51 protein-coding genes (1 of these 51 cut by a window edge) are annotated in these 56,902 nt (G+C 60.7%); 18 read left to right on the top strand and 33 right to left on the bottom strand.

Going from position 1 to position 56,902, the window contains the following annotated elements:
* The 5 genes from VGH41_RS07850 to VGH41_RS07830 form a co-directional block, all read left to right on the top strand.
* Positions 1-1,078: the 3' portion of an FAD-dependent oxidoreductase gene (locus VGH41_RS07850; RefSeq protein WP_331596802.1), read on the top strand. The gene continues 323 nt to the left of window position 1, outside the view; only the last 1,078 of its 1,401 coding nucleotides appear in the window; its start codon lies beyond the left edge, outside the window; its stop codon occupies positions 1,076-1,078.
* A gap of 851 nt (positions 1,079-1,929) precedes the next feature.
* Positions 1,930-2,838, top strand: coding sequence for a LysR family transcriptional regulator (locus VGH41_RS07845; RefSeq protein WP_331596801.1), 909 nt, complete (start codon positions 1,930-1,932; stop codon positions 2,836-2,838).
* A 292-nt stretch (positions 2,839-3,130) separates the two neighbouring features.
* Positions 3,131-3,901, top strand: a complete 771-nt coding sequence (locus tag VGH41_RS07840) for an SDR family oxidoreductase (protein WP_331596800.1) — start codon at positions 3,131-3,133, stop codon at positions 3,899-3,901.
* 243 nt (positions 3,902-4,144) lie between these two features.
* A complete protein-coding gene (locus VGH41_RS07835) occupies positions 4,145-4,846 on the top strand; it encodes an alpha/beta hydrolase (RefSeq protein ID WP_331596799.1) in 702 nt (233 codons plus the stop codon).
* Between the two features lie 126 nt (positions 4,847-4,972).
* A complete protein-coding gene (locus tag VGH41_RS07830; protein ID WP_331596798.1) occupies positions 4,973-5,731 on the top strand; it encodes an aldolase in 759 nt (252 codons plus the stop codon).
* A 169-nt stretch (positions 5,732-5,900) separates the two neighbouring features.
* Here the strand turns inward: VGH41_RS07830 and VGH41_RS07825 are convergent, their stop codons facing one another.
* The 4 genes from VGH41_RS07825 to VGH41_RS07810 all read right to left on the bottom strand — a co-directional run bounded on the left by VGH41_RS07825 (position 5,901) and on the right by VGH41_RS07810 (position 7,937).
* Positions 5,901-6,482, bottom strand: coding sequence for a CGNR zinc finger domain-containing protein (locus tag VGH41_RS07825; protein WP_331596797.1), 582 nt, complete (start codon positions 6,480-6,482; stop codon positions 5,901-5,903).
* Positions 6,483-6,691: 209 nt separating this feature from the next.
* A complete protein-coding gene (locus VGH41_RS07820; RefSeq protein ID WP_331596796.1) occupies positions 6,692-7,024 on the bottom strand; it encodes an alpha/beta hydrolase in 333 nt (110 codons plus the stop codon).
* Positions 7,025-7,084: 60 nt separating this feature from the next.
* The gene (locus VGH41_RS07815; protein WP_331596795.1) at positions 7,085-7,522 is read right to left on the bottom strand and encodes an alpha/beta fold hydrolase; all 438 of its coding nucleotides are present in this window, start codon (positions 7,520-7,522) and stop codon (positions 7,085-7,087) included.
* A 181-nt stretch (positions 7,523-7,703) separates the two neighbouring features.
* On the bottom strand, positions 7,704-7,937 hold the full coding sequence (locus VGH41_RS07810; protein ID WP_331596794.1) for a hypothetical protein: 234 nt from the start codon (positions 7,935-7,937) through the stop codon (positions 7,704-7,706).
* Between the two features lie 331 nt (positions 7,938-8,268).
* Between VGH41_RS07810 and hmpA the strand changes: the two genes are divergently transcribed.
* The 3 genes from hmpA (at position 8,269) to VGH41_RS07795 (ending at position 11,179) form a co-directional block, all read left to right on the top strand.
* Positions 8,269-9,480: an NO-inducible flavohemoprotein gene (gene hmpA / locus VGH41_RS07805; RefSeq protein WP_331596793.1), complete on the top strand. Its 1,212-nt coding sequence runs from the start codon at positions 8,269-8,271 to the stop codon at positions 9,478-9,480.
* A 272-nt stretch (positions 9,481-9,752) separates the two neighbouring features.
* On the top strand, positions 9,753-9,890 hold the full coding sequence (locus tag VGH41_RS07800; protein WP_331596792.1) for a hypothetical protein: 138 nt from the start codon (positions 9,753-9,755) through the stop codon (positions 9,888-9,890).
* A 452-nt stretch (positions 9,891-10,342) separates the two neighbouring features.
* A complete protein-coding gene (locus tag VGH41_RS07795; protein ID WP_331596791.1) occupies positions 10,343-11,179 on the top strand; it encodes a 3-keto-5-aminohexanoate cleavage protein in 837 nt (278 codons plus the stop codon).
* Between the two features lie 51 nt (positions 11,180-11,230).
* On the opposite strand, the gene VGH41_RS07790 is transcribed toward VGH41_RS07795, so the two are convergent.
* Together VGH41_RS07790 and VGH41_RS07785 are read right to left on the bottom strand one after the other, a co-directional pair.
* Positions 11,231-13,318, bottom strand: a complete 2,088-nt coding sequence (locus tag VGH41_RS07790; protein ID WP_331596790.1) for a pyridoxamine 5'-phosphate oxidase family protein — start codon at positions 13,316-13,318, stop codon at positions 11,231-11,233.
* 49 nt (positions 13,319-13,367) lie between these two features.
* The gene (locus tag VGH41_RS07785; protein ID WP_331596789.1) at positions 13,368-14,009 is read right to left on the bottom strand and encodes a glutathione S-transferase; all 642 of its coding nucleotides are present in this window, start codon (positions 14,007-14,009) and stop codon (positions 13,368-13,370) included.
* Positions 14,010-14,125: 116 nt separating this feature from the next.
* Here VGH41_RS07785 and VGH41_RS07780 point away from each other — a divergent pair, with 116 nt between their 5' ends.
* A complete protein-coding gene (locus tag VGH41_RS07780; protein ID WP_331596788.1) occupies positions 14,126-15,034 on the top strand; it encodes a LysR family transcriptional regulator in 909 nt (302 codons plus the stop codon).
* Positions 15,035-15,100: 66 nt separating this feature from the next.
* Here the strand turns inward: VGH41_RS07780 and VGH41_RS07775 are convergent, their stop codons facing one another.
* A complete protein-coding gene (locus VGH41_RS07775) occupies positions 15,101-16,117 on the bottom strand; it encodes a 1-aminocyclopropane-1-carboxylate deaminase (RefSeq protein WP_331596787.1) in 1,017 nt (338 codons plus the stop codon).
* A gap of 199 nt (positions 16,118-16,316) precedes the next feature.
* Between VGH41_RS07775 and VGH41_RS07770 the strand changes: the two genes are divergently transcribed.
* A complete protein-coding gene (locus tag VGH41_RS07770; RefSeq protein ID WP_331596786.1) occupies positions 16,317-16,826 on the top strand; it encodes an Lrp/AsnC family transcriptional regulator in 510 nt (169 codons plus the stop codon).
* 2 nt (positions 16,827-16,828) lie between these two features.
* Here the strand turns inward: VGH41_RS07770 and VGH41_RS07765 are convergent, their stop codons facing one another.
* Entirely contained in the window at positions 16,829-17,356 is a 528-nt protein-coding gene (locus VGH41_RS07765) for an Lrp/AsnC family transcriptional regulator (protein WP_331596785.1), read from the bottom strand.
* A 152-nt stretch (positions 17,357-17,508) separates the two neighbouring features.
* Between VGH41_RS07765 and mdeB the strand changes: the two genes are divergently transcribed.
* Positions 17,509-20,232 (top strand): alpha-ketoglutarate dehydrogenase, encoded by a 2,724-nt coding sequence (gene mdeB, locus VGH41_RS07760; RefSeq protein WP_331596784.1) that lies wholly within the window; start codon positions 17,509-17,511, stop codon positions 20,230-20,232.
* A 103-nt stretch (positions 20,233-20,335) separates the two neighbouring features.
* Here the strand turns inward: mdeB and VGH41_RS07755 are convergent, their stop codons facing one another.
* Positions 20,336-22,027 (bottom strand): glycoside hydrolase family 13 protein, encoded by a 1,692-nt coding sequence (locus VGH41_RS07755; protein WP_331596783.1) that lies wholly within the window; start codon positions 22,025-22,027, stop codon positions 20,336-20,338.
* A 459-nt stretch (positions 22,028-22,486) separates the two neighbouring features.
* Between VGH41_RS07755 and VGH41_RS07750 the strand changes: the two genes are divergently transcribed.
* Both VGH41_RS07750 and VGH41_RS07745 read left to right on the top strand, forming a co-directional pair.
* Entirely contained in the window at positions 22,487-23,965 is a 1,479-nt protein-coding gene (locus VGH41_RS07750; protein ID WP_331596782.1) for an MFS transporter, read from the top strand.
* 164 nt (positions 23,966-24,129) lie between these two features.
* Positions 24,130-25,101, top strand: coding sequence for a LysR substrate-binding domain-containing protein (locus tag VGH41_RS07745; RefSeq protein WP_331596781.1), 972 nt, complete (start codon positions 24,130-24,132; stop codon positions 25,099-25,101).
* Between the two features lie 136 nt (positions 25,102-25,237).
* On the opposite strand, the gene VGH41_RS07740 is transcribed toward VGH41_RS07745, so the two are convergent.
* Together VGH41_RS07740 and VGH41_RS07735 are read right to left on the bottom strand one after the other, a co-directional pair.
* Positions 25,238-25,795 carry a DUF4863 family protein gene (locus VGH41_RS07740; protein ID WP_331596780.1) on the bottom strand — a complete coding sequence of 186 codons (558 nt, stop codon included), beginning with the start codon at positions 25,793-25,795 and terminating at the stop codon, positions 25,238-25,240.
* A gap of 260 nt (positions 25,796-26,055) precedes the next feature.
* A complete protein-coding gene (locus tag VGH41_RS07735) occupies positions 26,056-26,373 on the bottom strand; it encodes a DUF6566 family protein (RefSeq protein WP_331596779.1) in 318 nt (105 codons plus the stop codon).
* 288 nt (positions 26,374-26,661) lie between these two features.
* Here VGH41_RS07735 and VGH41_RS07730 point away from each other — a divergent pair, with 288 nt between their 5' ends.
* Positions 26,662-27,048, top strand: coding sequence for a TraR/DksA family transcriptional regulator (locus VGH41_RS07730; RefSeq protein ID WP_331596778.1), 387 nt, complete (start codon positions 26,662-26,664; stop codon positions 27,046-27,048).
* 224 nt (positions 27,049-27,272) lie between these two features.
* Here VGH41_RS07730 and VGH41_RS07725 read toward each other — a convergent pair whose 3' ends face one another.
* Together VGH41_RS07725 and VGH41_RS07720 are read right to left on the bottom strand one after the other, a co-directional pair.
* Positions 27,273-27,812 carry a DUF1003 domain-containing protein gene (locus tag VGH41_RS07725; protein WP_331596777.1) on the bottom strand — a complete coding sequence of 180 codons (540 nt, stop codon included), beginning with the start codon at positions 27,810-27,812 and terminating at the stop codon, positions 27,273-27,275.
* A 92-nt stretch (positions 27,813-27,904) separates the two neighbouring features.
* Positions 27,905-29,395: an MFS transporter gene (locus VGH41_RS07720; protein ID WP_331596776.1), complete on the bottom strand. Its 1,491-nt coding sequence runs from the start codon at positions 29,393-29,395 to the stop codon at positions 27,905-27,907.
* A 419-nt stretch (positions 29,396-29,814) separates the two neighbouring features.
* Here VGH41_RS07720 and VGH41_RS07715 point away from each other — a divergent pair, with 419 nt between their 5' ends.
* A complete protein-coding gene (locus tag VGH41_RS07715) occupies positions 29,815-31,113 on the top strand; it encodes a HAMP domain-containing sensor histidine kinase (protein ID WP_331596775.1) in 1,299 nt (432 codons plus the stop codon).
* A gap of 1 nt (position 31,114) precedes the next feature.
* On the opposite strand, the gene surE is transcribed toward VGH41_RS07715, so the two are convergent.
* Complete coding sequence (gene surE, locus VGH41_RS07710) at positions 31,115-31,903, bottom strand: 5'/3'-nucleotidase SurE (RefSeq protein ID WP_331596774.1); 789 nt, start codon at positions 31,901-31,903, stop codon at positions 31,115-31,117.
* Between the two features lie 215 nt (positions 31,904-32,118).
* Between surE and VGH41_RS07705 the strand changes: the two genes are divergently transcribed.
* On the top strand, positions 32,119-32,778 hold the full coding sequence (locus tag VGH41_RS07705) for a glutathione S-transferase family protein (RefSeq protein WP_331596773.1): 660 nt from the start codon (positions 32,119-32,121) through the stop codon (positions 32,776-32,778).
* Positions 32,779-32,820: 42 nt separating this feature from the next.
* Here VGH41_RS07705 and VGH41_RS07700 read toward each other — a convergent pair whose 3' ends face one another.
* Positions 32,821-33,786 carry a TIGR03571 family LLM class oxidoreductase gene (locus VGH41_RS07700; RefSeq protein WP_331596772.1) on the bottom strand — a complete coding sequence of 322 codons (966 nt, stop codon included), beginning with the start codon at positions 33,784-33,786 and terminating at the stop codon, positions 32,821-32,823.
* Between the two features lie 269 nt (positions 33,787-34,055).
* On the opposite strand from VGH41_RS07700, the gene VGH41_RS07695 reads away from it, so the two are divergent.
* Positions 34,056-34,349, top strand: coding sequence for a hypothetical protein (locus VGH41_RS07695; protein WP_331596771.1), 294 nt, complete (start codon positions 34,056-34,058; stop codon positions 34,347-34,349).
* A 64-nt stretch (positions 34,350-34,413) separates the two neighbouring features.
* Positions 34,414-34,746 (top strand): superinfection immunity protein, encoded by a 333-nt coding sequence (locus tag VGH41_RS07690; RefSeq protein WP_331596770.1) that lies wholly within the window; start codon positions 34,414-34,416, stop codon positions 34,744-34,746.
* A 192-nt stretch (positions 34,747-34,938) separates the two neighbouring features.
* Here VGH41_RS07690 and VGH41_RS07685 read toward each other — a convergent pair whose 3' ends face one another.
* From VGH41_RS07685 to VGH41_RS07600, 18 genes are all read right to left on the bottom strand, one after another.
* Positions 34,939-35,223 (bottom strand): hypothetical protein, encoded by a 285-nt coding sequence (locus VGH41_RS07685; RefSeq protein ID WP_331596769.1) that lies wholly within the window; start codon positions 35,221-35,223, stop codon positions 34,939-34,941.
* Positions 35,224-35,639: 416 nt separating this feature from the next.
* Entirely contained in the window at positions 35,640-35,876 is a 237-nt protein-coding gene (locus VGH41_RS07680; RefSeq protein WP_331596768.1) for a hypothetical protein, read from the bottom strand.
* 436 nt (positions 35,877-36,312) lie between these two features.
* Positions 36,313-36,459 (bottom strand): hypothetical protein, encoded by a 147-nt coding sequence (locus VGH41_RS07675; protein ID WP_331596767.1) that lies wholly within the window; start codon positions 36,457-36,459, stop codon positions 36,313-36,315.
* A 161-nt stretch (positions 36,460-36,620) separates the two neighbouring features.
* The gene (locus VGH41_RS07670) at positions 36,621-36,983 is read right to left on the bottom strand and encodes a hypothetical protein (RefSeq protein ID WP_331596766.1); all 363 of its coding nucleotides are present in this window, start codon (positions 36,981-36,983) and stop codon (positions 36,621-36,623) included.
* A gap of 84 nt (positions 36,984-37,067) precedes the next feature.
* Positions 37,068-38,078, bottom strand: a complete 1,011-nt coding sequence (locus tag VGH41_RS07665) for a DUF2891 domain-containing protein (protein ID WP_331596765.1) — start codon at positions 38,076-38,078, stop codon at positions 37,068-37,070.
* A gap of 101 nt (positions 38,079-38,179) precedes the next feature.
* Complete coding sequence (locus VGH41_RS07660; protein ID WP_331596764.1) at positions 38,180-39,967, bottom strand: caspase family protein; 1,788 nt, start codon at positions 39,965-39,967, stop codon at positions 38,180-38,182.
* 263 nt (positions 39,968-40,230) lie between these two features.
* On the bottom strand, positions 40,231-43,140 hold the full coding sequence (locus VGH41_RS07655) for a CHAT domain-containing protein (RefSeq protein ID WP_331596904.1): 2,910 nt from the start codon (positions 43,138-43,140) through the stop codon (positions 40,231-40,233).
* Between the two features lie 226 nt (positions 43,141-43,366).
* Positions 43,367-43,774, bottom strand: a complete 408-nt coding sequence (locus VGH41_RS07650) for a hypothetical protein (protein ID WP_331596763.1) — start codon at positions 43,772-43,774, stop codon at positions 43,367-43,369.
* A 690-nt stretch (positions 43,775-44,464) separates the two neighbouring features.
* Positions 44,465-45,769 (bottom strand): FAD-binding oxidoreductase, encoded by a 1,305-nt coding sequence (locus tag VGH41_RS07645; protein ID WP_331596762.1) that lies wholly within the window; start codon positions 45,767-45,769, stop codon positions 44,465-44,467.
* Positions 45,769-47,061 carry an FAD-binding oxidoreductase gene (locus VGH41_RS07640; RefSeq protein ID WP_331596761.1) on the bottom strand — a complete coding sequence of 431 codons (1,293 nt, stop codon included), beginning with the start codon at positions 47,059-47,061 and terminating at the stop codon, positions 45,769-45,771. Before VGH41_RS07640 ends, VGH41_RS07645 begins: the two co-directional genes overlap by 1 nt.
* Positions 47,062-47,128: 67 nt before the next feature.
* The gene (locus VGH41_RS07635) at positions 47,129-48,706 is read right to left on the bottom strand and encodes a DUF3138 family protein (RefSeq protein WP_331596760.1); all 1,578 of its coding nucleotides are present in this window, start codon (positions 48,704-48,706) and stop codon (positions 47,129-47,131) included.
* Between the two features lie 40 nt (positions 48,707-48,746).
* Positions 48,747-49,658 carry an ABC transporter permease subunit gene (locus VGH41_RS07630; RefSeq protein ID WP_331596759.1) on the bottom strand — a complete coding sequence of 304 codons (912 nt, stop codon included), beginning with the start codon at positions 49,656-49,658 and terminating at the stop codon, positions 48,747-48,749.
* Positions 49,655-50,629, bottom strand: coding sequence for an ABC transporter permease subunit (locus tag VGH41_RS07625; RefSeq protein ID WP_331596758.1), 975 nt, complete (start codon positions 50,627-50,629; stop codon positions 49,655-49,657). Before VGH41_RS07625 ends, VGH41_RS07630 begins: the two co-directional genes overlap by 4 nt.
* Positions 50,626-51,780: an ABC transporter ATP-binding protein gene (locus VGH41_RS07620; protein ID WP_331596757.1), complete on the bottom strand. Its 1,155-nt coding sequence runs from the start codon at positions 51,778-51,780 to the stop codon at positions 50,626-50,628. The genes VGH41_RS07625 and VGH41_RS07620 overlap by 4 nt, the downstream gene beginning before the upstream one ends.
* Positions 51,781-51,993: 213 nt before the next feature.
* A complete protein-coding gene (locus tag VGH41_RS07615; protein ID WP_331596756.1) occupies positions 51,994-53,127 on the bottom strand; it encodes a polyamine ABC transporter substrate-binding protein in 1,134 nt (377 codons plus the stop codon).
* Between the two features lie 73 nt (positions 53,128-53,200).
* Positions 53,201-54,637, bottom strand: a complete 1,437-nt coding sequence (locus VGH41_RS07610) for an aspartate aminotransferase family protein (protein ID WP_331596755.1) — start codon at positions 54,635-54,637, stop codon at positions 53,201-53,203.
* Between the two features lie 34 nt (positions 54,638-54,671).
* Positions 54,672-56,006, bottom strand: coding sequence for a glutamine synthetase family protein (locus VGH41_RS07605; protein ID WP_331596754.1), 1,335 nt, complete (start codon positions 56,004-56,006; stop codon positions 54,672-54,674).
* Positions 56,007-56,037: 31 nt separating this feature from the next.
* On the bottom strand, positions 56,038-56,832 hold the full coding sequence (locus VGH41_RS07600) for a gamma-glutamyl-gamma-aminobutyrate hydrolase family protein (protein WP_331596753.1): 795 nt from the start codon (positions 56,830-56,832) through the stop codon (positions 56,038-56,040).
* Positions 56,833-56,902 lie beyond the last annotated feature (70 nt).

Here is a 56,902-nt window from a genome sequence, read left to right as displayed (position 1 = left end):
CGCTGAACTGATCATGGGCAGCGGCCGGTTCATCGGGCCGAAAACGATGGAAGTGCAACTCAATGATGGCGGCACGCGCACGCTGAGCGCAGACCAGGTAGTCGTGAACGTCGGAACGCACGCGGCGATACCTGATGTTCCCGGACTGCGCGACGCTCAACCGCTCACTCACATTGGCGCGCTGGAACTCGACTATGCGCCGGCACATCTCGTGGTGCTCGGCGGGGGTTATATCGGCATCGAGATGGCACAGGCGTACCGCCGCTTTGGCAGTCGAGTGACAGTCATCGAGCACAACGAACGGCTGATGAGTCGGGAAGACGCCGATGTGAGCGATGAGGTTCTTCGAATTCTGAACGCCGAAGGCATCGACGTCATTTTGAGCGCCGAAACGGTAAAGGTGGCGGGCCGCTCCGGAACGGGCGTCAGCATCGTCCTTCGTACCGCTTCGGGCGAGCAGGTGATTGAAGGCAGCGACATCCTTGTTTCGGCAGGGCGGGTTCCGAATACGGCCGGCATCGGGCTGGAGGCAGCGGGTATTGAACTGGACGAACGAGGGTACATTCGTGTGAACGAGCGGCTCCAGGCGGCGACGCCTGGCGTCTGGGCGATCGGCGAGGCGGCCGGTAGCCCGCACTTCACCCATGTATCGGTCGACGACTTCAGGATCGTGCGGGACAACATGGCCGGCGGAAATCGCACGACCAGCGACCGATTGATTCCATACACGATGTTCAGCGATCCGCCGCTGGCCCACGTAGGGCTCAGTGAAAGCGAGGCGCACCGAAAAAATATCGCCATCCGGGTGGCGAAGGTACCCATGACCAATGTGTTGCGAACTTTCGCCACCGACGAGACCCAAGGCTTCATGAAGGCAATCATCGGTGCAGACGACGACCGGATTCTGGGTTTCACAATGATCGGCGCCGAAGCGGGCGAGGTGATGACCACCGTGCAGACGGCGATGCTGGCGGGTATGCCGTATCAAACCCTGCGCGACGCGGTGATTTCGCACCTGACATACGCCGAAGGGCTTGGCGCGGTTTTGTCGAACGTGCCAGCTTTGCCGGCGAAGTAACGCCGCTAAAGCGTCTGACGTGCGCTTGATCTCCACCTTTAGCCGGTTGTCCGGGTTGGCAATCGAAGCAGGTGGGGGTCAGCACCGCGACGAGAATTCCCCAGAGTCGTACCCAACCGAATCGACCTCACGGTTTTCTGGCTGAATCGCGGCCGGCAAACGCACAAGCCGATGTGACGCGCGTTTTTCTTCGCGCCGAACACGCGAGTAGTGAGTTCCGCAGCCGGCCAACCTGGATATCCTTCCAAGCTTCTTGCGCTTACGCTAAGGGAGGCATACGGCGGAGTACTGCAGGCTGCGGGCTGAAAATTAGCAAGATCATTCATTCATGGCACTTTCAAACTCTGAACGGCAGAGGCGCTATCGCAAGCGGCGTCTTGGACTGGGAGGTAAGCACGAGCGCATCACCTGCCTGGTAACCATCTCGACGAAGCGAAGCGTCGAACGTCTCGCCTATCACTTCGGCTGCACGATCACTGACATGATCGAACGATTAATAAAAGAGAAAACCGCAAACGTACTTAGTGAGCTAGACGCGGAAGGGGAGTACAGATTCTTTGCACAGGGAGCGTCCACGGAAGACGCTTAGGCGCATCAGCAGGGGCATACAACATCCAGACGAGCCGTTTGCCCAGGATGTTTCGTCGGACAATACCGACACGGTTAGAGTACCGGCGGACTACGTGAGCGGCTCCGGGAAGTCGGAGGCAACAGGAATCAACCTGTCATTGAAGGCGCAACTGCAGGAGGCATATCATGGCTCGATTGGAGCCGTGTGCACGCCAGCACATGAACACCATAGCCGTGGACCGAACTTGTTCAACCAACGATGTCGTTACCCGGACCTGCCTATGAAAAATAACCTCGACCATCAGCTTCGATTGTTTCTGGAAATCGCCAACAGCAAGTCACTGTCGGCCGCAGCAGAGACGCTGTCCCTGACGCAATCGGGGTTGAGCAGGCAACTGGCAAGCCTGGAGGAATATATCGGTCAACCGGTGTTCTTGAGACACGGCAGAGGAGTGCACCTCACAGAAGCGGGCCAGAAGCTGCTGGAGGCGGCGAGTTCCGCGTACCAGCTGGTCGACAACACGATTATCCAGTTGCGTAACCAGCATGGAGTCACGGACGGCAGCGTTCACGTGGCGACCATCCATACTTTGAGCTATTACTTCATGGCCGAAGTCGTCGCCAAATTCATGGCGCAGAGACCCAATGCGAGCGTCGCCCTGCTTGGGCGTAGCTCCCCAGGGGTTGTTGAGCTTGTTGAGGCGGGAAGGGCGGAAATAGGCTTCGTATACGACGCAGCCGTTGCGTCTGATGACCTGAACATCACGCCCCTTTTTGAGGAGGACATGTGCCTCGTCGTACACGAGAATTCGAAATTCGCGTCCAGTGGTAGCGTCGACCTGCGGGTGGATATGCCACCCCTTATCGTGTTTCCGGCGGGCTATGCACTTCGGCGCATGCTGCACACCAGGGACTTTGACGCAAAGGTCGCGGCGGAAGTCGAGACGGTGGATGCAATGCTCAAGCTCGTCTCTTTGACCAATGGGCAGTGCATATTGCCGAACCTGATTCCGGCGAAGTTGCTTCAGGAATACCAGCTAATCCGGATAAAAATCGAGCAACCGATGATGCGTCGGCGCATCGTCGCGATTACGCGGCGCGGCCGACCGCTTTCGGCGATGACAGCGCTGATGCTCGACATCGCGCGTGAAAGCGCTTCGAAAGCTGATGGCCGGTCATACCTGCTATGAACGCTTGTTCATAGCTCTTGCGGTCAACTTCTTCGATACTAGATTCAACGCGACGGGGAAACCGGGTAACACGCGACGCAGGTAGCGTGAAAAGCGGGAGACCGTTGGAGCCGGCGGTGCGATACAAGCAATGGTAATTAGAAGTACAGACAAAACCTTACTGGCGAGTGTCAACAGATCAGATCGCTGCGCAAGCTGCAAGAAAGAGAGAGATTTGATTCTGTGAACACGAGCGGATCGAGGGGCGGCAGGTGCCGCGCGTCAATTGAAAACTCATCAGGAGGTATTCGAAATGGCTAACAAAGTCGCGATCGTTACCGGTGCAAGCCGCGGGATTGGCCGTGCGACTGCTATCAGGTTGGCGCGAGATTTCAAAGGGGTGGTGGTGCTGGCACGCAGCGCAGACCTTCTGAAGGAAACCGCGGCGGAGGTTCGATCGGCAGGGGCGGAGCCGTTGGAGTTGGGTTTGGACCTGCGTGAACCTGAGGCTGCGAAGACAGCGGTGTCACGAACACTCGAGAAGTTTGGACGGATCGACGCCGTGGTGAACATTGCAGGCGCGGTGCCACAAATTGACGTATTGGAGATGACGGACGAGCAGTGGGACGACGGATTCGCGCTGAAATTGCATGGTGCGAGGCGCCTGGCGATTCATGCATGGGACTCACTGAAGGCATCGAATGGATCGGTGCTATTCACATCCGGAAATTCGGCGCAAGCACCGAAATCGGCATTTGCAGCAGTGGCGACTGTGAACGCGGCAATCGTGGCAATGGCAAAGGCGTTTGCGGATCGGGGCATCACGGACCGCGTTCAGGTGAACAGTCTGCTACCTGGTCCGGTGATGACGGGGCGCCGCAGGTCATACATGGAGAAGTACGCTCCAGCGCACGGTATGACCGTGGAGGAAGCTCTGGAAAAATTTCCGGCCCAGGTCGGGATCACGCGATACGGCGAACCCGAAGACATCGCAGAGTTCATGGCCTTTGTATTGTCCCCGGCCGGCCGGTGGATCGTGGGCTCGACACTCCGGATGGATGGCGGCGAGATTAAGGGCGTTTAAATCTGCGGGCGGCCGCTTTGGCTCAAAGAGCTTATGCAACGTCTGTTGGCGGTCTCGAACCTGTGGCGTATCGGCCAGATAGACGCCCCGAGATTGCTGAAGCGAATATTGGAGAAACAGGAATGAAAGGGTCGGTCTTCGCAGAGCGGTTCGTATTGCCGGCAAGCTTAAACAACTGGGCGCACTAAAGCAGTGACAACGGCGGATTAGGCTTAACTTTCTCGGACTCGATGAGGATTGGACATGAACTTTTTTACTAACGGTGCAACGGTAGTGTTGGCGCATGGTGCGTGGGCGGACGGCTCGAGCTGGAGCAAGGTCATTTTGCCGTTGGTTCAGGCCGGTCTGAGGGTGGTGTGCGCCCCTTTGCCGTTGACATCGTGGCGCGACGACGTAGGGGTGGTGGAGGGGATCGTCGACGAGGCAAGGGGTCCCGTGATTCTGGTGGGACATGCATATGGCGGCGCGGTCATTAGCGGCGTGCTCTCGGACAAAGTGAAGTCGCTGGTGTTTGTTGCTGCGCTGGCGCCAGACGAGGGGGAAACCGTTGCCGATGTGTTCTATCGTGACGAAAAGCATCACGATTCACCAGCGCTTGCGCCGGACGCGAAAGGGTTCATCTGGATGCCGGACAAGGGATTCGCCATGGCGGTTTCTCATCTGGCGTCCGCGGAAGAGAATGTGGTCGGTGCGGCTGTGCAACGACCGATTTCGGTGCATTGCATTCAGGAAAAAGTCGGTCGTCCGGCGTGGAGGAACACCCCAAGCTGGTACCTGCTTGCAGAGGAAGACCGCATGATCAATCCAGTCACCCAGCGCTTCATGGCAGAACGCATGGGGGCGCAAGTGCGATCGCACGCAGTTGACCATAGTCCGGCTATTACATCCGCGAACACAGTTGTGGACGTCATTCTCGAGGCGGCCAACGCAACCGCGACGGTGTAGGCGGATGGACCAACGGCATTGAGTTGCCATCAGTCACGAGTCGGCTTGCTCGCGTCCGCAACGTGGGTGGCGCGGTCACTGGCTCAACAGGCGCGAATATTCGTGTTTAGGGAAATGGAGGCTTTGATGGAGTTGCGAGCCAGGCAATATTTCAATGACCGGGCAACCCGGGAGATGAAAGAAAACCTGAAACCGAAGGAGCGCACGCTTCAGGAGAAACTGGCCTACGCATGCCGTATCCTGGCAATGACAGGTCAGGAGGCAGGTCTCGCCGGGCAGATTACCGCGCGCTCGGACAAACCGAAATGCTATTGGACGCTGCGTTTTGGGTTGGGTTTTGACGAGGCGACGCCCGATGACTTCATTGAAGTCGATGCAGATCTGAACACGATCAGCGGGAAGGGCATGGCAAATCCGGCAACACGTTTTCACTTGTGGGTGTACGAAGCGCGTCCGAAACGACAGGCCATCATTCACACGCATTCGCCGTATGTTTCGGCACTGGTTGCCGCGCGGCAACCGTTGGTCATTGCGCAAATGGATATGACTCCGCTACATAACGACTGCGCATTTCTGGCTGATTGGCCGGGCGTGCCGATCGCTGACGAGGAGGGCGTGATTATTTCGGCAGCGTTGGGAGACAAGCGCTGCATTTTGCTGGCGCACCATGGTCAGTTGACGACGGGCGCCTATGTGGAGGAAGCCACCTATCTGGCCGTGTACCTGGAGCGGGCCGCGAAGATGCAGATTCGGGCGCGCGTATTTGGACCCGTTACGCCGGTCCCAGACGAATTGGCTGCTGAGGCGCACGACTATCTGCTCAAGCCGTCAATCGTAAAAGGTACGTTTGACTATTGGTGCAGACAGACGGACCGTTCGCTGTAAGATTGATTCGTGAAGGGCTGCTTTCCATGCACCGGCTGTTGGCCTGACTGGAGGCTCGGTTGCAATGATTGCAATTGCTCTGTCGCTTCAGCCACGTTCTGCATGGCTAGCGAACGAGGGGAGCATCGGCCGCCAGCGCTTTGGCCCTGCGGCTGTTGAAACCCCAGTGCTACTGATCCATGGCGTCTTTTTGGCGCTCGCGAAACTTCGCCACTTTGTGGCGATTTCCGCAAAGAGCCATGCTGCACCAGCGCCGACGATGTGCCTTTGTACGATCATAAAACCACAGCACGCAATCTTCCGCTTCGCACTTTCGGACCAGGTCAAAATCGCCCGTCGCCAGTAGCTCTGCCGCTGCCTCGGCGACCTGCATCAACAACTGTTCGGGCGTGTCCTTCTCGTGCTCGTGCCGCACTTCCAGCGTCCCATCCGGCCGGCGCACCAGCTCAACCCGGTACCGCCCGCGCATCAGGTAAGCGTTCAGCGCATTGATATCAACCTTCTTACCGGACTTGCGCTGCATGACAAGTCTGCGTATCACCTCACGCAAAGCTTGCGCTGTGTCTGCCAACACTTCACGCTTGCAGGATGGCTGATCGCCTGTTTCGAGATACCCCATCGCTTTCAGCCAGTCGACCACATCTTTATTCTTTTGCAGATATTCGTGCGGCCCGTCTGCGCCTTGCGCGACTGTGTTCATGAAATCAAGCGCGGGATCATCGGCAAGCATCAGAAACTCTGGGGCAGGCATCAGACGTTCTCCAGTAACCGGGAACGCAGTGTAACCTATAAGAATGTGCTTGACAAGTTACGCGTACGGTGAGCCTTCTCCCGGGTTTTGTAACCGGTATTCGCAATATACAACAGTCGGCACGAATTTTCTGTCGCGGTAAAAGTCATACGATTCGAGCGTGGTGCCGAGCTGGCAGTTGACCTTGTGGACTGGAGGGGAAAGCCAGACTACGTCGCAGCGAACTCCACAATCAATTTCCCAAGGGCTTGTGGCGCATCCTCCGGCAAGAAGTGCCCGGCATCTTCAATGACTTCGAGTCGCGCGTCCTGCATGGCGTCTGCCAGCTTCCTTCCATATGACAAAGGCTGAAACTCGTCCTGCGCTCCCCACGCGACAAGGGTGGGTATAGCCAGTTGCTCAATTTCTGCTGTCCGCTGAACCAGCTCTTCACTGCGGAGGGCGCGGGCAGCTCTAAGGTAGGCTTTCCGTCCTGCCGGACCCGCGAATGGACGCTCATACTCGGCAATCAATTCGGGTGTCACTTTCGATTTTTGAACCATGCCTCGCTGGAAGCCCTTCGCGAGGCCTTTCTTCAGGTCGAATTCTTCGGCGCCGAGTATCTAGTCCCAGACTGGCTCCTTGAGCCGGGCGATCCCGGGTTCGGGAAACGAGTCGTATGCGATCGTATCGACAAGGACCAGTTTTCGAACCATCCGGGGCCGATTTGCGGCGAGTAACTGTGCGACACCGCCGCCGATGTCGTGGCCGACGACTATGCCGGATTCCCAGTCAAGCTGTCCCAGCGCTTGCTCGATCAGTTGCGCCTGATTCGCGATTCCAAGGTCCACATCTGCGGGTTTTGATGATGCCCCGTACCCAAGCAGGTCAAACGCGACCCAGCCAAGCCTGGCGTCCGTAAGGCCGGTCGCCACGTTTCGCCATAAGTACTTGCTAGTCGGGATTCCATGAATGAAGACTATCGAAGCACGGTCCCCACTGCTGGCGTATGCGAGCCGTTGACCATCGACCTCAAGGAATCTCTCTGATCCGTGCGCCATAGTCGAGTGCCTCCCTCTTCACTGTCTGCATGCTCATCGCGAAGCTTCCTTGCACTACCGGAACAATCATAAGCGCGATTCGATTTGCCGGCATTTTCAGCGGCATTTTCAGCGGCATTTTGTCCACCAGGCGCGTTACGCATTATCCGGCCAGACCGGCGACTCAACCAGAAGTCTGAAGTCAGTCGCTCCGGGCGGAGGCGAGGTTGTCGTCCGGATCGATTCCGAGCATCAACAGGGTGTCACGTATCAGGTCATCCTCTGCAAGCGTTCTTTCAACGGACCCCGCCGGAAAATCGCCTGGGTTCTTCTTGCCTTTCGCCTTTCGGATAATGTCGACCGTCATGCAGAATGCCAAGGCTTCCAGGTGAGCAGGGTGCGCGTGAGATTTTGGGTTGGCGTCGTTGTGTTCCATGCTCGTATTACGGCGACGATTCGCTGAACTTTACCCCTGTCGCCGGTCCCTGCCAGCCTGGCCCGTCAGGTCAGCTGGTTTTTTCCCGCAAGAAAAGTGCGAACAAATTCGTGGTGCAGGAAGTGGACTGTGGCACAGCACGAACAACTCCTTATACGGGGCGGCTGTTTATGTAGCGCATGCCTGAAGCTAGAGTGAGGAGGTTCGCTGATAGGGCGGCAAGCCGGGGCAGCGACGCGATCTGTTGCCATGTAGTGGCGTTGCGCTCTACAACTGCGGACGTCACAAGGCAGTTGGCGCCGGATCCACTCTCTTGCAAAGGTGAAAACCTATGTTGACGCAGAAAACGAAAGACATCGTGAAGGCTACGGCTCCGGTGCTGGCAGAGCATGGATACCCGATCATCGCGCACTTTTATAAGCGGCTGTTCGAAGCGCATCCGGAACTGAAGAACGTGTTCAACATGGCGCATCAGGAGCAGGGCCAACAGCAGCAGGCACTCGCGCGCGCAGTGTACGCGTATGCAGAGAACATCGAGGACCCCGCAAGCCTGAGTGCGGTGCTGAAAAATATTGCCAACAAGCACGCGAGTCTGGGCGTGCGACCCGAGCAATATCCCGTTGTTGGCGAACACCTGCTGGGCGCAATCAAGGAAGTGCTGGGCGACGCCGCAACCGACGAGATCATCTCGGCGTGGGCGCAAGCTTACGGCAATCTCGCAGACATCCTGATGGGCATGGAATGCGAGTTGCGCGAGCATGCCGCGACGCAAACGGGAGGCTGGACCGGCTGGCGTACCTTTGTCGTGCGTGAGAAGTGCCCCGAAAGCAGCGTCATCACGTCCTTTGTTCTTGAGCCGGCCGACGGCGGGGCGGTAATGAACTTCGAGCCCGGGCAATACATCAGCATTGCGCTGAAGGTGCCGGCGTTGGATTTGCAGCAGATTCGCCAGTACAGCCTCTCAGATATGCCGAATGCGCGCAGCTATCGAATTTCGGTGAAGCGCGAGAGCGGTGGCACGCAACCACCAGGGTATGTCTCCAATCTTTTGCACGATCACGTGAAGGTTGGCGACGAGGTCAAACTGGCCGCGCCGTATGGCAATTTCCATATCGACGTGAACGCCGGGACGCCTATCGTACTGGTCAGCGGTGGGGTGGGGCTGACGCCGATGATCAGCATGCTTAAAGTGGCGATCAGGAACCCGGAACGGCGAGTGGTGTTCGTGCATGGCGCGCGCAATAGCGGGGTGCACGCAATGCGCGACCGGCTGCGCGAGACCGCAAAAACCTACGCGAATTTCGATCTGATCGTGTTCTACGATGCACCTCTGCCGCAGGATGTCGAGGGCACGGACTACGACTACGCCGGGTTCGTCGACGTCGCGTCGATCAAGGATTCAATTCTGTTGCCCAACGCCGATTACTACATCTGCGGTCCGGTGCCGTTCATGCGGATCCAGCATGATGCGTTGAAAGGTCTGGGCATCCATGAAGCACGCATTCACTATGAAGTGTTTGGACCGGACCTGTTCGCGGAGTAACACGCAACGGAAGCCGAGCATGCGTTGATAAGCTTGAGCGAATTTGTTTGCCGCTGCTCCGCGTGAGTTCTGACTGCAAGATGCCGAGGGCAGGGACATCATCAGGCCGCGTTGGCGTGCCCCATTTGGGGGCAGGCTTTCGGCGTTGAAAGCAGGGAGCATCGACTACGACATGAAAGAAAATTAATTTGACGTGTTGCGGTGCCGCAAGATTGGCCTATAATAGGGTTATTACCTAGGTAGTTCACCCTAGCTTCGAACAGGAGTTTGCCATGAGCGACATTACTACCACTTCAGCTTCCACCCTCAACAGCTTCTTTGCCCGCGTCGTAGCCGCGGCTCGCTATGCACTGCAACTGCATCTGCAAACGTGCGCAATCATTGCTGAATCGTATCGCCGCCCGAATTAAGCCACGGCGGCCGCAGGCCGCGAGAGGCGCGCTGCTCAGTGTCTGCACGATGCGTCCATGTCGTCTGCACCGGTCCATGCTGGCTGCGCCCGTCTGCAGCGGTGGCGCTTTCTTCTGTTGAATCGGCATCTGGCTGAGGGTATTGAAGCGCATCAGCGCGCACGGTTGGTCTCACCCCGCTTCATCTTTTCCTCTTCTCGCACACCGCGCCGCGTGTCCGGTGGAGCATGCCAGCATTCCTCTCCCGCATGCTGCCTCGTTGACTCTGCACGCGAGTACCGCGCCGCATCGCACCGCGCCGCTGCAATTGCACATCGGTCGTCAGCGCTTTCCTCCTCCCGATTGACCTACACTGAATGACTGGACAGTGCGTTGTCTGTTTGCCGGACGCGCGGTTCACGACGGATGCCATCCAGGCAACCCGGCTCTGACGACGAATGCGGAGTGTCACTATGGCCCAGCCCTGCATCATCTCGGTCGCGATCACAGGTTCGGTGCCGCGCAAGAAGGATAATCCGGCCGTGCCGGTCACGATTTCCGAGCAGGTCGAAAGTACTCACGAAGCTTATGAGGCTGGCGCGTCGCTGGTTCATCTGCACGTGCGCGACGAGCAGGAAAACTCCAGCTCCGATCGCACGAGCTTTGCGAAGCTTCAGGAAGGCATTCGCCGGCACTGCCCGGACATCATCATCCAGTTTTCGACGGGCGGACGCGGCCGCTCATTCGAGCAGCGCGGCGCCATGCTCGACCTGCGCCCGGATATGGCTTCGCTCGCGACAGGCTCGGTTAACTTTCCGACCACGGTTTATGAAAATCCACCGGACTTCGTCCGCTCGCTGGCAAAGATGATGCTCGATCACAGCGTCAAACCGGAAATCGAGGTTTTCGATCTGGCGATGCTCTACAGCACTGCGGATCTCGTCCAGCAAGGGCTGCTCAAATCGCCCGTGCATGTGCAGTTCGTGATGGGCGTGAAAAACGCGTTACCGGCGCGCCGCGAGATTCTCGAGTTCGAGGTAGAGCAGCTTAAAAGCTTGCTGCCGGATGCCACATGGGTCGCGGCGGGAATCGGGCGTCATCAGCTCGAGGTCAATCACTGGACGCTGCAGATGGGCGGCCACTGCCGCACCGGTCTCGAAGACAACGTGCGCTGGGACAAGGAGACGCTTGCCAGTAGCAATGCACAGCTGGTTGCGCGCGTGGCGACCTTATGCGGGGAGTACGGACGGCCGGTGGCCACGGCGGCGCAAGCGCGCGACCTGTTGAGGTTGCCTGCCGTCGCGGTTTAACGGCGCGACAGGTAGCTCGACATCTCTGCGGGTGATGCATCGTCTGTCACGCTACAGATCCAGCACCACCGTCGAAGCGTCGCCTGTACCCGTCTTCGCTGGTATCGCGCTGCAAATCAGCGCGTGCCCGGGTTCGATCGGCGCTTCGCACGGCACCGGGTAGCTGACGTTGCCGGATAGCAGCCGCGTCGAACAGGTGCCGCATACGCCGGAGCGGCACACGGACGGCGCGGTGACGCCATTTGCTTCGGCAAAATCCAGCAGGCTGCCGTCTTCCTTTGACCACAACGCCTCGCGCTGCGTCCGCATAAACACCACCTTGGTGGACTGTGCTGCGTCCTTGCGTACGGCAGCCGGTTGCACCGGCGCGGCGGCATCACCTTTTTCCCCACCACGTTTGACGCTTGCCGGTCCGAACGCCTCGAAGCGAATCCGTTCATCTGCGATGTTGAGCGCGCGCAGACCGTTATAGAGATCCTGCATGAACGCGCCAGGACCGCACAAATAGAAGTCGTAGTCGCCAAAGGGCAGCACGCGTTTCAGATAATCGATGTCGACGCGTCCTGTCGTACCCGACACATTGGCTTGCGCAGGACGGCTGTCGAGCAGATGCACCGACACATTTGCGTGCGCCCCGGCGGCAGCACGCAGTTGTTCCGCGAACGGATGCTCGCTGAATTCGCGTGCGCCGTGAATGAAGTAGATATGCTCGCGCGTTTGACCCTGCTCGGCTGTTTCGGCGAGCAAGCTGTTCAGCATGGCGATCATCGGCGTGATGCCAATGCCGGCTGACAGCAGCACCACCGGGCGCGGGCTTGCTTTGTCCAGGGTGAACGCGCCAGTGGGCGCCTTCGCTTCGATCTCCATACCGGCTTTGATCTGGTCGTGCAGCCACGCCGACGCTGCGCCTTCGCGCTTGACGGTAATCCGATAGTGCCGGCCGTGGTCCGCATCGGAGAGTGTGTAGGTCCGCAGCAACGGCGCGGCGAGACCGGGCACGTGCAAACGGATGGGCAGAAACTGGCCCGCTTCGAAATGCGGCAATGCTGAGCCATCTGCGGATTGCAGATAGAACGAGCGTGCCGAGGGCGTTTCATCGCGCACGTCGATCACTCTCAGCTTGCGCCATGGCGCGGGAGCAACGCTAGACGTTGTTCCCGGCCAGCTGCCCAGTTTCGCCAGCTGCGGCGCGTACTGCACAGCCGACCAGCGGAACGGCAGCGCACCTCGGCTACGGCGCACTCCACGCACATGAAACCGCAGGAGCCGCTCGGCGCCTTCGAACGACGCCAGTTCCGCACCTTCCCAGACGATCTCGGCATGCACGGCGAGGTAGAGCAGATCGCCGGTTTCGAAGTCGATCAGGAGCAGACCCGCACGCGGATCGAGTGTCAGGTTCCCGACGGTGTTGAAGAAGAGATTGCCGCTGAAATCAGGCACGGTGAGCGTGCCGTCGGCATCGACGCGAATGAAGCCGGGCGCGCCGCCACGATGCGACACGTCGGCGCCGCGCCCCATGCCGGCCTCGTTCGATGCATTGGCGCTGGCAATGAAAAAAGTGTCCGCGCGTGCGAGCAGCGCACGGTCTTCGTCGCTCAATGTCGTCGAGACAAGCGGTGCGGCATGTTGATCCACCGCTGCTTCGACAAATACAGGCGCGCGGCCCTGAATGTACTTCGCGCAGTTGCCGTAGCTTTGGCTGACGGCAACGGTCAGCGCGTTGTCGTCAATTGCGGTGACGACGCCGTTGACCCGATTGCGCCGCCGCGTGGCCGGCTGGATGCCAAGTCCGCCGACCAGCGCGCCGACCTTCCATGCACCCGCCAGGGGATCTCCCGCCAGACCGCGCCCGGCGATGCGTAGCGTGTGCTCATCGGGCGTCGAAACAAAACCCGGTGCACCGACCCGCAGCGACGCCCACGGCTGCCCGCTTTCGTCCACACCGCCGAGCACCATGAACGGCTGCTCCGCATAGAACTTGCGATGCTGCTCGGGCATGTAGTCGCGAATCCCGCGGCGGGCATCCACATCCATACGCTCACGCACACCCGCTCGCTCCTGGGCGGCCAGTTCGCCGGCATGAAAGGGCGATTCGACGGCGCGCCAGCCAGGCGGACGAGCAATAGCGGGAGTGGACATGATGGACTCGATAGCTCAACGGGATGATGAGCGGGCACTCGTCGCGATCTTACTCGGCGAGCAAACCGGCTTTGCTGGCAGGCATCGGCACGAAGCGCGGCAACGCTTCGACGCGCTTGAGCCACGCCCGCAGATGCGGATACGGTTCAAGCGAGACGCCGCCTTCGGGCGCATGCGCGATATACGAATGCGCGGCGACGTCGGCAATCGTCGGCGTGTCGCCCACTGCGAATGTTTTGTCGCGCATTTCGTTGTCGAGGACCTTGAACAGATCGGCGGCAATCTGTTGCGCAGCCGGCAGGTCGCGCGGCGCATCGAACAGCGTGACAAGACGCGCGGCGCATGGGCCGTACGCAATCTTGCCGGCAGCGAGCGCCAGCCAGCGCTGTACGGCCGCAGCGCCCAGCGGATCGTCCGGCAGCCACGACTTGTCGCCGTATTTGCGCGCGAGGTACACCAGAATCGCATTCGAATCGCTCAGCACGAGATCGCCGTCTTCGATCACCGGCACCTCACCGAACGGATTCAACGCAAGAAACTCGGGCGTGCGATTGTCGCCCGCCTTCATATTCAGTTCGACGACCGTGAACGGCAGGTCCAGCAGCGTCAGAAACAGTTTGACGCGATGACCGTGCCCGGACAACAGCGTGGTGTGCAGGCGAATCGGCTGGGCGGGCTTTGCAGAAGACATGTACGGCTCCGGATGCGAGTTGTTTATGAATCGGTTGCAGCAAGATTACGCCGCGCGGTAAGGCCTGAGAAGATGGATAATCGCGGTTACTCTATCCTCTCAAAGTGGACAATCGGATGGCTAGCGCAAGCGACGTGAACCTCAACCGGCTGGGGGTGTTTGTGGCGGTCGTGGAGGCCGGTTCATTGACGGCGGCGGCCGACCGGCTGGGCATTGCCAAGACCATGGTCAGTACCCACATGCAGAGGCTCGAAGCCGAAGTGGGCGCGAGCCTGCTGGTGCGCACCACGCGCCGGGTGAGCGTGACGGAGGCCGGTCGGTCTTTCTATGAAGCGAGCCGGCAGATCCTCAACGTGGCCGACGAGGCGCTCCTCGCGCTCGAAGGCGGCGGCACATTGCGCGGCACCTTGCGGGTGGCCACGCCGGTCGACTATGGCGCGATCGTGGTGGCGCCCGTACTTGTCGCGTTGCGGCAGCAGCATCCGGAGCTGCATATCGAACTGATGTCGAGCGATCGGCTGGTGAATCTCGTCGCCGAGGGCGTCGACGTTGCGATTCGCATCGGGCGGCTGGCGGATTCGAGTCATCACGCGGTGAAGATCGGCAGCTTTACGCGCTGGCTGGTCGCCAGTCCGGACTTCATCGCAAAGTGGGGTATGCCGTCCACGCTGGCGGCGGTCACAGCGCTACCGTTCGTCGGCAATGCCGTGTTGCCCAAACCGCTCGTCCTTCTGCTCGAAAGCAAGGGCGGCAGGAAGCAGACCGCGCGCTTTGGCACGGGCTTCCTGGCCGACACCGCAACCGGCTGCCGCGCGGCCACGCTGGCGGGGGGCGGGGTGGCCGCGCTGACGAATTTCTCGGTCGCCGAAGATGTGGAGGCAGGGCGGCTGGTGCGCCTGCTGCCGGACTGGGCTGCGCCGGCGGCAGGCATTCATGCGCTGTTTCCGTCGGCACGTTATCCGGCGCCAAAGGTGCGGGTGTTCGTGGATGCGCTCAAGGCGCATGTCGGTTCCGCGCACGCCTGACGGCAAGCGGGCACGTCGGCACATCGATGCCCGGCGCGCCTGCGTCGCCCATCCGTCTGAAGCGCGTCAACCGTTGCGAAACAGAAAGCTATATCCGTTGAGCGCCGGTACTCCGCCGAGGTGCGCATAGAGCACCTTGGAGCCCGCTGGAAACTCGCCAAGCCGCACCTTGTCGATCATGCCCGCCATCGACTTGCCTTCATACACCGGGTCCGTCAGCACGCCTTCCAGTCTGGCGCACAGACGGATCGCTTCCATCGTGCCTTCGTTGGGTAGACCATATTCGGGGCCGCCGTAGCGCTCGTCGAGAACAATATCCGTGGCGACGATATCGCGTCCCAGCTCGACCTTGCCAGCCGTTTGCTTCGCAATCCGGAATATCTGATCGCGGGTTTGTGCAGGTTTGGCCGACGCGTCGATGCCGATCACGCGGTCCGCGCGCCCATCGGCCGCGAAGCCGACCACCATGCCCGCTTGCGTGCTGCCCGTCACGGAGCACACGACGATATAGTCGAACCGGATACCCAGTTCGGCCTCCTGCTGCCGCACTTCCTCCGCAAAGCCCACAAAGCCCAAACCGCCTAACGGATGATCCGAACATCCCGCCGGAATGGCGTACGGTGTGCCGCCGGCCTCGCGCACGCTTTCGAGCGCGTCTTCCCAGCTCTTGCGAAAGCCGATGTCGAAACCATCTTCGACGAGGCGCACGTCCGCGCCCATGATGCGCGACATCTGAATGTTGCCGACACGGTCATACACCGCATCCGAGTAGTTCACCCAGTTTTCCTGCACGAGCACGCATTTCATGCCCAGATGCGCGGCGACCGCGGCCACCTGGCGCGTCTGATTCGACTGAATGCCGCCAATCGAAACCAGCGTGTCGCACCCTTGCGCCAACGCTTCGGGAATCAGGTATTCGAGCTTGCGGGTCTTGTTGCCGCCGAAGGCCAGACCGCTGTTGCAGTCTTCGCGCTTCGCGTACAACTCCACTTTGCCGCCCAGATGTTTGCTGAGGCGCGGCAACGCCTGAATGGGGGTGGGGCCGAACGTGAGCGAATGACGGGGGAATTTCTTCAGGTTCATGCGAGCCTCCAGTGGTAGAGAGTGTGCCGGCATCGAGTCGTGCCTCAACCATCAGCCCGCTTCGAGCGAGGCGCCGATGCTGCGGTGAAGAACATGGTAAGAAAGTTTCGAAGAAACAGGGTTGCGAAGATATTCACCAATTCTGGCTTTCCTGAAGCAGGTGGTATGTTTGAGTTACGTTTACTTCCTGGATCAGGTCATGCCCGCAAGAAAATTTCGTAGCCCTGCCGGGCAGGCACACCAGGCAGGCGTGCAGATCGATCGCGTCGATCGGGCCATCCTGCGACAGCTGCAGCGCGACGCGTCCATCTCGAACGTCGCGCTGGCGCACAAGGTGAATCTGAGCGCGCCCGCCTGTTTGCGGCGTGTCGAGCGGCTCAGGGAAATGGGGCTGATTCGTGGCGTGGTGGCGCTGCTGAACCCGAAGGCGCTGGACGCCGGCATGCTGGTGATGATCGGTGTGGTGCTGGATCGCTCAACGCCCGACTCTTTTGCCGACTTCGAAAAAGCCGCGCAAAAGGTCTCGGGTTGTATGGAGTGCCACGTCGTGACAGGTGAATTCGATTACTTCATGCTGGTGCGCACGAAAGACAGCGACAGCTTTAGTCGCCTTCACGCCGAACAATTGCTCTACCTGCCGGGCGTCCGGCAGATCCGCACGTTCGTGGTGTTGAAGGAAATTCTTTCGACGACGAGTTTTCCCGTCTAGCGTCACTGCCAGTCGGTCGACACATCATCGGGGTCGATCAGCGTGAGTCCCGACGACGGCAGCGGCAAGGCCGTTTTGTAGCGCACCTGCTTGAGCGCAAAGCTGGAGCGGATGTTCGACACGCCTGGGATTTTCGTCAGATGTTCGAGGATGAAGCGCTCCAGCGTTTGCATGTCCGGCATCACCACGCGCAGCAGATAGTCCGCGTCGCCCGTCATCAGATAGCACTCCATCACCTCGGGGCGCTCCGAGATGGCCTGTTCGAACCGCTGCAGCGCCTCTTCGACCTGTTTTTCCAGACTCACCTGAATGAACACGTTGATTCGCAGCCCAAGCGGTTCGGGGTTCAGCAACGTCACCTGCTGCTTGAAGAGACCGAGCTTTTCCAGCGCACGGACCCGGTTGAAGCAGGGCGTGGGCGACAGATTCACAGCGCGCGCCAGCTCGGAATTGGTGATGCGGGCGTTCTGCTGCAACTGGCTGAGAATCCCGATGTCAATGCGATCGAGCCGTTTCGGTGGCGTCGTCATGGTTGAAATATTCCGGATTTGAGGGTGTACACAGAATAAATACACTATCCGGATGGCGAACGGCAAGCAAATGAGAGCCTTATTTTGCGGTGAGGTGGGTAACATCTATTCACTCATTGATGAACCGAACGCCTCTTTGCGGGAGTGGTGCCATGACGGATCTGTCGAACGGTGCATTGCAGTTGCGATCCCTTGAACGCGGTCACGAAGATAGCGACCCCGAAGAAACTGCGGAATGGCTGGAGGCGCTGGACGCCGTCGTCGCGCACGTCGGCCGTGACCGGGCGCAGTACCTGTTCGACCGGCTCGCGGCACATGCGCTGGCGCTGGGTGTCGAATCGTCCCGCATGCGCGTCACGCCGTACGTCAATACGGTCGGCTTCGACGAACAGCCGCGTTACCCGGGCAATCTCGAACTGGAGGAGCGGCTTGGCGCCGCGTTGCGCTGGAATGCACTCGCCATGGTGGTGCGCGCAAACAAGGCGTACGGCGAACTCGGTGGACATATTGCGAGCTATGCGTCTGCCGCGGATCTGTTCGAAGTCGGCTTCAATCATTTCTTCCGGGCTTCGAATCCGCAGGCAGGCGAAGGTTCCGGCGGCGATCTCGTTTACTTCCAGCCGCACTCGTCGCCGGGCGTTTATGCGCGCGCCTACCTTGAAGGATTCCTTAACGAAGAGCATTTGCAGCACTATCGCCGAGAGATCGCGGGGCCGGGTTTGTGTTCGTATCCGCATCCTTGGCTGATGCCGGACTTCTGGCAATTTCCCACCGGATCGATGGGCATTGGTCCCATCAACTCGATTTATCAGGCGCGTTTCATGCGCTATTTGCAGAATCGCGGCCTCGCGCAGACCGAAGGCCGCAAGGTGTGGGGCTTTTTCGGTGACGGCGAAATGGACGAGCCCGAGTCGATCGGTGCCTTGTCGCTGGCGGCGCGCGAGGGGCTCGACAATCTCGTGTTCGTGATCAACTGCAACCTGCAACGGCTCGATGGTCCGGTGCGCAGCAATGGCCGCATCATCGACGAACTGGAAGCGCATTTTAACGGCGCGGGCTGGAACGTCATCAAGGTGGTGTGGGGTTCGGACTGGGACGCGCTGTTTGCGCGAGATCGAACCGGTGCATTGATGCGCGCCTTCGCTCACACGGTGGACGGCCAGTTTCAAACTTTCTCGGCAAACGACGGTGCCTACAACCGCGAGCGCTTCTTCGGCCAGAACCCGGAACTTGCCGCGCTTGCCGCTCAGCTGAGCGACGAGGAAATCGACCGTCTGCGGCGCGGCGGCCACGACGTGCGCAAGCTGCACGCAGCCTACGCGAAGGCACTTTCGCATCGCGGCCAGCCCACGGTGATTCTCGCGAAGACCATGAAGGGCTTTGGCTTGGGCACGTCCGGCCAGGGACGCATGACGACGCACCAGCAAAAGAAACTCGGTTTCGATGACCTGAAAGCGTTTCGCGATCGTTTCCGCTTGCCGCTCTCGGACGAGGACGTCGAGCAGGTGAAGTTTTACAAACCAGCAGAAGACAGCCCGGAAATGCAGTACCTGCATGCTCGCCGGGCGGCACTCGGGGGCTATCTGCCCAGAAGGCGGAGAGTCGCATCGAAGGGGCTGACCGTGCCTTCGATGCAGACCTGGGCGCAATTCGCGCTGGAGGCGGGCGGCCGTGAGATGTCCACGACAATGGCGCTCGTGCGCATGCTCACCGCATTGTTGAAGGACGCGCAGATCGGCCCGCGCGTGGTACCGATCGTCGCCGACGAGGCGCGTACCTTCGGCATGGCCAACATGTTCCGCCAGGTCGGCATCTATTCGCCGCTTGGGCAGCTGTATGAACCGGAGGATCTCGGTTCGATGCTGTACTACCGCGAAGACACCAAGGGGCAGATTCTTGAAGAGGGTATCTCGGAAGCAGGCGCGGTGTCGTCGTGGATCGCGGCGGCGACTTCGTACAGCGTGCACGATCTGCCTATGCTGCCGTTCTACATCTATTACTCGATGTTCGGGTTTCAGCGCATCGGCGACATCATCTGGGCTGCCGCGGATCAGCGCGCACGCGGGTTCCTGATTGGCGCGACCTCGGGCAAGACGACCTTGGGCGGCGAGGGTTTGCAGCATCAGGATGGCGCGAGCCACCTGGCGGCATCGACGATTCCGAATTGCCGTGCTTACGATCCGGCATTTGCGTATGAAGTAGCGGCGATCCTCGACGAGGGCATGCGCGAGATGGTCGAGCGGCAGCGCGACGTGTTCTATTACGTGACGGTGATGAACGAAAACTACGCGCAGCCGTCGGCGCCGCAAGGCGATGCACAGGTTTTGCGCGAAGGGATTCTGAAGGGGATTTATCCGCTGTCTTCCGGATTGAAAGCAACGGCCCGCGTGCAATTGCTCGGCGCTGGCGCGATCCTTGGCGAAGTGCTCGCCGCACAGCGGATGTTGGCGGCCGATTGGGGCATCGAGGCTGCGGTGTGGAGCGTGACCAGCTTCACCGAATTGCAGCGCGACGGCATGGCCGCCGAGCGTGGCGCGCGTCTTGGTGAGGCAGCGGGCGAGCCGTATGTGACAACGGCGCTTGCGGCGTCGAAGGGGCCTGTGATCGCCGCAACCGATTACGTCCGCGCGGTGCCGGAACTGATTCGCGCCTACGTGCCGCGCCGTTACGTCACGCTGGGCACCGACGGCTTCGGGCGCAGCGATACGCGCGAGGCGCTGCGCGAATTCTTCGAAGTGGACCGCGCGTCGATTGTGATCGCCGCATTGAAGGCGCTGGCAGACGACGAGGAAATCGAAGCAGGCAGAGTGCGCGAAGCGCTGCAACGCTATGACAGACAAACGACGCAGTCCAGCGCCACGCCTTGGGAACGATGAAGAACTGCCAGGGTGCCGGGCATTGTTGCGCCGATCCGCCTGCGGCGATTTCGCCGCAGGCGGCCAGATGACGTTGATCCTGGCTACATTCTGATTGGCACGCTCACGGTAGAGACAACCATGCCGCGGTGTTGGCGGGCAACTGGCCCTTCACGTCCAGCGGCTCGCTCGACACCATCATGTGACCAGCAGGCAGCGCCGCCGCTTGCATACCCAGGTTGATGACGGCACGTACGCGGCCGTTGTCGAACACCAGCACATCCGGCGAGCCGGACGGTTGCCACTTGACTTCACCCGCACCGAGTCCGTATTCGCGCCGCAATTGCAACAGCAGTCGATACAGTTCGAGCGTCGAGCCGTCGACACCTTCCTGCCGGTCCACTGCATAGCGTGCGAACGCATCGGGCTGCGGCAGCCAGCTCTTTGCACTTGGACCGAAGCCGAAAGCGGGCGCGTCCGCCTTCCAGGGTAGCGGCACGCGGCAGCCGTCGCGGCCGATTTCAGCGCCTTCGGTGCGGAAAAACGCCGGGTCCTGCCGATACTTCGCGGCGAGCGTCGTATGCTCCGGCAAGCCCAGTTCCTCGCCCTGATAGATGTAGGCCGAGCCCGGCAGCGCGAGCGTAAGCAATGCGGCGGCGCGGGCGCGCCGCAAGCCTGCGGCTTCGTCCGGCTGCTCGCCAGCCGCGTCGATGCCCTTGGGGCGTGCCCCGGGTTTGCTCAAGCCATAGCGCGTCGTGTGGCGCACCGAATCGTGATTGGACATCACCCAGGTGGTCGGTGCGCCAACACTTGCCGAGGCCGCTAGCGAAACATCGATGACCTGTCTGAACTCCGCCGCGTCCCAATGCGCGAGCAGGTAGTCGAAATTGAACGCCTGCTGCATTTCGTCCCGGCGGATGTAGCGCACGAGCCGCGACGGCGGCGCAATCCACGCTTCAGCCACCATCATCCGCTCGCCGGGATAGGCGTCCAGCACGCGGCGCCAGCTCCGATAAATCTCGTGCACACCTTCCTGGTCCCACATGGGGCCGGGGTTGGCGCTAGCGGCGTGGGCTTCGTCGCCGGCAGCGTCGGTGCCTTCCACCATGGCGGTCTGGCCGCTCCAGTCAGGCAACCCGGCTGCCTTGATGAGACCGTGCGCGACGTCGACGCGAAAGCCGTCGACGCCACGATCGAGCCAGAACCGCAACACGTCTTCGAATTCCGCGCGGACCTCCGGATCATCCCAGTTCAGATCCGGCTGCCGGCGATCGAACAGGTGCAGATACCATTGCGAGTCACCGGGCGCACGCGACCATGCATTGCCGCCGAATACGCTCTGCCAGTTGTTAGGCGGCAATTCACCGTGCGCGCCGCGGCCGTCGCGAAACAGATAACGCGCGCGTGCGGCGCTGCCCGGCGGCGAGTTCAGCGCGGCCTGGAACCACGTGTGTTCGTCCGATGTGTGATTGGGCACGAGATCGACGATCACCTTCATGCCGTATTCATGCGCCTTGTGCAGCATGCGATCGAAATCGTCCAGCGTGCCGAACAGCGGGTCCACGACGCGATAGTCCGCCACGTCATAGCCCGCATCGGCTTGCGGCGAGCGATAGAACGGCGAGAGCCAGATCGCGTCGGTACCGAGGCGCGCCAGATACGGCAGCTTCGACGTGATGCCCGGCAGATCGCCGATGCCGTCGCCATCGGCGTCGGCGAAAGAGCGCGGGTAGATCTGATAGATCACCGCGCTGCGCCACCATTCGAGCCCGGCTTGCGTGGCGCGGGCGGTGAATTCGTTTGTGCGCATATTCATCGTGTTTTCCCTCTTCTTGGTCTGCCCGGGCAAAGACCCGTCATGTGCCTGGGATTGTCAGGGTGACGACAGCTTCGCGTCCGTGTTGCTGCGCACGGTTTCGCGATCGTCGGCGCGGCAAGCGCGCCAGCCGTGCGCCTCTCCCGCGTATCGATCCATGCCCGCGCGAGACGTTCCCGCGAATTTGCAACACGGCGTTTCGTTCGATGACGACTGCCGCCGCCTCCAGGGCGGCATGCTGCAAAAAATGCAGGGTACCGCGGCGATCCGGGCTGCGCCAGGGGATGCTGTCGATGTGCGACGGCGGGGCGGAAATAATGCCGGCATCGAACCGTTGCAGGCCTCACGCAGCTAGAATGCTGGCCGGGCCTTGCGCGCAGTGCCGCGCTGCGCATGCCCAGCACGGCAGCCGTCGCAGGAGCGGCCTGAAATACCCCCAAGAGGACACAAGGAGACTCCATGACCACCCCCGATCAAGGCGGCCCCGTCGCGCACCGGTCCGGTGCGGGCGCAAATGGCGCCACGCAGGGTGCCGGACAAGGCGCGCCGGGTTCCAGCGCCGTGGCCCTCGACGCCGGTACGATTTCCGCGCGTCTGGACCGTCTGCCGGCCACGCGCTCCGTATGGAAGCTCGTCGTCTTGCTGAGCCTCGGCTTTTTCTTCGAACTCTACGATCTGCTTTATAGCGGTTACGTTGCACCGGGCCTCGTCAAAAGCGGCCTGTTGACGGCGACTACGCACGGCCTGTTCGGCACCACGGGCGTCGCGAGCTTTATCGCGGCGTTGTTCGCGGGTCTGTTCATCGGCACGATCGCTTGTGGTTTTCTGGCTGACCGTTTCGGACGGCGTGCGGTCTTCACCTATTCGCTGTTGTGGTACACCGTGGCCAACGTGGTGATGGCGTTTCAGGAAACTGCAACGGGCCTTAATGTCTGGCGTTTTCTCGCGGGCCTTGGCATCGGCGTAGAGCTGGTGACAATCGGCACATACATCTCCGAGCTGGTCCCCAAGCAGATTCGCGGCCGCGCGTTTGCCTGCGAACAGGCGGTCGGTTTCATGGCCGTGCCGGTGGTGGCGTTTCTCTCGTATCTGCTGGTGCCCCATGCGCCGTTCGGACTCGACGGCTGGCGCTGGGTGGTACTGATCGGCGCGCATGGCGCGCTGTTCGTCTGGTGGATCCGTCGTGCGTTGCCGGAAAGTCCGCGCTGGCTCGCGCAACAAGGGCGGCTTGCCGAAGCTGACCGCGTCATGAGCGCGCTCGAAGCGAAAGTGCGCAGCGAATATGGGCGCGATTTGCCGCCGCCTGCACCGCCCATGCCGGTTGCGCCGCGCGGCCGGTTCCGCGACATGTGGGTGCCCCCGTATCGTAATCGCACGGTGATGATGACGATCTTCAATGTGTTTCAGACAGTCGGCTTCTATGGTTTTGCGAACTGGGTGCCGACGCTGCTGATCAAGCAGGGCATCACCATCACCACGAGCCTCATGTACTCGAGCGTGATTGCGCTAGCCGCGCCGCTTGGACCCGTGATCGGCCTTTTCATTGGCGACCGTTTCGAACGCAAGACGGTGATCGTCGTGATGGCGGCCGCCAATATTGTGTGCGGGTTGTGGTTCAGCCAGGCCGCAGGCGCCGTGTTGCTGGTAAGTCTTGGGATTGGTTTGACGCTTGCCAATAACATCATGTCGTACAGCTTCCACGCGTATCAGTCGGAACTGTTTCCGACCAGCATCCGGGCGCGCGCGGTGGGTTTCGTGTATTCATGGAGCCGCTTCTCGGCGATCTTCACGGCGTTTCTGATTGCGGCTGTGCTGAAGAGTTTCGGCACGACGGGGGTGTTCGTGTTTATCGCCGGGGCCATGCTGATCGTCATGCTGGCAATCGGCTTGATGGGGCCGCGTACGAACGGCCTCGAGCTCGAGAAAATATCCCGATAGTCAGGACGCTTAAGGCGAGATCGACTCAGCAGTGCAGTGGCGGCCTCACTGCGACAGGTGCTTCAAGACGTTCGCGGACATGCGTCGCGCGAAGGCCGGATGAGGCGTGCGTGTCGAGATGGACGAGTAAAATGACTCGACTGCAACCCTGACCTGTCAAAAATATGAACCTCGGGCGCATTGACCTCAATCTCTTGCGCGTGTTCGACGCGGTCTTCGAGGACCGCAATCTGGTCCTTGCCGGAAAGCGGCTGAATCTTAGCCAGTCCGCTATTAGTCATGCGCTAGGGCGGCTGCGCGATGCGCTTGAGGATGACCTGTTCGTGCGGACCTCGAAAGGGATGGAGCCGACAGCACGCGCAGTCGCAATGGCGGCCCCAGTGCGCAACGCACTCCACCAGATTCAGGCGGCGCTAGGCGACGAGCCGTTTCGGCCCGACGTTGCCGAACGAGAGTTCGTCGTCGCGGCAAACGACTACATCACGATGCTGCTGCTCGGCCGTCTCAGTCAGAGACTTGCCGTAGAAGCTCCGATGGTCAACCTCGTGATACGGCCTTCCACGCGGCTGGATCTGGCCGGGCAGATCGACATTGGCAGAATTGATATCGCCATCGGCATTTTTGCGGAAGTCCCCGCGCGCTTTCAGTCGATGATGGTGTGGCAACAGCGAGACGTGCTGGTGATGCGGCAGGATCATCCCGTCGGCAAGCGGGCCGTCACTCACGACGACCTGTTGCACTACCCACTCGTCGCCGTCTCGCTTGGCGGTGCGGAAGAGGGGGCCGTGAGCGGCTTTATCGTTGAGCGCGGTCTGGCGCGACAATCGGAAATGTTCGACCGGCAAGCACTGGAAGATGCCTTTCCAGAGGGATTGGCGCGACCACGGCTGAGGGTCGCAGTGGCTCATTCGCTGGCGATTCCCGCCTTGCTGCGTGACAGCGAAATGTTTGCCATCGTGCCGTCTCCATTGGGACACGAGTTTGAGCGCGACGGCGCGCTAAAGACGCAGGCGACGCCGTATCCGTCTCCGGAGGCTGCGGTCAGGGCGGTGTGGCATGGAAGAAATACGCACGATCCGGCGCTGCAGTGGCTGCGGGCCCAGATACTCGATATCAGCAGACAGGTGGGAAGCTAGCCGGTCCTGTTTGCAACGGGTCCCGCACGGCATGCCGCAGGCTTATCGCCCCATGCGTGTCGTGAGCAAGCGGGTGTCGATGCGGCGGGAGCGCAGGACATGCCGCAAACGGCAGGTCCTGAACATGATCAGTTGATCAGTGTGCGTCTGGTGCCTTGACGTTGTACGCAATGCGCCCGGCAGGCAGAAAAAACAGGGCGATAATGGCACCGCCCTTTGTTTCCGGATAATGATGACTGCCCGGCGCCGGTGCGGTCCATCCGCCGTAACACCAGCCGTTCGGACCGGCGAGGGCTGCACCTTCGTTTAGCGACACCACCATGTTGAATTCGCCATAGGGATGAGCGTGATAGTCGCCCCGGAAGCTTCCCTCGGGGTTGTTCTGATCGTTACCGGTGCTGTCCATATAGACCGCGGTAATGCTGAACCCAAAGGTCTGTTCTGAAGGGTCGACAAGACGTGCGCGCCGGTACCTGCGTCCGGATATCTCGACGTTGGCCGCCCAGCCTTCCTCCACTACGCCGATCGTAATCAGCCGTTTCAGATCCTGATAGAACTCGCTCGACGTGCCGTATTTGTCATTGAGCCACCGTTCGACCTCGTTGCCGGTGGTCAGGTCCTTGACCTCTTCGAGAAAAGGCAGACATCTGGCTATCAGTTCATCTCTGCTGCTCGGGATATTCGCTTGTGACAAATTGGTCCTCACTGGTGTTAAGGGCTACCTGTGCCGCCGGAATTGACAATGCTGCGTCGGGGAGGGGGGGTTTTGCCTGTCGACGGGGGGGCGACGAAGGACTCACCGCTGCGTTCACGATGCCACATCGGCGCTAGCGGACGAAGGGGCGAGTTTTCAATATCACATTGAATGCTGTGCAACGACATGCCGACGCGGCATGCGCCGCCGCTTGCGTGACGGGCGCACACCGATTGCTTTTGATGAATCGACAGCCGGCGTTACACGCTGATCTCAGGGCCTTGCGATTTCTCTTCCACACCGCGAAACCAGACCTCCGCGCGGCGACGCTCCGCAATCCACGAATGCGTTTCCGGCGTGTGGAACTCGTGATCGACGTACCGTCGTCCCCATTCGAATGCGTCTCTAAGCGCTTCTTCTTCGGTCAGCCATTCGGGTTGAACGGTCATGGGACGAAGCTCGACGACCTTTCCCGCGCTGTCCTTCAGACTGACGGCTGCGACCCATGCGCCGAGCGGGTTGGTCTGCGCAGACGCGACGATCTCAAACCCGCCGTAAGAAACAGTGCTTGCTGGCATGGTGTTCTCCCTTGCTGTTTGCGACTGAAATCCGATCGTAATCTGGCGTGCGTCACAGAATCAAGAATAGGCGCTGGCATGGCCAATCCACGCATTCGGCCTGAATCCGCGTGTTCGTATGAGGAAATCTGTTCCGGTGATTCGCTTGATTGAATCTCGACTCGCCAGAGGTGCCGGAAATACAGGAAGCCGATTTCTACGTTAACCTGAAGAAGCCGACACTCCACGCGATTGCGGGCGCAATGTCGACTGGGGAGAACTGGACCTGTCAAGGTAAGGGAGAGCATCATGCCGGATCAACAGAGTGGCTTGAGTGAGGCGTTCATTGCGCAGCAGCGCACGCGCCTCGAAGCAATGCGCCGGGAGCTGCTGGGGGGCGAGGAAACCACGATCGCGGACGAGCAGGCATCCGGGCAAGACCACGGCGACGAAGCCAGGGAATACGAGGACGATGCGCAGGACATGGCACGCGACGAAATCAACCAGTCGCTGCGTGACGTGAACAATCAGCGCATTGGAGATATCCAGCGTGCACTGCAGAAGATCGACGAGGGCACCTACGGCTTGTCCGACGAAAGTGCTGCGCCGATTCCCAAGGCGCGGCTCGAGGCCATGCCTGAGGCTATCTATACCGTTGAGGAACAGGGGCGCCGCGAGGCGGGTTCATCAGGCTAGGCATGCGTGATATGACCTGACGGCAGGTCTGGGGTTGACTGTCCACGTGAACCGTCCGATTCCCTTTAGCGAAGCTGGGTGCTGCAACTGCAAAGGCAACGCTATGGCGTCCGTCCCGGTCTTGCCCGTTCGACGATTGTGCAGATTGGCGAACCCGCTATCGACGATGACCATCCGCTGCGCTTCGGCTCGAGGTGAGTCGAATCGTTGCGCGGCTCTGAGCTTTAAGCCTTCGTACCGGTGGATGCCAGCTTGTCGTGAAGCTCGAGCGTCAGTGTTTCAATACGCTCGCTCAGTTGTTTGGTCATCTCCGTCAACCGGGTGTTCTGCTCAACCAGCAAAAGCAGCTGCGCGGTTTGTTCCGCAGTCTGAATCTGGCGCTGTTCGTTTGCCCTGGCGATATCTTCACGGTGGCGAGCGTCTGCGTCGGCACTCGCCTTGTCCCGGTCTGCCTGGCGCGTTTGCGCGAGCAAGATTAGAGGAGCAGCGTATGCCGCCTGCAGACTGAAGGCGAGATTCAAAAGGATGAAGGGATAAACGTCGAATTTGGTCAGCCCCGCAACGTTCAACCCTATCCACACGGCCACAATCACCGTTTGCGCCACAAGGAACGTAGGCGTTCCGAAGAAGCGGGCAAAACGCTCCGCCTTCAGGGCGAACCAATCGTCGCCGAAGACTGACGACAGGTGGGCATGCGGCAGATGAAACCGCAAATGATGCTTGTCGTCTTGCGGATTATCCTGCGGCGTTGTGGGCGTGTTCATGGTGGCGTACTCCTCAGATCGAGGAATCCGATGCTACACAATGTTCTTTTCAAAATCCGCACACACGACGGTCCATTCTCCGTGAGCACAGCTCACGTATTGCGAGGCGTGGCCGACATCTGAAAGTCTTCCGCGTCCACGTCATAACCCGACGGCTCCCAGCGGATGGCGAGGAGTGCCGCGAGGCCGCACAGCGGTGCGATGGCGATGATCCAGAAAACCCGCGTGCTCAACGCCGCGGCGAGCACCGGGAACAGGAACAGCGAAACGGTGGAGCTGGCGCGCATCAAGGTCTGATTGAAGCCCACGCCGACGCCGCGCAACGAAGTCGGGTAGCTCAACGACGCGAAGGTCATGCTGTGTGAGCCGGCGCCGACGCCCTGGCCGAGCAGGAAGGTCGCGAGCAGCGCGACGGCGGCGACCACCTCTGCCGTGGCCGACGGCCGTCCGACGATGGCGAGGCCAATCAGCGCAATCGACTGCAGCACGTAGCCCAGCACCGTCAGCTTCCACGCGCCCACCCGGGGGACGATGCGCACGGCGATCAGACCGCCGACGAAGGCAAAGCCGAGATTGAGCACCAGTGAGGCGAGAATCGTCGTGAGCATGGACTGCGCGAGGAAGCTCGACAGGATGACCGGCAAGCCGAATGCCACGGCGTTATAGGCGAACGACGATGCGACGCCGATCACCGTCGCCAGCACCGTGCGTCGCAAATAGACGCCGCGCAGCAACGCACCGTAGTTCTTCCATGACGCGCTGCGCACCGGCGCACGGCTCGCCGCGGCCGGTGCATCCTGCACCGCCACGTCCGCGTCGATGCCATACGAACGCTTGAGGATGCGTGCCGCGCCTGCCAGATCGCCCTGGTTGGCGGCCCACACCGGTGATTCGCTGATATAGCGGCTGCGCACGGCGATGATCGCAATGGCCGGCAGCGCGCCGAATCCGAGGATCAAACGCCACAGCAAATGAGCATGGCTTGCAGGCAGCGTCGCATAGAACGTCAGCACCAATAGATACGAAATGCTGATCGCGGCGTACCAGACGGGGCACCACGTCGCAATCCGCGCGGCCTTGTTGCCGCGCCCCGAAAGTCGCGAGAATTCGGCGAGGAACGCCATCGCGACCGGCAGGTCAATGCCGACACCGAGACCCATCACGAAGCGCGCGCCGCCCAGCACCCATGCATTGGGGGCGATAGCGCAGGCGAGCGCTGCGATCACGAAGAAGAACATGTCCGCCATGAAAACGCGGTAGCGGCCGATCTTGTCCGTGAGGAAGCCGCCGAAGAATGCACCGACGATCGCGCCAAAAGTAATCGCGGATGCGACGAGGCCCGTGCCCGTCGGCGTCAGCGAAAATTCGCGCGCGACGTCCTTCAGGCCAAATGCCAGGGCGCCGAGATCGTAGGCGTCGAGGAACACGCCGCCCAGCGCGATAGCCACGACAATGCGGGCATCGCTGCCTGCAGCCGCACCGCGATTGACGAGGTTGGAGACGTCGGCCGCCGAGCGGATGACGGGCCTGACCGGCCCGCTTGTGGTGGTGACGCTGGGCTTGGACGCAATCGGAGTGGACATGCAAAGACTGCCGGCAAAGACGCGATGCTACTGTGTCACGCGTGCCCGGCCCAAAGCCATTTTCGTTATTTGCTCATGCTGACTGCAGCACGGACGGCTCTTGTTACCGCGTCATGAAATTATTGGAAAGTTTTTGTAAGCACTTGGGTTCCCAAGGTGCTTATTCGTAGGTTCTAATGACGCCCGCGCAAGGGACTATCGACGTGCCAGTGTTTTTGATGCGCCTCGCTTCTCCGGGAGCGGGCTTATTGATGTTAACGGACGTAGCAGCAGATTCTTTAGCCTATGTTGCCCAATATTCAGGTAGCTCAATGCCCTGATTCCGCTTCGAGGCGGAGTCGCACTTGACGAACGGAATGCCTCGGCAGGTTTGTCCTGCGCATGTTCCGGCTGACAATGAAAAGGACGAAGAGGAATCGTTGAATACCCTGTTTGTAAGAACCATATTGCTGTCGGTGGCGGTGCTGCTCTCTGTGCACCTGGGCATGTCGCTGCTGTGCGAGCACGACCGTGCAATGCGCGATGACACCCGTTTGCAGCAGCCTCACGTGTCGAACGGTCCCGGCCTGTTCGGGGACGGGCCGGCCGCGGCGGTGCCGGTAAGGCCCGTTGCCCTGGTGGCCGCCGTGATGAAGCCCGATCTGGCCGGACGGCCCAGGCTCGTCGACTTTCGCTCGCCGGTCTATGAAGTGCCCACATCCGGCACGATGCTCGATATGAGCACAACAGGGGCGTCTCTATCAGACGGTCCTCAGGGCACTGTCGCGGGCGCGGATCCTTCCTGGACCGAGGCACTGTGGCCCGACGCAGGATGGTCTGAGCCGGCGCCGGCGTTTGCACTCGATTCCCGCTTTGCCTTCGCGGAGTGGCTGATCTCTCTGGTGGTCCTCGGCTTCGCGATTTTCGGTATCCGCCAGCTGCAACGACCGTTGCACGAGGTGACGCAGGCGGCGCGCGCATCGGCCAGCGGCCGCTGCCTTGCTGCGGCAATCGGCGAGGAAGGCCCAGGCGAATTGCGCCGCATGGTGCGGGCGTTCAACGAAATGCTCCGGCGCCGCAATCAGGCGTTCGAGGAGCAGGCCGCGGCGCTGGCGGCGCTCGCGCAGCATATGGAACACCAGGCGGCGCGTCTGCGAAGCCGCGCGCTCGAAGTCAGCGAATGGCACAAGCGGGTCGCATTCGTCGAGGACATCGATTCGTTCACGGATATCGCGCAGCAACTGCTGGAAATTGCCGGATGCGCGAGTGGAGACGGTCCGCTCGTATCCGTCGATGGCTTCCTGCGTGACCGCTTCTCGATGATCGGCACGATGGATGGCACGTTGTTCGCCTGCGATCTGAAGGCGGGGCCGCAGTTCATGATGGCGCGCCCGCTACTGGAGCGCCTGATGACCAATCTCGTCGATAACGCGCTCGAATACGGCACGCCGCCCATCGAAATCAGGACCTCACGCGAGCGCCGAGGATGGCTCCTCAGCGTGCGCGACCATGGTCCTGGCATTCGCGAAAGCGAAATGGCGGCGGCGACCAAACCGTTCGTCCGGCTTGGCGCGCCTCAGCAGCGTCATGGTCGCCACTGGGGACTGGGGCTGTCGGTCGTCGCGCGGCTGGCGCGCCGCAGCGGCGCCAATCTGGTGCTGGGCAATCATCCGGAAGGCGGTTTGTGGGTGCGTCTGGTGCTGCCGGTTGAAACGCCGCAGGTGAGCGACGCTTCCTGATTCAACGCCCGCTTTGCAACGCCGCGTTCAGCGCGGCCAGCGTGCGTTCGTCGGTACGATCGAAATAAAGCGGTGTGACGGACACCCGGCCTGACGCCACCACGGCCGTTTCGCTATCCGGCGCATTTGCGCGCGGCCCGCGTTGAAAGCGCAGCCAATGATAGGGCAGACCTCGCGGATCGACCTGCGGCAGCACCTCAATGCCTTCCACCAGACCGACACCCTGGTTGGTCGGCGTGAGCGGTCCGGCGCTAGCGGCATCCACATCCGGGAAGTTGACGTTCAGACAGGTCGGCGCGTCATGCGAAATGGCGAGTAGCTGGCGGATCACGCCAGGCGCGAGCGCGCGTGCCGTGTCCCAGCGCACGTGGCTGGCGTTGCTGAAGGTCTGGCTCAAGGCGATCGACGGCAGGCCGAGCAGCAGGCCCGTCATCGCGGCGCCGACGGTGCCGGAGAACATCGTCTCGACGCCGAGATTGCCGCCGCGATTGATGCCGGAGAGGACCAGCGCAGGCGGTGCGTCGCGCATCAGATGACGGGCGGCCATCACCACGCAGTCGCCCGGCGTGCCCACCACGCCGAAGCGCCGTTCGCCCTGTTGGCTCACCCGCAGCGGCGAATGCAGGCTGATCGAATGCGATGTGCCGCTCTGATCGTGCTCGGGTGCGACCACCCAGACTTCATCCGCGAGTTCGGCCGCAACAGCTTCGAGCACGGCAAGACCGGGCGCGTCGATGCCATCGTCATTGGTCAGCAGCACACGGGGCACTTTGGGAATTGAGGCGGACATCGCGGGCGCTCCTTCGTTGAGTGATCAGGAAAGGCCATTATCCGATGATTCGCGTGCCTGGCGTCGCGCAGGTTAGCCGATTGCGCAAAACAGTGGGCTAAAACGCGTGTGAACACATGTCGATTCCGCCCGGTTTGGTTCGTCGTCAGGTAAAGCAGTCGTTCCGCCTGCCTCTGCCGGGGCAGTTCCGACCTCCTGAAACAAGGTGAACCGCGATGAGTTTGAAGCTTTACGCCCATCCTTTTTCCTCATACTGCCAAAAAGTGCTGATTGCGCTGTATGAAAACCGGACACCGTTCGAATTCTGCATGCTGTCGCAGGAGAATCCGCGGGCCATGGAAGAGCTCACGGCGTTGTGGCCGCTCAAGCGTTTTCCGGTGCTGGTGGATGCGGGGCGCACGGTGATCGAGTCGAGCATCATCATCGAGCATCTCGGGCTGTACCATCCCGGACCCGCGCCGATGCTGCCCGCCGACGCGCGCGCCGCGCTGGAAGTGCGCAGCATGGACCGCTTTTTCGACAATTACATCTCGACGCCGGTCCAGACGATCGTATTCAACAGCCTGCGCCCCGAAGCCGACCGCGACCCATACGGCGCCGCTCGGGCGCGTGAAATGCTCGACGCGGCATACACCTGGCTGGACGGCGTGATGGCGGGGCGCGAGTGGGCCGGCGGCGACAGCTTCAGTCTGGCCGATTGCGCGGCCGCGCCGTCATTGTTCTACGCGGACTGGACTCATCGCATCAACCCGTCGTTGCGCAACGTGATTGCGTTCAGGCAGCGGCTGCTGGCGCGACCTTCGTTTGCGCGTGCGGTGGACGAGGCCCGTCCGTATCGCCCGTTTTTTCCGCTTGGCGCGCCGCAGCGGGACTAAGAGGTTGTGTGCCGGCGCGGGCTGTGCTCGTGAGAAAGCGGGCTAGGCCTGCGCATGAAACTCCGGCAACACCTCCGCAGCCAGTTCTTCCAGGACCTCGCGCGATGGACGCCCGGAGCTGAGGTTCAGACTCACATGATGCGTACCGTGAGCCCGCATATCGCGTAGTAGTCCGGATAATGCGTGACGGCCGCTACGATATCCAAGTGACAGTGCGGTCGCGGGTTCATCGGCGTCGGCGCTCAGATCGAGTCGCATGGCCACGCCAAACGCACGAAAAGCCGGTGTGCCGAGCCGGTCGACGGCGGCGCGCCACATGCTGTAGCGTGCGCGCTGCGCGTCGGGCTCGCGGTGATAGGTCATCCAGCCGATCGCATGGCGCGCAATCCAGTCGACGCTTTGTCCGCCCGAACCGACCGCCAGCATCGACACCGATTCGGCCGGGCGCGGCAGCAGAAAAAACTCAGGGGAGTCCGGCGGCGTCTGATCCGCGAGCACGCGCGGTTGCGGACCCAGCGCCGCCGCAACGACGTCCCAATGACGGCGATACAGATCGCGCCGTTGTGCGGAATCCGCGCCGAACGCCGCATATTCGGGCGGACGGTCTCCTGAGCCGAGGCCGAGGATAAAGCGTCCCCGGGACAGGTTGCCGACCGAAATAGCACCCTTGGCGATATGCAGCGGATGTCGCAGCGTCAGCACGATCGCGCCGCTAACGAGCGCGATGTTCGCCGTGTTCGACGCTAGCGCGCCGAGCAAAACCCATGGATCGAGATGCCCGACCGGGTCCGGATAGTCGGCGCTGTTGAGCGGGACGTCTCGAACCCATAGCGCGCGGAAGCCGAGCGAATCAGCGAGTTTCGCCAGCGCGACCTGCTCGCCGAAATCCGCAACGATGTTGCCGTTCTGTAGCAGCGGCAAGTTCAAGCCAATTGAAAGCGCACCGTCAGCGAAGACGCGCTGCGCGATATTGCCCGGACTGTCCGGATTACCTGCGAGTGCTGGCATCTTGCGGTTCGCTCCTGCGTTTGCCTTGGGGCGCGTCGACTTGCGCGCTCGCTGTGCCTCACGGCGGCCGGCGCCCTCGGGATGCTAGCACCGCACCGCAACGGGGGCATGCAAGGCGCGTCCGGCTAATTGTTCGAATTCCGCCAACTGTGATTTCACTCTATCGACATAGACTTTCAATAGGTCTCGCCTAAACTCACTATCAATCTAACGCTGCACTGATCGACAGGCAGCGTCCCAGTAATTCGATATCCGAGTGGAGTCCCATCATGAAGACCAGATTGATTGCAGCATTGCTCGTCGCGGTTTCGGCGTCCCTCGCAGCGCCGGCTTTCGCAAGCGGTTACGGCCCGGCGCCGTTTTATCGTCCGTCGGCTGGTGCGCCGGTTTCGCAACGCGGACAGAGCGCGCAAGCGATTGCCGCCGAACGCAACGATTCGAGCACCAACAGTGTGAACAACGCATCGGCTGAGTCGGCTTACGGCGGTGTGACCGATGGCTCGTCGCAGTCGGGCGCAGCCCAGTTGGCACCCAGCACGCGCAGTCTTTACCGCGGCCACTGATCCTCATAGGGCAGGCGTGAGATGCGCCTGCTCTGGAAAAGCGCTCGAATAGCGAGGTGATGGAATGTGGCACATTTTTCAAGGCGTCGTGGTCCTCGGCGTGTTTACGGTCTACATGATTCCGGCGATCGAAGCGGATGCGCGTCAACGTGACGATGCGTTTGCCATCACGCTGGTCAACGTGTTGCTTGGCTGGACGGTGATTGGATGGATTGCAGCGCTGATGTGGGCGCGTCATTCGGCGCCTAGAAAGCATCTCGCGCACTTCGCCAGAAGGACGCAGCGCGCGGTGGCGCGTGTGACGATTCAGAAGCTGATGGACCGCTCGGAGCATCGTGCAGTGTTGCAGCGCCGGTCGGTGGGAAAGCGGCGGACGGCATCGAACGCGACGATTTAGTGCGACCGGGTTCAGCGGTCCGTCTGGAAGAGGTTTCGGTGTTGTAGCTGTGGTTGTAGTTGTAGTTGTAGTTGTAGTTGCGTGGTTGCTGTATCAACGGCTTCGGGCGGAACGTGTCGCTCGAAGCCGTGCCGTTTTCAAGGCAGCTTAAGTGCGAATCCGGACCGCAACCGTGAGCCCAGGTTCGAGTCTTTATTCCGCGTTACCTTGCTGTTGGGCGTTATCCGCGGGTAACGGTTTTGCTGCGCCTTCAAGAAAGCGACGCGTTGCTTCGAAGGATTGCAACATCTGATCGGGCCAGGGCGTCTGCAGCATGACAGCTTGATGGTTTTCGAAAGCGCTCGTGAGCAGTTTCGACAGGTCCGGTGATTGCAAATGACGCAGCAGCACGCTGACGGCAATCGCAGTTGCCTGACTGGCGCCGGCCGTTTGCAGTTCGGACGTGGTGAGAGCGGCGAGTTGCTTGTGGATATCCATGGCGGTAAAAGGCAGAGGTTGATCGATTGAGGTGTTTCAGGCGCTGTTCGTGGGCGCGGCCAGATCGGTCGCGCAAACAAGCCAGGGCCATACCAGATGCTCTGGTGCGCAGCGCGTGCGATTGATCGCAAGAAGGCGGCGAGCCAAAAAAAAGCAACGGCCACTCGAGGTGACCGTTCTATGGAAGACTCGTTTGCGCTCACGCGTGGCGGGCTCATTTCATCACAAGCCCCGTTGTGTCCGGCAGAGCGGCCCGCATCCAGACTTTCGCGGGGAATGATACCGTGCGCGTATTGGGTGGACAACCCGGCGCGGACAACCCGAGGTTGGACAACCCACAGCCCACCGGCTGAGCAGACGCCACGCCTCATTAGCCAGGTGGCATAAAGCGCTAAAACGATCCGTTGCCGGGTAGGCTAGATGCCGGCCGTGGATTTGCTGTGCGTGATGGCCGCATCCAGTTCGTCGAGCTGCAGCAGCAGGTCGTCGATGGAACAGAGCTGTTTCTTTGTGACGTGATTGGCGTCGAGAAGACGATAAAGGCGTTTGCGCCAATACTCGGCTGGCAGGATTGGACCACCCAGATCTCCACACAACGAAGGCTTCATGACACGCGCAATATGCGCAATGTCCTGATCGATCAGCGTCAGCATGCCCAACCCCCCGTGAGTTGAATTTGGTTCAACGCTATCTTTGTTTTGTCTGATTAATACTGTAGATGAATTTCGTCAGATGACAAGCTGTGTTAAACACCAGTGAAACAATGAAAGGAAAATGAATGCTTTCGGGGGACTGGGCCGCTCTGCGTATTGAGGAAAACCATAATGGCAAACACTGGCCGAGCGGCTAGACTGTAACCAAACGTAACTAAGTGTTGCTAATCATAAGCACGGGGATGATCTAAACGGGGCCGCGCCAGAAGTCGGCGCTAGTGATAAGAAAGCGGTGGGGTGAAGCCGCACATACAGAATGGCCGCAGAGCGATCTGCGGCCATTTTTTTATCTGCGTTCTATCTGCGGATTTTTTATCCGCGGATTTTTATCCGCGGATCGCGCGAGGAGCGCTCTTGTGGGTGTTTGCCGTCCGCCTTAATGGCAGCGCTTTTCCCAATGATGATGCACCTTCACCTTATGGCACACCGGATGGTGATGATGGTCGTACTCAGCCGCCGAAGCGGATGTGACGACGCCGAGCGTGAGGGCGGTGAGGGTAAGGGCAAACAGGATTTTCTTCATGGCGCTTTCGTTTCTGGTCGATTGACCGTGTTGAGGAACAGGGCGTCATATTAGCCGCAGCGCGCAATAACGGTGTCAAGAATTTGCAACACCGTTAGGCGTTTCAACGCGCATCTGCAAAAACTCGATCTGGACCTGGAAAACAAGCCTTATTCTGCAGACTAATGGCCATGTCCACCCGAGCCGCTTCCACCTCCACCATGTCCGCCGCCACCTGGCCAGTGACCGCCGCCGTCGTGACCATGCCAGCCATCTCCGCCATGCCAATGACCGTCGCCGCCATGCCAGTAACCGTGCGGATGATTGTAGTAACAGCAGCCACCACCGCCGCCGCCCCATACGCTGACTGAACCGTAGGCCGGTTCATACCCGTAGCCGCCGTATCCGTATCCGTATCCGTAGTCTGTGTAGTCCGGGTAACCTGCCTGGCCGTAGTACGGATAGCCGTAACCTGGCGCGACACACGCAGTCAGCGAGCCGGTGAGAATGGCAGCCGTTCCAAGCGCAGCGATAGTGCGAAGCATGATCTTCTCCCTCGATACACTTAAGAAAGACGCACTCACGCCGAGTTCCGACACAATTGTGTCGACTGTTTACTGAAGGGTCGCTTATGCCTCGAGTGCGAGCGTGGCAAACGTCGCAAGCCAATGTTCGCCCATATAGTCTCCCGCAACATGGGCGAGCGCGCTGTCGAGATGGCGCTCGGCGGTGTCGATCAGCACGGAGTGTCGAGCATCGTCTGCGGGCAGCGCGCGGGCCAGCGAGCGTTGGCACCAGGCACGGCTGAGATTGAGACCGTCGAGGTGAGCGATCTTGCCGTCGCTGCGATCGGTCACGGTGACCGGTTCGAATAACGTCGCTGGCTGGCGAGCGGCAAGAGCCGGCAAAAATGCGCCGAACCATGCGACGAATTGCTCGCCCGGCAACACCCGTCGCATCAATTCGGCCTCCATCAGCGACGGTGACAAAAACTCGTCGCCGGCCGGCTCCCACGCCTGGCAGGCGACGTCGTTCAGATACCAACGCTTCGACGTTTCAATGACCAATGCGGCTAGCGAATCACGCGAAGTCCGGTGCGCGAAATCGAGCGTCAATGCCAACGCAAATGCCATGTTGAAGTGCGTGCCGACCCGTAGCGGATAGGTGGCTTTAGGCAGAAATTCTTCGAAGCGTTCCACAAATACTTCGGTTAGCGGCGCGAAGGTCTGGCTCCAGCGCGCGGCTTGCGGCACTTTGAGCGCGTCGATCTGCGCGGATAGAGCGAGTAGCCAGGCCCATCCATAAGGACGCTCGAAGCCGCGATTGTGCGGCAGGCCTAGATAGGCGCATTCGCCGGCGACGTTGGCGTCGGTGAAATGCTCGTCAACCACGGCGACGATGCGCGCTGCTTCAGGCAGATCCGCAAAGCGCTCGAGCAGATGAAGAATCAGCCAGTAGCCATGCACGCATGAATGCCAGTCGTAGCTGCCGTAAAAGATCGGATGCAGTGTGCGCGGGCCCTGCACATCTTGCGGACCGGCAAGCGCATGCGTCAGCTTGTTCGGATATTCGCGGGTGAGATGGTCCAGCGCGAGGTTGGCGAACTTTGATGCGGTGGCGGATGTGAGATGGGTGGGCATTGGCGCTTCGTGGTGAACAGGTCGGAATCGGCAGGCGGCCATTGTGCCTCGATTGGCGTGCTTTCGTCTGCGGAACTGGCTCCCCCGGATGGGTCCGGGATTTAACCGGTGAGTTGACCAACCTTATGCTGGCGCAGTGAGATCAGCTCCCGGCGCTCGACGACCGCCGGTATGAGCGACGCCGTGGTATAGGCAACGGATTCCGCCTTGACCGCAAAATTGAGCCCCGGCACGATCCAGTAACGTCGCTCGAGCCGTCTAAAAGATCCGTCGGGGTAAATCAGATTGCCGCGGGCTTCAATGCGAAAGGCATCAAAGTCCACCTCCGAAACCCGTGTCGTTTCGCGCGCCGTAATAACGAGGTTCAGCCTGAAAGTGCGAGCTCCTCTTTGAGGATGAACGGCTGTCCATGCTGCGCTCCACTTCTTTCCGATTTGCAGCTCCGCGGGTACCGTTTGCGCGGGAACGTCGCTCCTTCCGTAGGAGGGGTTCACAATCTCGTTGCCCATCGAGTCGAACATCCAGCGCCCGTCGTCGCCTTCGACAAGATCTGCCTGCTCATCGACGCGCGTGATGCGAATGCGCAGGCGAGACGTTTCGAGGCCGGTGAGAATGTCGCTGATACGATAGGTGACTTCGTCGTCAACGGAATAAAGGCGTCCCAAGGTAAAGCGTCCTGCCGAATACGGATTCTGCGATGCCGTCGTGAGCCTGGGCGCGGGTTTGCCTTGCGCGATGATAATCGCGACTGCCTCTGCAGTCTCCGGGGCACTAGCGGTTTCCGTAGCCGCTGACGCGATCGACTTGGGTGCGTTCATTGGCGCCGTTTGAGAAGGGAGCGAAGCTGTGTCCGGCGTTGAAGTTGGAGGCACCACCGGGACGAGCGTATTGAGGGCATTCACAGAAGTATTCGAGGCGCTCGCCGGCGTGGCGGTTGAGGCGGCAGATATCGCCGGCCTGAGCGCGAGGAACTGCGTCAGGCGGAACTGCGCGATTTCCGCGAACCGTCCATCAGGAAACGTGCGCAGATACTCAACCCAGTCGTCGGCGTTCTGCGAAGACTTGATGCGCTCCCAGGCGGCCAGATCCTCCCTTACGTAGTTTTCCAGCTCGGCATCAGTCAGTTGCTTGCGTCCGCCGTCGAAGATGAAGATGTCGCTCTCCAGCGAAGTGGACTCCCAGGGAACCTGTTTGCCTTGCGACTCGAGCCGCACGTTCAGGCGGACACGCTTGAGCGCGTTCTCCAGGTTTGCGTCGTGACGCGACCACTCGCGGATGAGATGTCCGGTATAGAGGCCGTTTTTTCGCTCGCCATCGAATGCGACACTGCCGGGTGACGTCGAATACGCAAGCAGGCTTCCGACGGGCGCATCCACCTGACTCAAGCCGGATTGAGCCGGCTTGTAGCTGCCGCCAAATGGATCGTTGCGGCAGGCATCGAGAATCGCCACGTGATTCGTGTCCTTCGCAGCGGCGAACGTGTCGAGCAACAGACCGATGTCGATGCATTGGGACTTCAGTTCTGCGCCCGTACTGACTTGCGCATCCACAGGCAGCAGGTAGTTTCGCCAATCGAGTTGTACGCCGTGCCCCGCGTAATAAAAAACTGCGAGCTTGGTACCACTGCGTTGCACGGCGCTGCCGAAACGCTGAATGGCTTCGATGAACGCGCTCCGCGTGACTTCCAGCTGGAGGTCTACGGTGAAACCCGCAGACGCCAGCAAGGCGCTCACGTCGCGAGCGTCGTTCACAGCGTTGCGCAATTGCATGCGAGGGTAAGCGCTATTTCCCACGACAAGGCTCACCTTGGACGCGTTCTCGCTCGCCGGGATCGGCCCGGGTACGGCGCCCAGCGCCGAAGCGAGGACCGGGAGGGTCTTCACGAACATTCGGCGCGTAATCATGGTCGTTGGTCCCCGGCGCTCCTCAATTCCTTGCAATCTTACGTTGCCGCTCGACGAAAGGTGACACCCGGGAACCTGAACCCTGGTCGATCTGCAGTCGCGCGATTGCTACGAAGCGCGCGGCCCTGGCTGCGTTGATTCAATGTTCGGTGGTTACCGTTCATGACCCGATGAGCGACTGTGGGGGCTTTGCCTCGTGATAGAAATAGTGCCAAAACATAACAAAACCGCAACCGTCATCCGCAGTTTCAGCGGGCGGCGTCGCCGACCAGAGCATAGGCGCCCCAGAAGTATGGGTGGCGATAGAGTGGGCCGTCCTTGCCATCAGCCATGTCGCGCTCCGTGTGAGCGAGTGCATCGGCCTTCGATAACGATGGATCGGCTGCATAGGTCCTGAATACGCCCGTCGTGACTTCGGTCGCCGACTGCGATTCAACGGCCCATTGTGTGACGAGCATCGACCGCGCGCCCGCGGCAAAGAAAGCGCGCGACAGTTCAGAGACGGCGTCTCCCGCATTCCCGCTGACCAGCCCAGTGTTGCAGGCGGACAGCACCACCCAGTCGGCATTGAGTCGCAACGTCACGATGTCGTCCGCGGTGATGATCGAATCGGCCAGACCGCTGCCTTCGTACGCCAGGGCAAGTCCGGACTTGCGCCATCCCGGCACCTCGCCTGCGACGATGCCGTGCGTGGCGAACAACACCACCCGATCGTTCGACAAGTCCATCTTCATCGCTTCGGTACGCGTTGCGCGAGTCCCCCACACCACGCTTTGTTCGGGTGATCCAAGCGTATTCGCAATCGAGCGTGCCTCCGTCAGTGTTTCCGGCAAGGGTGTGACGCGGTGATAGTCGAACGAGGAGGCATGGTTGTCGACCGGGAGGTCGCGCGCGGCCGCGTCGTCCGCTCGCGGGTCGCTGTCTGCGGGCGATTCGCCGCCGTTGAAGCTCGGGTCGGCGAACGCGATGAGCGGCTCGGCTGCGTGCGTCGCTGGATGACTGCGTGCGAAAACGAGTGCGGAGGCATTCGGAATGCGTACGGGGAGGGTCAAGTCGATCCACCAGTTGGCGTCGGTGAGACTGGATGCGGGACGCGTCACCAGCACATCGAACGGAATGCTCGCGAGAATGCCGCTCACCGTGATGTAGACAGTCTTCGCTCCGCTGATGTCATCCTCTATCGGTGCGATCAATGCCTGATAGAGACTTGCCGCCGCGTTCAGATCGAACCCCGCGAGATCGCCGGGATGCTGCGGAGGTCTGCCCGCATCGAATCCCACGCGCAAGGCCACCACCTGCTTCGCCAGGGCGGCGCGCGTCGTCGCCAGACGTACAGCGCGGAATGCGCCCCCTGGATGCACTACAAACGCATAGCTCTCGTCGCGCCCTGCATAGAGATCCACGTAGACCTCGCCCTCGTGCAGCGCCGCGCCGAGCGTGGCGGGTGTCGGGATTGCTGGCGATACGAGTTGCCGGTAGACGGGGAACTGCGACACGATCTGCCGGCGCAGACTTGCCAGCTTGCCATCGAGGACCTGGATGGCTTCTTCTTCGTGCTTGACGTCCGAGCCGGCGAGGTATTGCTGCGACGGCGAAGCTGCCTGCTTTTGCGTCTGCTCGAGCCGGTTCGCTACGCGCGAGAGCGCGGCGTGCGCCGTATTCTCCTCGTAGCGCAGTGCCTGTTCCTGTTCGACGAGCGCGCGCAGTCCGGGCGTCGATGACGCGAGGCGTGCTGCGCCATCGGCCATCGCACCTTGCGTTGCGTCCATATGAAAAAGCTCGGCGATCCGGAATGCGAGAATCTGCCCCTGTTCCCCCTCGTTCATCGCGCGACTCATCGACATGGCAAGCGCCCCGTCCTCGTCGTAGGCACCGCGGGTGTCCGAGTCGTCCCATTGGTCTTCGGTGCCGACGAGCGGCGTGACATACGCGCCAATGTCCGCCTCGCCGATCTGCGCGGAGGGATCTTCAAGCCGGTACAGCATTTGCATGCCAGCCATGTACTTGTAGAACGGGCTCTCCGGTCCCTGTTTGCGGAGGTTCCCAGCCATTGGCACCGCAATCCGGCTTGCGGCTGCCTGCCAGTCTCCGCGGGAAGCAAGGCTCAGTGATTCGCGTTCGTCGGCCGTTACACTGTGAGCTACCACGGGATTGATGCGCGCCGCCTCTTCCCAGGCGTTTGCGTCCGCCTGATAGTCGCCGATGCGTCCCATCGCCAGGGCGATCATCAGGCGAAGGCGTAACGCGTCTGCCAGATTCGACGAGTGCGGCGCAACGTTCGCCTGCTGGAAGCCCGCGATGGTTGCGTCGATGGCCGCGAGCGCCCCGTCATAGTCGTCGTTTGAAGTCAGCGCCAGGGCGCGTCCGAAATCGACGTCCGCACGCTGCGTGGGATTGGGCTTCAGGTCGGGCCGGTTGTCGATGTCCCAGCGCATCTCATTCGAATAGCTCAACGCCTCCGTCCGGCGATTGTTCTGGACCATCAGCCGGATCAACGACGGGAGGCCCGATAGCAATTCATTGGCCGCGGCACGGTGGCGCGCTTCGCTGAGAGCCGGGTCACTAAGGTTGCGCCACGCGAGCGCCGCCCCCTCCCTGCGCTTTTGAAATGCAAGGTCATGCCGGTTCAGGGCGCGGCGGTCGATCTCCGACTCGGCAGAAAAGTACGCGTAAGACGGGTCATAGGGCAAGGTCTCCAGTTCTTGCGGCGTGGTCTCGCGAGCGAGCGTTTTGGCCTGCTCGACCAGATGTTCGCTTCGAGAGTAGTTGTCAGAAAGCGCGTACCCGGTGGCGAGGCTTGAGGCCACCAGCGAACGCCGACCAGCCCCGATCTGCGTGTCATCGACGATTTCCTCGCGAACGCGCGTCGAATCGGTGACCATACCCGCCTGAAAATAGTCAGATGCGAGGGTGTTGAGCAGCGCAAAGCGAGCTTCCCCGTCGTGCGTGTTGCTCAATTGCCGGCGCACGGCCTGTTCACGTCCGATCACAGCCCGCTGGTCGGAAGATCGGGCCACCGGCTGCGCGAGTTGAGGACGCGTGGAGGATTGAACGTCTGGAGACGTGCTTGCCGAACCGCATGACCCGCATGTGAGACCCGCGAGGATCGGCAGGATCAACGAAACCGAAGAGACTGGACAGCGGTAGTGCATCTTCATCACGCACGTCTCCTTGCGTTCTCCTTTCGTTCGCAGCAAGAGGCGTTCGCCGCTTGATCTGCGATTCCAGAAATTGAAGCAGGAGCGCGGACCGGATCCAAGGTGCCATCGCCGGCAGGCGTGCGGCAGCGCACGCCTGCCAGGGGCGAATGAAACCCTGCCCGTGTCATGCGAGTGTGCCGGGGAGTTGATGATCAGCGTGACGATGGCGACGACGCCATGTCCACTACCTCTCCGGAATAAAAAATGCGCTGGCCGGCATTTCGGACAGCACGGCGGTCGTACACGTTTTCAGAAGCCGTGAATTGGCGATTTTGTCGGGACTGGATATATCGATGTGGCGCTGTCGTTCAAGAGCACGCAAAAAATCCGCCTTTAACTCCTCGTCGTAAATGCCGCGCTGTTCGACTTTGCGGCGTATCGTTTCGAGGTCGTACTCGAGGGCCTGATAGGCAGCGATCGTCATTTCGTATGCTTTCAGCGTTCTTCTGAACTGAATCGCCGGCCGGATGGCTGCGACGAAGGCGGAAAACGTCCCGAGACCTTGCCAGATGTGCTTGCCCAGGTCCGTTCTGAAGAACCACAGACCGGCCACCGCCGACGTCGGCGCCGCAATGACGAGCGCCAGGTCCATAGCCATATCCAAATGTTCGAGACGGCGCAGTCGTTCACTGTAATATCGGACATTGAGCCGAGCAGTGCGAAGTTTGTCGTATACCGCCCAGACTGGATGGTTCTCGCGTCCCATAGGTCCCCCGTACACGTGCGGAGCAAAATAATGATAGTCAAGAAACACAGCAGAGGCATTCTCGTATTGCTGCCTGCGCTGTTGTGCTTGTCGACTCTCACCAAGGCTGAGATGCCCGAAACAGGCACACCTGCACCGGCAAGCGTGACGGCGACCTCAAAGGCGAGCGCGCGGATGCCCGCAAGCGCCGCGAATGCGCAACCGGCATCCGCGGCAAGCGGCGCCACTTCGAATCCGGACAAGGGGGATGCACCGCCCGTTACACGCGGCCTCGTTCCGGATAGCCCGCATCCCAGTGTCGATCCTACGCAACCCTGGCCACGCTCCGGCGCCTCCAACGAATCCAGGTAGGGCCATCGACGGATGGCAGCGGCGCGATCCGACAACCCAGATTGCTTCGCGGCCCTTACGACCTGAATCCCCGATTTCCTGCTGCTTCAATAAACGAGTTAGCCGAGTGCCTGACGATCTGCTTACATCAGCCGGCGCGGCGCGGTAGACCTGAAACCGGCATCGTTGAACCGGACGCGAGTCCGTTTCTTCGATGCGAACAGGCAGCAGCTGATGCCTTCAAGATCAGAGCAATTCCCGAATCCGGTGATACAACATCCCCAGTTCGAGTGCCGGACCACGCAACGCCGGTCCACCCGGAAAGCGTGCATGTCTTAGCTTTGCAAACAGATCGAACGCGTCGGTTTCACCGGCCATAGCCTGTGCGACGACGCGCCCTGCGATTCCCGTCAACGCTACGCCATGACCGGAAAATCCTTGCATGTAGTAGTAGTTCGGATCGATCGCGCCGAAATCGGGCGCACGGTTGCGCGTAACGTCCACGAAGCCGCCCCACGCGAATTCGATGCGAGCGTCCGAGATCTGCGGAAATACGCCGACCATGCGCTTGCGGATCTGCTGCGCCAGCTCCGAAGGCGATGCACCGGTCGAACTCGCTCGCCCGCCGAACAGCACGCGGTGATCCGCCGATATGCGGAAATAATCGAGGAAGAAATTGTTGTCGCACACGGCGCAGCGCCCGGCAATCAGCGCATTGGCGCGCGCCTCGCCCAACGGCTCGGTGGCGACGATATACGATGCAATCGGCGCAATGCGTGCGGCCACCGGCGCGGGCAACACGTTGCCGATCGTCGCATTGCCGCAGGCCGCGACAAAGCGGCAACGCACTTCACCGGTCGCCGTGCGCACAACGGGCCGTGCACCGCGCACCACTTCGATCACCGGTGAGTGGGCAAACAGCAAGGCCCCTTCACGGCGCGCGGCATCCGCGAGACCAAGGCAGTATTTGAGGGGATGTAGATGGCCCGAGAACGGATCGTAGACGCCCGCGAGATAGCGCTCCGAAGCGACCCGTGTGCGAATCCCGTCGGTGTCGAGCCACGAAAGCGCCGAATATCCCCAGCGTGCGGACGCATCGTCCATCCACGCACGCAGGTCGGGTACGCGCTTCGGTTTCGTCGCGACGCTCAGATAGCCTGCGGTGAAGTCGCAATCAATGGCGTAGCGCTCAATGCGCTCGCGCACCAGTTTTACGCCGTCCACCGACAGCGCCCACGCGGCACGCGCGCCTTCGAGGCCGAGCTGGCGTTCGATCACCTCGTCTTTCGCGAAGCCCACCAGTGTCTGGCCGCCGTTGCGACCCGATGCACCCCAGCCCGGACGATGCGCGTCCAGCACGATCACGGACAAGCCGCGCGCCCGGCATTCGAGCGCCACGGAGAGTCCGGCGAAACCCGCGCCGATGACGCAGACATCGGCTTCGAGCGAGCCGTCGAGCATGGGGTCATCAGCGTGCGGGCGCGCGGCGCTCGCTTCGTAATAGGAGTTGAGGATCAGCGCGTCCGCGCGACGGTCGAGACTTTCGGTCATCAGAGCAGGTCCTTGATTCGATACCAGGCCATCGCAAGCACGAGGGCAGGGGTGCGCAGTGTAGCGCCGCCTGGGAAATCCTGGTGGCGAATCTTGCCGAACAGATCGAAGCGCGAGGCCTGGCCGTCGATGGCTTCGGCAATCAGCTTGCCGGCCAAACCCGTCGTATTGACACCGTGTCCCGAGAAGCCTTGGGCAAAATAAACCGTCGGCGCAATCCGCCCGAAATGCGGCGCGCGATTCATCGTGATGTCGACAAAGCCGCCCCACGCATAGTCCACTTTGACGTCGGCCAGCTGCGGAAATGTCTTTAGCATATCGCGACGCATTGCTTCTCCCAGATTGCGAGGTTCGCGCTTCGAATAGCTGACCTTGCCGCCCCACAGCACGCGGTTGTCCGGCGCAGGTCGAAAATAGTCGAGCACGAAGCGACTGTCGCAGATGGCAGCACGCGCGGGCATCAACGCTTGCGCACGTGCAGGGTCAAGCGGTTCAGTGGCGATCACATAGGTGCCGACCGGCATGATCTTGCGCGCGACCTCCGGTGCAAGCGCGCCGAGCCAGGTATTGCATGCGAGCACAACGAACTGCGCTTTCACGTGCCCCCGCACGGTTTCGACGACGCGTGCGTTGCCTTCGCTGCGTATGCGGGTTACGCAACTCTCCTCGAAAATCTGCGCGCCTGCCGCGCGAGCCGCGCGCGCCAGACCCAGCGTGTAATTCAATGGATGCAGATGGCCGCTGTCCGGGTCGGACAGGCCGCCCAGATAGCGCGACGATTGCACGAACTCGCCAAGCGCATCGCGTTCGATGTAGCGGAATCTGTCGTAGCCAAAGCGTGTTTGCGCGTGGTCGCGCCACTGGCGCAACGCGTCGACATCGCGCGGCTTATTCGCCGCATGCAGATAGCCGAACGTCAGGTCACAATCGATCCGATGTTTCGCGACCCGTTCCTTGACGATATCCAGCGTTTCCAGGCCCATTGCCCAGATACGCCTGACGTCTTCGGCAGGCATGTATTTGCCGAACGTGTCCATCTCGCAAGCGAAGCCACCGATCATCTGGCCGCCGTTGCGTCCGCTCGCGGCCCAGCCGACTCGCGATGCTTCGAGCACCGCAACCGTATAGCCGCGTTCGGCAAGATTGAGTGCCGCCGAGATACCGGTCAGGCCGGCTCCGATCACGCAAACGTCCACCTGCAAGGTGTTTTCAAGCGGTGCGTGACGGGTCGTATCGTTGACGGTAGCCGCGTAGTACGACGCGGCGTGGGGCTGGTTTGCGAAGCGGAGCATAGGCTGGCCGGACGAAGCGGGCCGACGCACGAAGCGTGAAAGAAGCTCCGCGTGACGGCCCGGGTGGTTAGAACGAGTAGATGAACTGCGTGGCAAAGATGTCGTTGGACTTGCTATACGACCCGTCATTGCGCAGGAACACGTCTTGAGTCGCCCAGTCATGGCGGTACTCGACCTTCACGGTGATCTGCTGGGTCGGATAGAACAACAGGTCGAGCGCTGCATCCTGACGGGTTGCGCCCTTGCACTCGAAGCCGTGATTAGACGAGTTCGCAATGCAATTCGCCCCGACACCGAAGCCGTTCGCGGTGTCCATGCCGTTCGAGTTCAGCGCGATGCCACCGCCGCCACCGCCATTCTTGCTGTCGACGAGGAGGTCGTAGCGCACCGTCGCGCCCATCCGGCCGAGCATCGGCACATTGAACTTGCGGTGCGCGAGCAGCGACAGACCGTACCATTGCGCCTGACCACCGTTAAACGCCGCGTTTTGTTGCTGACCGTAGTCCACTTCCGCGTTGTACTGGATGTCCGCGAGCGAATACGTCAAGTCCGCCTCGCCAAAGAAGAACGAGCCGAATGCGCTAGGCGCCGCACCGCCGACACCATAGACTGGATTGCCGTTCGAGTCGGTGCCGGATACCAGCGTCTGACGGCCGATATTGAACGAGCCGCCAATATCCAGCGCACTGGAGGCCGTATAGTCGACGCGACCCGTGAAAGTCGGAATCTTGTTGCTGCTGGTGACCGGATCGCCCAGCGCATTGGTGCCCGTCTGCACCACCGAGCCATACGTGCGGTACTGCTCGTTGCCCAGCATGAACTTCCACGCAAAGGCGCTGCCGTCGCCCGTATAGTTCACCCCCACGCCTACGTAGCTGCCCGGATCGGAGAAGTCATACAGCAGGTTGTGCGTCAGCGTCAGGATCTGGTTCGACTGCTGCACTTCATAGCCGCCGAAGCTCGGCATCAACCCCGCCACGAAAGTTGTCGTGGCCGTCACCGGTACGGTCACCACTGCCGTATTCAGGATGTTGTCGCCAATCGTGCCGTGCTCGTTTTGCAGCAGCGTAATGCCGTTGCCGCGGTTGGGCATCAGGGTAATTTCCGCGGATGGCGCCATCGGGCCTACGCCAAAAGTCTTCTTGATGTCGAGATAGACATCGCCGAACGTGCTGTTGAAGTAGTTATAGGCGCTCTCATGATTCGCGAACAGGAACGACGAGCTGCTGTTGGCGCGGTTATACATATACGTCGGATCGATATAACCGGTCACCGAAAGTCCCGCGATCGGACCAGTGTTCTGCGCGTCGACCAGCGAGTCCACCTTCAGCTGCTGATTCGCAATCTGCTGCTTCATCGACGTGACTTCGTCGTTGGTCAGCGTAGCGCGTGCCTTGCCGTAGTCAGGTGACGAGATATCCACTGGTGCTTCGGCAACGGCAGGCGCAGCCGGAGCCACGGCGGCCGGCGCGGCCGCCACCGCTGCCTTGGGTTTTGCCGAAACTTCTGCCCGCAACTGTTTTACTTCTTTTTGTAGCGCATTCAGCTGGGCCTGAAGCGCCTTGATCTCATCGCTGGTGGCGTCCGCCATGGCCATGCCAGGCAGACTCCCCGCCACTAGCAGGCAGATGAGTTTCTTTCTCATGCATTTTCTCCTTGTTGGTCGTATTGCGAGCTAGAACTGTTCAGGCCTGAGCGGTCCCGAGCGCTTTGCGCACGGTGGTGGGTTGTGGGTTGGTGGGAGCGGCGCCGGCGGCTTCTTCGAGCGCGAAGGCTGTCTGCATGTCGCGCGTGCGTTTGCGTTCGCGGATCTGCATCCAGCGGTTGACGGCAATCACCCCGACCGTCACCACGCTGATAAAGATGGTTGCAAGCGCATTCATTTCCGGATTGAGGCCAAGACGCACGCGCGAAAACACGACGAGCGGCAGCGTAGTGGAACCTGGCCCCGAGAGGAACGCGGAGAGCACGAGGTCATCGAAAGAAAGTGTGAAGGACAACAGCCAGCCGGACATCAGCGCCTGCGATATCAGCGGCAGCGTGATCAGGAAAAACACCTTGAAGGGTGTTGCGCCAAGATCGAGCGCGGCTTCTTCGAGCGACCTGTTCAGTTCCTTGACGCGCGATTGCACGATGATCGCGACGTAGGACACGCACAGCATCACGTGACCGATCCAGATCGTCAGCAGACCTCGGCCCTTGGGCCAGCCGAGCATCTGTTCGAGTGCGACGAAGAGCAGCAGCAGCGAGATGCCCTGAATCACTTCAGGAATCACGAGCGGCGCATTGATCATGCCGGCGAATAGCGTGAAGCCGCGAAAGCGCCCGAAGCGGGCGAGCACGAAACCCGCCCATGTGCCGATCACCACCGAAGCACACGCCGTCAACAAGCCGATCTTGAGCGAAAGCCACGCGGCGCCCAACAGTTCTTCGTCTCGCAGCAGCGCGCCGTACCACTTCAGCGAAAAGCCAGACCACACGGTGACGAGCTTCGATTCGTTGAACGAATACACTACGAGGCTGATGATCGGGATATAGAGGAACAGGAAGCCGAGCGTCAGTACCGTCGTCGAAAGGGATTTATTTGGCTTGATCATTTCGCACCCTCCAGTTCCTTGACCTGGTAGTACTGGAATACGGCCATCGGCACGAGCAGCAGCAGAACCATCGCGACCGTGACGGCGGAGGCCATTGGCCAGTCCATGTCATTGAAGAATTCATCCCACATCACGCGGCCGATCATCAATGTGTCCGCGCCGCCGAGCAGTTCCGGAATCACGTACTCGCCAACCGCCGGAATGAATACCAGCAGACTGCCGGCGATGATGCCGTTCTTCGAGAGCGGCAACGTGATGCGGGTGAAGGCTGTCCACGGTTTCGCGCCGAGGTCGTATGCGGCTTCGAGCAGCGTCAGATCCATCTTCACAAGGTGGGCGTACAACGGCATCACCATGAACGGCAGGTACGAATAGACCATGCCGATGTAGACGCCGATATCCGAGTGATAGAGCCGTAGCGGCGAATGGATCATGCCGAGCGCCATCAACGTGTGATTGAGCAGGCCGTCATCCTTCAGGATGCCGATCCATGCATACACACGAATCAGGAACGACGTCCAGAACGGCAGCATCACGCCCATCATCAGCAGGTTGCGGCGCGCGGGTTCTGAGCGTGCGATGTAGTACGCAACCGGATAGCCGATCAGCAGGCAGAAGAAGGTCGAGATGGCGGCCATCTTCAGCGAACTGATGTAGGTCGCGACGTAAAGGTCGTCCTGCAGCAGAAAGGCGTAGTGGCCAAGCTGGATGGCGAAGTGCACGACACCGTCCTTGATGCTGACGAGATCGGTGTAGGGCGGAATGCCGAGCCGCAGATCCGCGAAGCTGATTTTCAGCACCAGCACGAACGGCAGCGCGAAAAACACGGTGAGCCACAGGAACGGCACACCGATCACGGTCGTGCGGCCCGACGGCACCAGCGCGCCAAGCCGTTTGTTTAGCGCCGCAAGCACAGCGCCGAACTGGGACGCGTGAGGTGTGGTGGACGAGAGGGGAGCGGGAGTTCTCATTGCGTCACCACCACGCCGCTAGCCGGCGACCAGTAGACGAACACGTCGTCGTTGTACGCAGGCGCGCCCTCGTTCATCAGATGCGAGCTGGAAAGGTTCGATACCACGGTCTTGCCGCTCGGTAGCCGCACGTGATAGAGCGAATAGCTGCCCATATACGCCACATCCGAGACGACGCCGCGCGCCCAGTTATGAGCGGTCGCGGGTTTCTCGCGCGAGACCTTGACGCGTTCCGGGCGCACCGAGATACCCACCGGCATACCGAGCGGGCCGGTGATGCCGTGGCTCACATACATGCGTGTTTCGAGTTCCTCGCTTTCGACGAAGATGTGATCCGGTTCGTCCTCCACCACCACGCCTTCGAACATATTGGTCGAGCCGATGAACTCAGCGGAGAAGCGGCTATTCGGAAACTCGTAGACCTGCGACGGCGAACCGATCTGCACGATGCGGCCTTCGCTCATCACGGCGAGACGGCCGGCCATCGTCATGGCTTCTTCCTGATCGTGCGTGACCATCACGCAAGTGACGTCGACCTTCTCGATGATGTTCACCAGTTCGAGCTGGGTTTTCTGGCGGATTTTCTTGTCGAGCGCGGACATTGGCTCGTCTAGCAGCAACAACTTGGGGCGCTTCACCAGCGAGCGCGCGAGCGCCACGCGCTGTTGCTGGCCGCCTGACAGTTGATGTGGCTTGCGTCCCGCAAACTTGCTCATTTGCACGAGATGCAGCGCGTCGGCTACGCGTTCCCGGATCTCGTTCTTCGGCGTGCCTTCCTGCTTCAGGCCGAACGCGATGTTTGCTTCAACGCTCATGTGCGGAAACAACGCATACGACTGGAACATCATGTTGACCGGACGCTTGTATGGCGGCATCGCAGCGAGGTCTTCACCGTCGACGAAGATGCGTCCGGAGCTCGCGGTCTCGAGTCCCGCAAGCATGCGCAGCAAGGTGGATTTGCCGCAGCCTGAACTACCGAGCAGCGCAAAGAGTTCGTTCTTCGCGATAGTCAGATTGACGTTATCGACAGCGGTGCTGTCGCCGAATTTCTTCACGACGTTTTCGATGCGGACGAACTCGTCCGATTTCACTTTCGTCGTCACTGCATGACGGGCCACCTGGGTGGCGATAATTGAGGGCGTCGATTTCATGATGTAACCATTCCGAACGGATCGTGGACATAAGCGTTCCCGTGCGAGGCGCGCGGAGCGGCTCACAAAGGTCGGCTGCGATCGGGAAACATGGGACTGCGCTTGTGAAGGCGCAGGCTGACTGCCTTATTGCGTGATTCGGGCGGACAGGGATCGAGCGATCCCTGTTCCGCATTGATGCGCTGGCTTGCCTTTAATAAACGAGGAGAAAAATTAATGACCGGTTTTAAGCTGTGCCCAGAGGCGGTTTTCAAGCCGCAGAATATCGGTGGGCACTGGCTTCATCAGCGTCATCTTGCTCAAGACGTCATCACCCGGATAAACGGTCGTGTCCTGTGCGACGCCCGGTGTCACGAATTGACGTGCAGCCTTGTTGGCGGTCGGGTAGAACACTTCGTTGGTGATCGCGGCATTGACCTTCGGATCTTCGATGTAGTTGATCCATTTGAGCGCGGCTTCAGGGTGCGGTGCATCCTTCGGAATCACCATCACGTCGAACCACAGCAGGCCGCCTTCCTTCACGTTCGCGAACCTGATCTGATAGGAACGCTTCGCCTCGGCCGCGCGGCGGCTGGCGATACCCACGTCGCCAGACCAGCCGAGCGCGACGCACACGTCATTGTTGGCGAGGTCGTTGATATAGCCGGACGAATTGAACTGGGTGATATACGGGCGAATTTTCTTCAACACTTCGAACGCGGCCTGGTAGTCGCCCGGGTTCGTGCTGTTCGGATCCTTGTGCATGTATTGCAGCGTTGCGGCGAATACGTCGACGGCCTGATCGAGGATCGAAATGCCGCAGCTCTTCAACTTCGACGCGTTGGCCGGATCGAGCACCAATGACCAGCTGTCCACAGGCGCGTCGGTGCCGAGCGCCTTTTGCACGGCCTGCACGTTATAGCCGACTCCGTCGGTGCCGTAGGCCCATGGAACCCCATACAGGTTGCCCGGATCGGCGTCCGTGATCATCTTCATGAGGACCGGATCGAGATTCACCAGGTTCGGCAGTTTTGACTTGTCGAGCTTCTGGTACACGCCGGCCTGAATCTGCTTGGCCATGTAATTCGACGTCGGCACGACGATGTCATAGCCCGAACTGCCGGCGAGCAGCTTGGCCTGCAGCGTATCGTCGCTATCGTAGTTGTCGTATTTCACGTGGATGCCGTCTTGCTTCTCGAAGTTCGGAATCGTGTCCTTGGCGATATAGTCCGACCAGTTGTACACGTTCAGATCCGTGTCGGCTGCGATGGCCGGCGTCACCGTTAGCGCGGTAAAACCCGTAACGGCGAGAAGCGCGGCCCCCGCAATCGCATGACGAAGATGACGTCCAGAATGACTTACGCTCATGGCTTTTTTCCTTGAAGGTGAAGGTCCGGCATGGGCGTGCTTCGTGTGGCGTCCATGCCGGAAAGAACTGCCGTTACGAAATTCCGAGTTGTTGTGCGGTTGCGTCGATGGCCTTTTTCGCCTTCGATACGATCTCGTCGATTTCCTGCTTCGTTATCACGAGCGGTGGCGACAGCAGCATCCGGTCGCCGGTTGCGCGCATGATCAGATTGCCGTTGAAGCAGAAGTCGCGGCAGATCGTGCCGACATCGCCGCCGTTTGCAAAACGCTTGCGCGCCTTCGGATCCTGCGCGAGTTGAATGCCGGCCACCAGTCCGGCACCGGAAATGTCGCCGACGATGGGGTGATTCGCGAAGTTCGCGCGCAATTGCTGCTGGAAGTAGGGGCCGGTCTCCGTCTTGACGCGCGCGACGATTTTCTCGTCGCGCAGCAGCTTCAGATTGGCCAACGCCACGGCCGCTGCAACCGGATGACCGGAGTAAGTGAGACCGTGATTGAAGTCGCCGTTTTCGACAATTGCTTTGGCAACGCGGTCGTGCAGACCGACGGCACCCATCGGCACATAGCCGCTCGTGAGGCCCTTGGCAAGTGTGATGAGATCCGGCTCAAAGCCGAAGTGCTGATGTGCGAACCATTCTCCGGTGCGGCCAAAACCGCCGATCACTTCATCCGCGACCAGCAGAATGTCGTACTTGCGGCAGATACGCTGGATTTCCGGCCAGTAGGTCGTAGGCGGAAAAATCACGCCGCCGGCACCCTGGAAGGGCTCACCGATAAACGCGGCGACATTCTCCGCGCCTAGCTCCAGAATCTTCGCTTCGAGCTGCCGGGCACGTGCCAGCCCAAACTCTTCCGGCGTCAGATCGCCTTCGGCTTCACCAAAGAAATACGGTTGATCGATATGCACGATGTTTTCGACCTTCGACGGCATCTGCTCATGCATATAGCCCATGCCGCCAAGCGTGCCGCCTGCGATCGTCGAGCCGTGATAGCCGTTTTTGCGGGAAATCACGAACTTCTTCGCGTGCTTGCCTTGCGTTGCCCAAAACTGATGAACGACGCGCAGTACGGTGTCGTTGCCTTCGGAGCCGCTATTGCAATAGAAAAAGTGATTGAACGGAGCCGGAGCCAGCTCCGCAAGCAGTGCGGACAGTTCGATTACCGGCGGATGGGTCGTCTTGAAGAACGTGTTGTAGTAGGGCAGTTCCTGCATTTGCCGGTACGCGGCGTCGGCGAGTTCTTTACGACCGTAGCCGACGTTCACGCACCACAACCCCGCCATACCGTCGATGATCTGATTGCCGTCCGAATCCCACAGGTAGACGCCCTTGGCTTTCACTATCACGCGGCTGCCGGACCGATTGAGCGATCCCATGTCCGAAAACGGGTGAATATGATGTGCCGCATCGAGCGCGCGATACTCAGCGGTGCTGCGTTGTTGCAAGACCTGTGCGCTTGAGGCCGGCTGAGCCGGTTGGACGTAAGCGACTTCTTCTGTTCTGAAACTCATGTTGCCTCCAATAGTTCTCGTCGCGTCTGAGGTGTTAGACGTGCAGCAGCAAATGACGGCGTTCCCACGAACTGATCACGCGGAAAAACGCTTCGTATTCGGTTTCCTTCAAGGCCAGGTACGCCTTGACGAATTTCTCGCCGAGCACTTCGGCAATCGGTTCGCATGCACCCATCAGCGTCAGGCCTTCTTCCAGGTTGCGCGGCAATTGATAGGGCAGCTCGTAGCCGTCGCTGATGAGCGGCTCGGTCGCGCGCAGCTCTTGCGTCATGCCGAGATAACCCGCGGCGAGCGTCGCGGCAATCGCCAGATACGGATTGCAGTCCACGCCCGGGATGCGATTTTCGATGCGGCGTGCAGCGGGCCCTGAATGCGGAATCCGGAAGCCCACCGTGCGATTGTCGTAACCCCATTGCACGTTGATCGGCGCGGCCATGAAGCGTGACAGCCGGCGATACGAGTTGATGTACGGCGCGAAGATCGGCATCAACGCGGGGGTGTATTTCTGCAGGCCGGCGATATAGCCGTCGAACAGCTGGGTCGGCTTGCCGTCGGCAGCGGTGAAGAGATTAAGGCCGGTTTCTTCATCGACGAGGCTTTGATGCATGTGCATTGCCGAGCCCGGCTCGCCCTCCATCGGCTTGGCCATGAACGTCGCATACATCTTGTGGCGCAAGGCCGCTTCACGCACCGTGCGCTTGAACAGGAACACGCTGTCGGCGAGCTTGAGCGGGTCGCCGTGCATGAAGTTGATTTCCATCTGCGCCGCGCCGACTTCGTGAATCAGTGTGTCGACTTCCAGTTCCTGAATGTCGCAATATTCGTAGATGTCCTCGAATAGCGGATCGAATTCATTGACCGCTTCGATCGAATACGCCTGACGTCCCGTTTCGGGGCGGCCCGTGCGGCCGATCGGCGGTTGCAGCGGCAGGTCAGGGTCCTTGTTCATGTCGACCAGATAGAACTCCAGCTCCGGCGCAATGACGGGCTTCCAGCCCTTGGCCTTGTAGAGTTCCAGCACCTGACGGAGCACCCGGCGCGGCGAAATGGCGACCGGTGTGCCGTCGAAGTGGACGCAATCGTGAATCACCTGCGCGGTGGGATCGACAGCCCATGGAATGATACGAATGGTGGAAGCGTCGGGAACGCAGACCATGTCGGGATCGGTCACGCCGGTCAGGCTCCCGTCTTCCGGATAGTCCCCTGTGACGGTCTGGATCATCACCGCTTGCGGCAGGCGCATGGATTCTCCGGATTCGAACTTGCTGCGCGGAATGATCTTGCCGCGCGCGATCCCGGCCATGTCGGGAATGATTGCTTCGATCTCGGTGATGCGATGTTTCTTCAGAAATTCGTCGATGTCTTGCATGATTGTTCTCTCAGTTGTTGCGCGAACCGGCTCAAGCGTGTGTAGGTGCGGCGGATGCCGCGCCGTGGCCGGCCCTGATACGCATTCGATCGCGGCATGCGGCGCCGAACGCCTGGAAGATCGCCGTAGAGAGCGCGTCGTCGGCGTGCTTCCACTCGGGGTGCCACTGCACACCCAGAGCGAATGCACGCGCGTCCTTCACGCTGACTGCTTCGATCAAGCCGTCCGGCGCGGTGGCTTCGACCACGAGGCCGTCGCCTGGCCGCTCGACGCCTTGTCCGTGCAACGAATTGACGCGTGCTTCGTCCGCACCTGCTGCAAGCCGCTGCAGCAAGCCACCCGGGGTAAGGGCAAGCGGATGAGACGGCGCGTATTGCACGTCCAGTTCGTCTTCCTTGTTCTCACGGTGATCATTCAGGCCGTCCACCGCGTGAACGCTTTGATGCAGCGTCCCGCCAAACACCACGTTCATTTCCTGAAAACCGCGGCAGATGGCGAGGATGGGCACGCCGGCGTCGATCGCCGCACGCATGAGCGGCAACGTCGTCGCGTCGCGTGCGGCGTCATGCAGCGTGCCGGGCGCGCTGGCGTGAGCGCCGTAGTGATGCGGCTCGACATTGGAATAGCTGCCGGTAAACAGCAGCCCGTCAACGGCCGCGAGGATCCCGGCGCTGGACTGACGATTGCCGAGCGCGGGCAACAGCATGGCCAACGCCTGTGAGCCGTCGACGATCGCGGCGATGTACTTCTCGCCGACCACGTGCGACGGATGCACTCCGATCATCGTTCGGTCGGCGCTGATACCGACCAGAGGTCTATTTGGCATGACTAATTGAATGGACGTGTGTGTTCCCCGCGGGATGCGGCACGAATAACGTTTAAACAGGCGCGGCACG

The sequence above is a fragment of the Paraburkholderia sp. genome, assembly GCF_036488795.1.
In the GTDB taxonomy this organism is placed as follows: domain Bacteria; phylum Pseudomonadota; class Gammaproteobacteria; order Burkholderiales; family Burkholderiaceae; genus Paraburkholderia.
Note: the sequence above shows the minus strand (reverse complement) of the source record. Positions and strands in the feature narration are given on the sequence as shown.

Bases quoted from the DNA above. Each gene is read 5' to 3' on its own strand.
- VGH41_RS07730 (WP_331596778.1), top strand. From the start codon at position 26,662: ATGCCGGATCAACAGAGTGGCTTGAGTGAGGCGTTCATTGCGCAGCAG.
- VGH41_RS07820 (WP_331596796.1), bottom strand. From the start codon at position 7,024: ATGGTTCAAAAATCGAAAGTGACACCCGAATTGATTGCCGAGTATGAG.
- VGH41_RS07720 (WP_331596776.1), bottom strand. From the start codon at position 29,395: ATGTCCACTCCGATTGCGTCCAAGCCCAGCGTCACCACCACAAGCGGG.
- VGH41_RS07755 (WP_331596783.1), bottom strand. From the start codon at position 22,027: ATGAATATGCGCACAAACGAATTCACCGCCCGCGCCACGCAAGCCGGG.
- VGH41_RS07615 (WP_331596756.1), bottom strand. From the start codon at position 53,127: ATGAGCGTAAGTCATTCTGGACGTCATCTTCGTCATGCGATTGCGGGG.
- VGH41_RS07625 (WP_331596758.1), bottom strand. From the start codon at position 50,629: ATGAGAACTCCCGCTCCCCTCTCGTCCACCACACCTCACGCGTCCCAG.
- VGH41_RS07675 (WP_331596767.1), bottom strand. From the start codon at position 36,459: ATGAAGAAAATCCTGTTTGCCCTTACCCTCACCGCCCTCACGCTCGGC.
- VGH41_RS07610 (WP_331596755.1), bottom strand. From the start codon at position 54,637: ATGAGTTTCAGAACAGAAGAAGTCGCTTACGTCCAACCGGCTCAGCCG.
- VGH41_RS07790 (WP_331596790.1), bottom strand. From the start codon at position 13,318: ATGTCCACTCCCGCTATTGCTCGTCCGCCTGGCTGGCGCGCCGTCGAA.
- VGH41_RS07685 (WP_331596769.1), bottom strand. From the start codon at position 35,223: ATGGATATCCACAAGCAACTCGCCGCTCTCACCACGTCCGAACTGCAA.
- VGH41_RS07770 (WP_331596786.1), top strand. From the start codon at position 16,317: ATGCCCGCAAGAAAATTTCGTAGCCCTGCCGGGCAGGCACACCAGGCA.
- VGH41_RS07605 (WP_331596754.1), bottom strand. From the start codon at position 56,006: ATGCAAGACATCGACGAATTTCTGAAGAAACATCGCATCACCGAGATC.
- VGH41_RS07775 (WP_331596787.1), bottom strand. From the start codon at position 16,117: ATGAACCTGAAGAAATTCCCCCGTCATTCGCTCACGTTCGGCCCCACC.
- VGH41_RS07680 (WP_331596768.1), bottom strand. From the start codon at position 35,876: ATGCTGACGCTGATCGATCAGGACATTGCGCATATTGCGCGTGTCATG.
- VGH41_RS07705 (WP_331596773.1), top strand. From the start codon at position 32,119: ATGAGTTTGAAGCTTTACGCCCATCCTTTTTCCTCATACTGCCAAAAA.
- mdeB (WP_331596784.1), top strand. From the start codon at position 17,509: ATGACGGATCTGTCGAACGGTGCATTGCAGTTGCGATCCCTTGAACGC.
- VGH41_RS07640 (WP_331596761.1), bottom strand. From the start codon at position 47,061: ATGCTCCGCTTCGCAAACCAGCCCCACGCCGCGTCGTACTACGCGGCT.
- VGH41_RS07670 (WP_331596766.1), bottom strand. From the start codon at position 36,983: ATGCTTCGCACTATCGCTGCGCTTGGAACGGCTGCCATTCTCACCGGC.
- VGH41_RS07620 (WP_331596757.1), bottom strand. From the start codon at position 51,780: ATGAAATCGACGCCCTCAATTATCGCCACCCAGGTGGCCCGTCATGCA.
- VGH41_RS07700 (WP_331596772.1), bottom strand. From the start codon at position 33,786: ATGCCAGCACTCGCAGGTAATCCGGACAGTCCGGGCAATATCGCGCAG.
- VGH41_RS07825 (WP_331596797.1), bottom strand. From the start codon at position 6,482: ATGCCTGCCCCAGAGTTTCTGATGCTTGCCGATGATCCCGCGCTTGAT.
- VGH41_RS07660 (WP_331596764.1), bottom strand. From the start codon at position 39,967: ATGTTCGTGAAGACCCTCCCGGTCCTCGCTTCGGCGCTGGGCGCCGTA.
- hmpA (WP_331596793.1), top strand. From the start codon at position 8,269: ATGTTGACGCAGAAAACGAAAGACATCGTGAAGGCTACGGCTCCGGTG.
- VGH41_RS07745 (WP_331596781.1), top strand. From the start codon at position 24,130: ATGAACCTCGGGCGCATTGACCTCAATCTCTTGCGCGTGTTCGACGCG.
- VGH41_RS07830 (WP_331596798.1), top strand. From the start codon at position 4,973: ATGGAGTTGCGAGCCAGGCAATATTTCAATGACCGGGCAACCCGGGAG.
- VGH41_RS07695 (WP_331596771.1), top strand. From the start codon at position 34,056: ATGAAGACCAGATTGATTGCAGCATTGCTCGTCGCGGTTTCGGCGTCC.
- VGH41_RS07840 (WP_331596800.1), top strand. From the start codon at position 3,131: ATGGCTAACAAAGTCGCGATCGTTACCGGTGCAAGCCGCGGGATTGGC.
- VGH41_RS07815 (WP_331596795.1), bottom strand. From the start codon at position 7,522: ATGGCGCACGGATCAGAGAGATTCCTTGAGGTCGATGGTCAACGGCTC.
- VGH41_RS07665 (WP_331596765.1), bottom strand. From the start codon at position 38,078: ATGCCCACCCATCTCACATCCGCCACCGCATCAAAGTTCGCCAACCTC.
- VGH41_RS07600 (WP_331596753.1), bottom strand. From the start codon at position 56,832: ATGCCAAATAGACCTCTGGTCGGTATCAGCGCCGACCGAACGATGATC.
- VGH41_RS07785 (WP_331596789.1), bottom strand. From the start codon at position 14,009: ATGTCTTCTGCAAAGCCCGCCCAGCCGATTCGCCTGCACACCACGCTG.
- VGH41_RS07635 (WP_331596760.1), bottom strand. From the start codon at position 48,706: ATGAGAAAGAAACTCATCTGCCTGCTAGTGGCGGGGAGTCTGCCTGGC.
- VGH41_RS07655 (WP_331596904.1), bottom strand. From the start codon at position 43,140: ATGAAGATGCACTACCGCTGTCCAGTCTCTTCGGTTTCGTTGATCCTG.
- VGH41_RS07765 (WP_331596785.1), bottom strand. From the start codon at position 17,356: ATGACGACGCCACCGAAACGGCTCGATCGCATTGACATCGGGATTCTC.
- VGH41_RS07645 (WP_331596762.1), bottom strand. From the start codon at position 45,769: ATGACCGAAAGTCTCGACCGTCGCGCGGACGCGCTGATCCTCAACTCC.
- VGH41_RS07725 (WP_331596777.1), bottom strand. From the start codon at position 27,812: ATGAACACGCCCACAACGCCGCAGGATAATCCGCAAGACGACAAGCAT.
- VGH41_RS07690 (WP_331596770.1), top strand. From the start codon at position 34,414: ATGTGGCACATTTTTCAAGGCGTCGTGGTCCTCGGCGTGTTTACGGTC.
- VGH41_RS07630 (WP_331596759.1), bottom strand. From the start codon at position 49,658: ATGATCAAGCCAAATAAATCCCTTTCGACGACGGTACTGACGCTCGGC.
- VGH41_RS07810 (WP_331596794.1), bottom strand. From the start codon at position 7,937: ATGGAACACAACGACGCCAACCCAAAATCTCACGCGCACCCTGCTCAC.
- VGH41_RS07800 (WP_331596792.1), top strand. From the start codon at position 9,753: ATGAGCGACATTACTACCACTTCAGCTTCCACCCTCAACAGCTTCTTT.
- VGH41_RS07835 (WP_331596799.1), top strand. From the start codon at position 4,145: ATGAACTTTTTTACTAACGGTGCAACGGTAGTGTTGGCGCATGGTGCG.
- VGH41_RS07845 (WP_331596801.1), top strand. From the start codon at position 1,930: ATGAAAAATAACCTCGACCATCAGCTTCGATTGTTTCTGGAAATCGCC.
- VGH41_RS07650 (WP_331596763.1), bottom strand. From the start codon at position 43,774: ATGGACCTGGCGCTCGTCATTGCGGCGCCGACGTCGGCGGTGGCCGGT.
- VGH41_RS07795 (WP_331596791.1), top strand. From the start codon at position 10,343: ATGGCCCAGCCCTGCATCATCTCGGTCGCGATCACAGGTTCGGTGCCG.
- VGH41_RS07735 (WP_331596779.1), bottom strand. From the start codon at position 26,373: ATGCCAGCAAGCACTGTTTCTTACGGCGGGTTTGAGATCGTCGCGTCT.
- surE (WP_331596774.1), bottom strand. From the start codon at position 31,903: ATGTCCGCCTCAATTCCCAAAGTGCCCCGTGTGCTGCTGACCAATGAC.
- VGH41_RS07750 (WP_331596782.1), top strand. From the start codon at position 22,487: ATGACCACCCCCGATCAAGGCGGCCCCGTCGCGCACCGGTCCGGTGCG.
- VGH41_RS07780 (WP_331596788.1), top strand. From the start codon at position 14,126: ATGGCTAGCGCAAGCGACGTGAACCTCAACCGGCTGGGGGTGTTTGTG.